The following is a 57,671-nucleotide window of genomic DNA, read 5'->3' on the forward strand; positions in this document are numbered from 1 at the left end:
CTGCTCCAGGTCGCGGCGCACGTCCTGCAGGTTCACGTAGTGGCCTTCGTTTGCCGCGCGCCCGGTGTCGCCCACCGGCATGGTCTCGATGAAACGCAGGGTGAAACCGTGCTCGATGCAGAAGTCGACCATGTCGCCGACCTCAGTATCGTTGATGCCGCCCATCACCACCATGTTGATCTTGATCGGGTCCAGCCCGGCGCGCTTCGCCGCCATCAGCCCATCCAGCACCTTCTCCAGCTTGCCGCCGGTCACGTCCTTGAAGACCTCCGCGCGCAGGGTGTCCAGGCTCACGTTGATGCGCCCGACCCCGCCCGCGGCCAGCGCGTCGGCGTGCTTCGCCAGACGCACCGCATTGGTGGACAGCGAGATGTCGTCGATGCCCGGCAGGGCGTTCAGCCGCGCCGCCAGATCCGGGAGGCCGTGACGCACCAGCGGTTCGCCGCCGGTCAGGCGCACCCGCCGGGTGCCAAGGCGCCCGAAGGCCGCCATCACCCGCTCGATCTCGTCGAAGGTCAGCCAGTGCTCGGGCACTTCGAAGTCGCGAAAGCCCTCCGGCATGCAGTAAAAGCAGCGCAGGTCGCAGCGGTCGGTGACCGACACACGTACGTATTCGATCGTACGGCCAAAGGGGTCCACAAGTCCGCGATCGTTCATCGAAGCTCCCGGCCTCGGGCGAGGCGATATGTTTGGCAGGACATATCGTAGGTCATGCGTGTCAGCATGTCGGAAATCGCACAGTTCCGGCGCAAGAATAAATAAATTCTTTCGCGAATAACTCCAGTCTATGCGTGCATAGAAAAGTCTCGTTGGCACCCGGCTCGCCGGGCATCCACAATACGCAGTGGACAACTGAACCGACAGTCAACGAGGTCGCGCCCATGAGTGCCCTGCCCGAATTCGAAGATCACGGCAAGCAGGAGATCAAGTACACCACCTGTTACATGTGTGCCTGTCGCTGTGGCATCAAGGTCACCGTGGAGGACAACAAGGTCCGCTACATCCAGGGGAACCGGCATCATCCGATCAACAAGGGCGTGCTCTGCGCCAAGGGCAACGCCGGGATCATGAAGCAGCAGTCCCCGGCCCGCCTGCACCAGCCGATGCGCCGCAAGCCGGGCACCGAGCGCGGCGCCGGCGAGTTCGAGCCGATCTCCTGGGACGAGGCCATCGATACCCTGTCCGAACGCCTGAAAAAGATCCGCGAGACCGATCCGCGCAAGCTGGCGTTCTTTACCGGCCGTGACCAGATGCAGGCCCTGACCGGCCTGTGGGCGACCCAGTTCGGCACCTACAACTGGGCGGCCCACGGCGGCTTCTGTTCGGTGAACATGGCCGCCGGCGGCCTGTACACCACCGGCTTCGCCTTCTGGGAATTCGGTGATCCCGACTGGGACCGCACCAAGTACCACATGCTGTGGGGCGTGGCCGAGGACCATGCCTCGAACCCGATCAAGATCGGGCTGGAGAAGCTCAAGCGCAACGGCGGCAAGTTCGTGGCCATCAACCCGGTGCGCACCGGCTACCAGGCGATCGCCGACGAATGGGTGGGCATCAAGCCCGGCACCGACGGCCTGTTCGCGCTGTCGATGCTGCACGTACTGCTGAAGAACAGCCAGTTCGACTGGGACTTCCTGGTGCGCTACACCAACGCCACCCAGCTGGTGGTGCAGACCCCGGGGCAGCAGGGCGACGGCCTGATCCTGCGCGGCGACAACGGCAACCCGCTGGTCTGGGAGCTGGAGAAGGAAGACTTCGTTGACGGCAGTCAGGTGGACATCAAGCCGGCGCTGTTCGGCGAGTACACCGCCCCGGACGGCCGCCCGGTCAAGACCGTGATGACCCTGCTGGCCGAGCGCTATCTGGATGACGAGTACTCCCCGGAGAACACTGCCGAGATCACCGGCGTGCCGGCCGAGCAGACCGAGCGCCTGGCGCTGGAGATGGCCCACGTCGCGTTCAAGGAGACCATCGAGCTCGATATCGAGTGGACCGACTCCTGGGGCCGCAAGCACGACAAGGTGTTCGGCCGCCCGGTGTCCATGCACGCGATGCGCGGCATTTCCGCGCACTCCAACGGCTTCCAGACCTGCCGCGCGATCCACTTCCTGCAGATCATGCTGGGTTCGGTGGACTGCCCCGGCGGTCACCTGGCCAAGCCGCCGTATCCCAAGCACGTCCCGCCGGGCATCAAGCCGGCGAAGGAATGCGCGCCGAACACCCCGCTGAAGAGCCCGCCGCTGGGGTTCCCGACCGCGCCGGAAGACCTGGTCATCGATGACGACGGCAACCCGCTGCGCATCGACAAGGCCTATTCCTGGGATGCGCCGATCTCCAACCACGGCATGATGCACATGGTCGTGACCAACGCGGTCAAGGGTGACCCGTACCCGATCGACACGCTCATCTTCTTCATGGCGAACATGTCGTGGAACTCCACGATGAACACCGCCGAAGTGATGGACATGCTGCGGGCCAGGGACGAGAACGGCGAGTACAAGATCCCGTACCTGGTGGTCTCGGACGCGTTCAACTCCGAGATGGTCAGCTTTGCCGACCTGGTGCTGCCGGATACCACCTATCTGGAACGCTACGACACCATCTCCATGCTCGACCGCCCGATCTCCGAGCCGGCCGCGGCGGCCGACTCCATCCGCCATCCGATTCTCGAGCCGGATCGCGACGTGCGCCCGTGGCAGGAGGTGATGGTCGAGCTGGCCGGCCGCCTGAAGTTCCCGGCATTCACGAAGGACGACGGCAGCCGCAAGTTTGCCGACTACAAGGACTTCATCGTCAACTTCGAGAAGGAGCCGGGCATCGGCTTTCTGTCGGGTTATCGTGGCAAGGATGGCCAGAGCCACCTGCGCGGCGAGCCGAACCCGAAGCAGTGGGAGGCGTACATCGAGAACCAGGGGTTCTTCATGTATCACCTGCCGGAGAGCCAGCAGTTCTACCGCTACGCCAACCAGGAGTATCTGGAGCTGGCGAAGCACGCCGGCTGGGTGGGCAAGACCGACCCGATCACCATCGAGCTCTACTCCGAGACCCAGCAGCGCTTCAAGCTGGCCGGTCAGGGCCTGTATGACGGTCCGCAGCCGACGAAACAGGAGCACAAGGATCGCCTGACCGAGTTCTTCGATCCGCTGCCGATCTGGCACAAGCCGCTGGAGCAGACCCGCATCGACGAGGACGAGTACCCGTTCTACGCGGTCAACCAGCGCCCGATGTTCATGTACCACTCCTGGGATTCGCAAAACGCCTGGCTGCGCCAGATCTGCGCCCAGAACTACCTGTACATGAACCGCCAGAAGGCCGAGTCCATGGGCATCGAGGACCTGTCCTGGGTGTGGCTGGAGTCGCACAACGGCAAGATCCGCGTGCAGGTGAAGCTGATCGAGGGCTGCGAGCCCAATACCGTCTGGACCTGGAACGCGATCGGCAAGCAGAAGGGCGCCTGGGGGCTGAAGGACGACGCCAACGAGTCGCAGAAGGGCTTCCTGATGAATCACCTCATCAGCGAGCTGCTGCCGAAGAAGGGCGACCCGGTGGACGATATCACCAACTCCGACCCGGTCACCGGCCAGGCCGCGTGGTATGACCTGAAGGTCAAGATCACGCCGGCCGAGCCGGAGGAAAGGGGCTCCTGGCCGCAGTTCGACAAGGTCAAGGCCACGCCGGGCATGTCCGAATCGCCGGACCAGCTGCGCTACCACGCGCACAAGCCCGTGCACCTGAACCGCGACATCCGCGACGTGCTGACCCGCGGCTCGCTGGACGACGACAAGAACTGAGCCGGCCCGCCCCGTGGCGGCCCGGCGCCGTCACGGGGCTCGCCCGCACGAACGATCTGAGGGAGTACCAACCATGCGTCTTGGACTCGTAATCGACATGGATACCTGCGTGGGCTGCCATGCCTGCGCGGTGGCCTGCAAGCAGTGGAACACCAGCGGCACCACCGGACCGCTGACCGACTATCAGCCCTACGGGGAAGACCCCAGTGGCGTGTGGTTCAACCGCATTCGCCACTATGAGGTCGGGGACTACCCCAACAACAAGACCGTCAACATCCCGATGTCCTGCATGCACTGCGAGCATGCCGACTGCGTGAACGTCTGCCCGACCGGCGCCTCCTACAAGCGCCCGGAAGACGGCATCGTGCTGGTCGACCAGGACAAGTGCATGGGCTGCAACTACTGCGCCTGGGCCTGCCCCTACGGCGCCCGCGAGCTGGACCGCGAAGACGGCGTGATGAAGAAGTGCACCCTGTGCGTGGACCGCATCTACGACGAGGCCCTGCCGCCGGAAGAGCGCCAGCCGGCCTGCGTGATCACCTGCCCGGCGCATGCGCGCTTCTTCGGTGACTTCGACGACGAAGAATCCGAGGTCAGCCGTCTGGTGCGCGAACGCGGCGGGGTGAAGCAGATGCCCGAGCTGGGCTACAAGCCGGTCAATACGTATCTGCCGCCGCGAGTCACCCGCCCCATTCCCACCGACGACGTGCGTGCCAATACGCTGATCAGCTCGGTGAAGGACTGGGTCAACAAGATGGTGGCGCGCTAAAGCGCCGCATCCGGGGAGAAAACACCATGCATCCTGCACTTTCCGTCATCCTGTTCACGGTCACTTCGGGCGCCGGCTATGGTCTGTTCGTCCTGCTGGTAATCTTTCATCTGGCCGGCATCGGTCCGGCGATGAGCCACGGTGAACTGATCGCCCACGGCGTTGCCGCGCTGGGCCTGATTACCTTCGGCCTGCTCCTTTCCACCGGCCACCTGGCGAACAAGAAGAACGCCTGGCGTTCGTTCATGCGCTTCAAGACCTCCTGGCTCTCGCGCGAGGCGGTGTTCGCGGTACTGTTCTACCCGTTCGCCGGTATCTACGGCCTCAGCGTGCTGCTGCAGGGGGCCGAGATCGGGCCGCTGGGCATGGTCACGGGGCTGATCGCCGCGATCCTGGCCGTCATCGTTCTGTTCTCCACCGGCATGATCTACGGCTGCCTGAAGACCATCCGCCAGTGGAACACCGCGCTGACCCCGGCCAACTACATCATGCTGGGTATCGCGACCGGCTCGGTCGCCTATGCGGCCATTGCCAGCGCCTTTGACAACGCCACCGCGATGCACGCGGGCGTGGCCATCGTGATGCTGCTCATCGCCGCGGTCCTCAAGGGGATCTACTATTTCTGGATCTCGCGCGTGACCGGCCCGACGATCAACACGGCCACCACCTTCAACCGTGCCACGGTGCGGCTGCTGGATACCGGCCACACCGCCGGCACCTTCCTGACCGACGAGTTCGGCTACGACCCGGGCAAGAACACCACCGACACGCTGAAGATGGCCGTGTTCCTGCTGGGCTTCATCGTACCGGCCCTGGTGTTTGCCGCGGTGCTGACCGGTGCCCCGGCAGCGACCGCCTGGCTGGCGGTGGTCTCGTCCCTGATCGGCGTGGGCATGGAGCGCTGGCTGTTCTTCGCCGAGGCGAAGCACGTGGTGCGCCTGTACCACGGCGATCAGCACACCTGACCCGCCGCTCGGCCGTGGTGCCGCAGCAAAAGGCCCCGCATCCGGGTTCCCGGGTGCGGGGCCTTTTCGTTCAGGGGGACCCGACGCAGATGACCGTCGGGTCGTTCGGGGATGCCGGGTTACTTGTTCTTGCCGGCCTCGCGCACGTTGTGCACGACCACATAGCCTACCCAGCCGAGGAAGACAACGATGCCGAGCAGGGTCGCAATGGTCAGGATGCCGATCGGGGACTGAAACAGGATTTCGGTAATCATGGCGCTCTCCCTGTGGTATATGCCGCATCTGCTACGAAAATAGACCGGTTCCCCGCAGGGTTGCCATGACCTGTCTCAATCTTTCGGCGGCTCTTCCTCTCTGGCGCTGCCGTTGACGACCACGCAGTTGCGTCCCCGGGATTTGGCCGCGTAGAGGGCATCATCGGCCCGCCGCAGCACGTCGTCGGCGCCCCTGTCGTCCGCGCGAAGGATGGTCACCCCGATGCTGGTCGTCACCCCGGTGGTGTTCGGGCGGTCGGGCTGCGGCTCCATCGCCTCCACCCGGGCCCGTACGCGCTCCGCGGTGTGCCCGGCCTCGCCCAGCGAGGCCCCGTGGAGCAGGATCGCGAATTCCTCGCCGCCCAGGCGTGCGGCGCGGTCACCGGCCCGCAGCGCGGATGCGATACAGTCGGCGAACTCGACCAGCACCTGATCGCCGATCTCGTGACCGTAACGGTCGTTGAAACGCTTGAAGTGGTCGATGTCCAGCATCAGCAGGCCGGCGGCGTAGCCCGGTTCCCGGCGCATGCGCGCGTATTCGCGCTCCAGTTCGTCCATGAACAGCCGGCGGTTGGCCAGCCCGGTCAGCGGGTCGGTGCGCGCCAGCGTTTCCAGGCGCTGCTCCATTCGTTTGTGTTCGGTGATGTCCTGGACCACGCCCACCATGCGCCGGGCGTGCTGATCACGGTCGCGCTCGATCACTTGCCCTGCATCCAGCAGCCAGGCCTCGGACCCGGAGGGGTGGCGCACCCGGAATTCCGCGGAATAGCGCAAGGTTTCGCCCGCGAGGTGTCGCTGCAGCGCGGTGCCCCGGCGCTCGCGATCATCCGGATGCAGGACCTGCTCCCACAGCGTTATGGGCCCGATTCCTTCCGCCTCCGCCAGGCCTGTGAGCTCGCCCCAGCGGCGGTCGACATACATCGAATCCTGATCGACCCGCCAGTCCCACAGGCCCAGGTGGGCCCCTTCGAGTGCGGCGGCCATGCGCGCCTCGGATTCGCGGACACGTCCCTCCAGACTCGCGCGGCTGCGGGCATAGCGGATCGCGCGCACCAGGGTGGAGGTCTCGATGCGACCCTTGACCAGGTAGTCCGCCGCCCCGGCCTCCAGTGTCCTGAGAGCGAAATCCTCGTCGTCGTAACCGGTCAGCACGATGATTGGCGTGTCCCGGAACCACTCGCGTGCGGCGCGCACGGTGTCCAGCCCGGTGCTGTCCGGCAGTGACAGGTCGAGCAGAACGATGGCGGGCGAAACCTTGTCCAGGGCCTGCGGCACCGCCGACAACCGGTCGACCCAGGTCACGTCGAAGTGTTCGCGGGCCGAGCCGCGCAGGCCGAAGCGCACCAGATCCGCGTCTCCGGGTTCGTCTTCCACCAGTAGCACGGGCACCCCATCCCCGCCGGGGCCCGCCGGGGAGGTTACATGGTCGCCATCTTCCCGGGGCGCTTCCGGCGAGGCGTCGCGACGCTCGGTCGGGGAAGGGGCGGGAGTCGGAGACGGGGCGTGCTCCGCCAGCGGCAGATTCCAGTCCTGCGCCAGCCGCTGTACCCGGTCGCAGAACTGCTCCATGTCCAGCGGCTTGACCAGATAGTCGGCCGCCCCGTGCTGACGGCTGGCCTGAATGTCGCGTTCCAGGTCGGAAGTGGACAACACCACCACGGGGACGTCGTCAGCCTGTTCCTTCTCCCGGAGGCGTTGCAGGAACTCCAGGCCGCCCATGTGCGGCATGTTCAGGTCCAGCAGGATCAGCCCCGGCTGCGGGGCCTGGTCGTAGGGCGCCTCACCCGCCAGGAACCGCAGGGCCTCGCGCCCGTCGTTCACGTGATGCAGGCGCGCGGTGACCCCGGCTTCCTCGAACGCCATGCGCGTCAGGTGGACATCCGCCGGTTCGTCTTCCACCAGCAGGACGTCGGTGACCGGCTCGGCGGTCTCGTTCATCGGGTAATCTCCACGGGCCCCTTCATGCGCCTGCGTTGTCTTCAGTTCGCTCGTTTTCCGGAGTCCGGCGGGGTATCCGGAACCAGAAGGTGCTGCCGTGTCCCGGTCCGTCCGATTCGGCGCCGATGCGGCCGCCGTGATGTTCCACGATCCGGCGGCACAGCGCCAGACCGATGCCGCTGCCTTCATATTCCCCGTGACCGTGCAGACGCGAGAAGACCCGGAACAGTCGATCCTCCTGATCCTGCGGGATGCCAACCCCGTTGTCGCGCACGCGGACCTCCCAGTGGTCGCCGTCGATGCGTCCGTCGATGCGGACTTCGGGGCGCGTGTCGCCCGGCACGTACTTCAGCGCATTGTCGATCAGGTTCTGCAGCAGGCGTACCAGCTCGTCCTGGCTGGCAACCAGGCGCGGCCAGTCGCCTTCGACGTCGATGCGCGCCGATGTTTCGGTCACTGCCGGCTGCAGGAACGCCAGAGCGGTGTCCAGGACCTCGCGGGTGTCCAGCGGAGCCATGGGGTCGGTCTTGCGTCCCACTCGGGAGTATTCCAGCAGGCCCACGATCATGCGGTCCATGCGTCGGGCGCCCTCGGTGGCGTAACCGAGGAAACGCTGCTGGTCGGCATCCAGCTGTTCGCCCAGGCTGCGCTCCAGCAGCTGCAGGTAGCTGCTGACCATGCGCAGCGGCTGGCGCAGATCGTGGGATACCCCGTAGGCGAACTGCTCCAGCTCCTCGTTGGAGCGGCGCAGCTCCAGATTCAGCCCTTCCAGGGCCTGTTGCACCCGGTGGCGTTCCAGTACGTTGCCCAGCAGGTCCGCCACGTGCCGCAGGGTCTCGGCGTCCTCCGGCCCCCAGGATGCCGTGCCGTGTACGTCCACTACACCCAGCAGGCCCACGGGGTCGCCGGCGGCCTGTAGCGGAGCGGCCATCATCGCCCGTATGCCCAGAGCCCGCATGAGCTCGTGTTCGGCGGAGGAGCTCTCGCCGGTGTGAGCGTTACCGGGCATCTGCATCAGCTGTCCCTGCTCCATCCGTTGCCGCCAGGCCGGCAGATCGTCCAGGTTCAGCGCCTGCAGTTCATCCTTTTTCCGCGGGATGCCCGGGGCCGCCCATTCGTGGGTGTTGTCCATCAGCGACCCGTCGCGCCGCAGCAGAAGAACCGCGGACCGGCTGGCTCCCAGCAGTTCCCCCAGTACCTCCAGCGATTCCTCGATCGCCCGGTCCACGTCGCGTCGGGTCACCAGACGCGTGGCGATGTCGGAGGTCGCGCGGTCGGCGGCCTGGCGCCGGGCCAGGGCTTCTTCCGTGGCCTTGCGTTCGGTGATGTCGAGCACCGTCCCCAGCATCCACAGAGGCGTGCCCTCGTCGTCGAATTCCACCTCGCCCTGCTGGTAGACCGTGCGGATCTCGCCGTCCGGGCGCAGGATCCGGTGTTCCACTTGATAGGGCACACCCGGGCCGCTCACCGAGGCATCGATGGCCGCGCGGACCGTGTCGCGGTCGTCGGGGTGGACCCGTTCCATGAAGGCCGCTTCGGTTGCGCCCCATTGGTCGTGGTCCAGTCCGAAGATGCGGTAGACCTCCTCTGACCAGCGGATCTCGCCGGAGCGGAAATCGGATATCCAGTTGCCCATGTGGGCGATGCGCTGGGCCTCGGCCAGTTCGTTCTCGCGCTGGCGCAGCTCGGCCTCGACCTCCTTGAGCCGCTGGATGTCGACGTGGATGCCCGTCATTCGCCGCGGCTCGCCCAGCGGGCCCCACTCGACCACGCGTCCTCGACCCAGGGTCCACAGCCATCCACCGTCGGCAAGGCGGTAGCGGAACTCGATGGAGAATTTCCCGCCCTCGGCCAACTGGCGCTGTACTTCCGCTTCCGCCTGGACAAGATCCTCCGGGTGGATCCGGTTGCGCCAGTCCTCGTAGGCCAGCAACCGGCCCTCCGCCGGGTCCTCGCCCAGCATCCGCCAGCACTGTGCATCCCAGTGGATCCGGTCTTCCGCCAGATCCCATTCCCAGATACCGAATCGCGCGGCTTCCTGGGCCAGGCGGAAGCGGGCCTCGCTCTCGGCCAGGGCCCGCTCCATCGCCTTGCGTACCGAGATGTCCTGGAACGACACCACCACGCCCGTCAGCTCGCCGGTGTCGTCGCGTGTGGGCGAGGCGTAGACCAGGACCGGGAAGGACTCGCCGTCCTGGCGCCAGAAATGATCCTCCCAGGCCTCCACCGTCTCGCCACTGACCAGAACCCCGTGGATCGGGCATCCCTGCGCGGGATAATGCGAGCCGTCGGGATGGCTGTGATGCGACGCGCCGTGCGAATCCCGCCCCAGGGCCTCGCTCTCGTCGGCGAAGCCCAGCAGGCGACAACCGGCGGGGTTGATGAAGGTGAAACGGCCCTCCCGGTCGATGCCGAACACGCCCTCGCCCAGGCTGGCCAGCAGGTTCTCGCGGAAGCGGCGTTCTTCGCTGCGCGCAGCCTCGATCGCGAAACGTTCGCTGACGTCGCGCACGATCATCAGTACTTCCTGGTCGTTCAACGGGACCACCCGCGCCTCGAAATGGCCGGGCATGCCCAGTGCGGTCGTGTCGTATTCGAAGTCGCGGACTTCGCCGCTGTGCAGCGCCTCGCGGATCGCCCGGATGCCCTGTTCGGCATAGGCGGGCGGGAACAATCCGTCCAGACGCCGCCCGAGGAATTCCTCGGGAGACATCAGCAGCATCTCTTCCGAGACGGCCTCGCATTCGATGAAGGTGCCGTCGCGGTCCATCCGGAACAGGCTGTCCGGCAGGGCCCGCATCAGTGCGCGCGCGTGGGCCTCGCTGCGCTCCAGCGCCGCCGCCTTGTCTTCCAGTTCCCGGCGCACGGTCGTCAGGCGACGGTTCACCAGCATCAGCCCGAGGATTAATGCGAGCATGAGACTGCCGGCCAGCAGCGTCAGGGCGACCTGCTGGCCGTAGACCTGCATGAATTCCCGCAGGGTGAGCTGCGGGAAGGCATCGTAGGGGGGCAGTCGGAGTTCGCGTGCCAGCTCCTCTACCGGCTCGTAGTCCATGGGCACGGCAAAGCCGTCGATACCCGCGGCCCGTGCGGGTTCCGACTGGCGATCCAGTTCCAGCAGAGCGATCAGCATGCGGTGGCTGAGCTCGCGGGGCACGTGGCCAATGGCGATGAACGGCCATTCCGGATACAGCCGGGTGGACAGCGCCAGCGGGAAATCCGCCATGTCCTGGCGGGCGATCACACGGATCTCCTTCGGTGCGATCCGGCCGTCGTCCTGCAGGCGTTCCAGGACCCCGATTCGCACGAACCCCACGTCCGCTTCGCCGTCCAGCACCCGTTCCACCACACGGTCGTGTGGCATCCCGGTGAATTCGATGTCTGCATCACGCGGTGTCGCGCCGCGTTCGCGCAGTTCCCGCGCCTGGGCCTGGTAGCCGCCCAGTGATTCGGGCACTACGGCCGCGATTCGCTGCCCGGCGACGTCTTCCCAGTCCTGGATGTGATCGTGGTCGGCGCGGGTAAAGGCGACTCCGCCGAATCCGCGTACCGGTGTTCCTTTTCGCACCGGGATCAGGGTCGCCAGGGCACCCGACAGATGGCTGTCGCTGCGAATGCGGATGAAATGGGTGGGGTTGGTCAGCAGGAAATCCAGCCGGTTGTTGCGCAGCTCCTGATCCAGCGCCGAGTATTCGGCGATCACCGCGTCCACCGTCACATCATCCAGTTCCGCGTCCAGGTGCTGGATCAGCGGCTCCCAGCGATCCCGGGCCACATCTTCCGGCTCAAAGGCCAGGATCCCCACGGTCACGCTGCGTTCGGCCACCGCCGGTGTTGCCGCCAGCATCAGCAGGGCGATAAGCAGGGGTGCCGCGATCCCGATTGCGTATCTCATCGGGGGTCCTCGCGTGGCAGCAGGTCGTGGCGTACCAGCTCATCTCCAAAGTCGCGGTCCAGCGGTGCGCCTGCGTCTTCCGACAGACCGGCAATCTCCCGCGCCGCCAGCAGGACCCGGGAGTCGGAACCATCCAGAAGCCGGCGGTTGCTGGCCGGGTCCGGCAGCACCAGTCCACGGAAGGTCTCCATGGCGCGGTGGCCGGGAACCCCCAGGCGTTCAGCCATGCGGTAGCCCGCGTCCACCGGATTGGCGCGCAGGTGATGCAGGGCACGGAAATGCGCCGCGATCAGGTGGCGGGTTGATCGCTCGAGGCGTTCCAGGTGGCCGGCCTCGATCGCGAGGACATCGAAGATCGTGTCCGGCATCGCCCGGCTGTCGAACAGGACGTGCGCGCCGTCGTCCCGCAGGCGGTCGGCGACGGGCTGATAGGTCACCACGGCATCCACTTCATCCCGCTCCCAGGCGGCCTCCTGCTCGTCGATGGTCAGCGACACGGTTTTCACCTGGTCACGACCGAGGCCCGCCGTGTCCAGGGTGTGGTGGAGCATCAGGGCCCCCAGGGCCGAGTCTTCCACGCCGACCCGGCGCCCGGCCAGATCTTCCAGGGCCTCGATTCCGGGGCGCGCCAGCACCATGTCGGCCCCCGCGGAGATGTTGAAGACCAGCACGATGCGAAGATCCGTCCCCCGGGCGCGCACCCGCAGCACCTCATCCAGGGTCAGCGCCGCACCATGGACCTCTCCGGTGGCCAGCCGGCGCATGGATTCGCTGGCGGAGGCGGTCTCGCGCAGTCGGACCCGCTCGGGGTCCAGCCAGCCCATGGCCCGCGCCAGGAACATCGGCTCGTAGCCCGGCCATACGTGGCCGGCAATCTCCAGTGGCGGCTCCGGGCGGCCACAGGCCCCCAGCAGGGCGGGGAGGGTGGCGCCGGCGGCGACCAGAAAGCTGCGTCGATCCATGTGCATGTCCGCTTCATTCTTCCGGCCGGGACGCCCGCGCGCCGATCAGGCCACGGATCGCACCGGTCATCTGGTGGCTCAGCGCCTCCATCTCGCCAAACCGGGCAAGGGCCCGTGCGGCTTGACCCCCGTTTTTGAGCCGGACCAGTTCATCGCCCAGCTGATGGACCTGATCGTGCAGGGCGTGGATCGACGGCATTCGGTCGCCGTCGGGGTCATGGGCATGCAGCCAGCGACCGAACGGACACCGTCGCGGATCCGGCTCGGGCGGTTGTGCCGCCCGGTCCTGCAGGAACTCCTGCAGCGAGCTCACCCAGGCCTGGTGGGTGACGATGCCGAACAGCATCGGCCGCAGCTCGTTTGCGACCGGGGTGGCCTGCGTCCAGCTGGCGTGCGGCTGCCATTGTGCCTGCCAGGACAGCAGCTGGTCGGCAGGCATGGGGCGGGCGATGGCATAACCCTGGGCCATCTCGCAGCCCAGCTGCAGCAGCATCTCGCCGTGCAGTTCGGTCTCCACTCCCTCGGCGAGCACCTCGCGCTGGAAGCTCCCGGCCAGGCCGATGATCCCGTGCAGGATGGACAGATCGTCCGGGTCGTACAGCATGTCGCGCACGAAGCTCTGGTCGATTTTGAGGGTCTCGACCGGAAGGCGCTTGAGATAGGACAGCGAGGAATAGCCGGTACCGAAATCGTCCAGCGAGAAACGCACGCCCAGCTCCCGACACTCTTCGATCAGTGACGAAACGTGGGTGATGTCCTGCAGGGCGCTGGTCTCGACCACTTCCAGTTCCAGGTCCCCGGGCTGTGTCCGGGGGTGGCGGGCGAGGGCAGCGCGCAGCCCGGCGATGAAATCGGGGTCGCTCAGCTGCAGGGCATCCACGTTGACGCTGACCGTCAGCGGGCGGCCCTGTTCGCGCCACTGTTCGATCTGCGCGAGCGCCATCTCGATTACCCGGTTGCCCAGCTCCACCATCAGCGGATGGCCTTCCAGCTGCGGAAGGAATGCGCCCGGGGGCCGCAGGCCGTGCTCCGGATGCTGCCACCGGATCAGGGCTTCGGCCCCCACCAGTTCGCCACTGCGCATCGACACCTTGGGCTGGTAGAAGAGCACGAACTCGTCGTTCGCCAGGCCCTGGCGGATAGCCTCCAGGGCTTCGTGCTGATCGCGCAGGTTGCGATCGAATGCCACATCGAACAGGTGGTAGCGGTCCCCGCCGGCCAGCTTGGCCTGATACATCGCCTGGTCCGCCTGACGCAGCAGCTGGTCGGCGTCCATGGGTTCGGCCTGGGGATACAGGCTGACCCCGAGGCTGGCGGTGACCTGCAGGCGGTGACTGCCGTCGTGCACCGGGCGGGAAGCGGTCTCGCGCAGGCGCTGCAACAGCGGCTGGGCGGATTCCACGTCCGGCAGGTCCAGCAGCACCGCGACGAACTCGTCGCCACCCAGCCGCGCCAGCGTATCGCCTTCGCGCAGGCATCCCTTCAGACGCTCCGCCAGTGCCACCAGCATGCGATCGCCCACCTCGTGGCCGTGACCGTCGTTGATCTCCTTGAAGCGGTCCAGGTCGAGATAGACCAGCGCCAGCTGCCGTTCGCGCCGCGCCACCTGAGCCATGGCCTGATGCAGACGATCCGCCAGCAGCACCCGGTTGGGCAGCTCGGTGAGCGCGTCGAAATGAGCCATGTATTCCAGCTGACGCTGCTGTTCCTTCAGCGGGGTGATGTCGGAGAACAGCCCGACATAGCGCTGGATCGCGCCCTCGCCATCGCGAACCGCGCTGATGGTCAGCATCTCGGCGTACAGTTCGCCGTCCTTGCGCCGGTTCCACACCTCGCCCGACCAGCTTCCCTCGGCCCGGAGGGTCTGCCACAGGTCCGCGTAGAAGGCCTCGTCGTGCTTGCCGGACTGCAGCATGCTCGGATTGCGGCCCAGCACCTCCTCGCGCCGGTAGCCGGTGATGCGCGAGAAGGCGGCATTCACGTCGAGGATGCGGCCCTGCGGATCCGTGATCAGGATCCCCTCGTTGGCATGATGGAAGACGCTGGCGGCCTGCATCAGCCTGTCTTCGGCCTCGCTGCGCTGCATCTCGGAGGCGACGCGGTCAACGAACAGCCCGAGCATCGCGGGGGCCAGTTCGTGCAGGCGTTCCTTCAGTGGCTGGCGACTCAGGGTCACCAGAATCCCCAGAGGGCTGCCCTGCCGGTCGATCAGGTTGTGTCCGACATAGGCCTCGATGCCCATCTCCTCGAGCAGGTGGTCCTGCGGGAACAGGCTCCGGATGTTCTCCGGGTAACAGGCGGTACCGTCTTTGGTCAGGTTGGCACAGGGGGTGCCCGTCAGATCGTAACGAAAGGGTGTCAGTGGTTGGCCGTCGGCCCAGCCGGCAAACGCATCCACCCGGTGCTGTTCCTCCTCCAGGCGGCCGATAAAGGCGATTTCGGTCCCAAGCGATTCGCACAGCAGGCGGCAGGCACGCTGGAAGAACTCCTCGCCGCCCATCCGGGCCAGTTCGCCGTTGAGTGTGGAGAGGGTCTGCTCGATGAGCTTGTGCTCGGTGATGTCGCGGCTGATGCCGAACACGCCGCGTACCCGCCCCAGGGCGTCGAACAGCGGCCACTTGTGGGTTTGTACATATCCTCGGCGGCCATCGGCGTCGTAGAACGGGTCGACCCGGTTGAGTATCGGCCGGCCCTCGGCAAAGATGGCTTGCTCTTCCTCCTCGTAGATCCGCGCGGTATCCGCGGGGAAGATTTCGCGATCATGCTTGCCCACCATCTCGCGCCAGTCATCGTGCCCGGTAATGCGTGCCAGAGGCTGGCTGCAGAAGCGGATGCGGCTTTGCGCGTCCTTGAAATAGATGAAATCGGTGGTCTGGTCGAGGAAGGTGTGAAAGTCCTCGCTGAAGGTGCGCAGGCGCTCTTCACTATGGCGGCGCCGGCGGATGTTCAGCGCCAGGGCCAGGACCAGGACGGACAGCACCACCAGGCCGCCGATCAGCCAGTACCGCAACTGGCGCTCCCGTGCCACGATCTCGGCGGACTGCAGCTCGACCATTTCCTCCAGGCGTTCCTGATAATGCCAGAGGCCCTGCTCGAGGTTGCGGCCGGGGGTGATGTCCTGAATCACCGAGAGCAGCAGGGTCTGGTCGTTGAAGGGGAACGGGTGGGAATGCACTTCAACGGTGCGGATCTCGCCATCGGCCAGGCGGTGGCGGAAGATGAAATAGTTGCGCCCCTCGAGTGCAGCCAGCTCGCGCTCCTCGGCGACCTGCTCCGGGGTGAAGGTGTTGATCTGCTGGATCGGCATGCCGCGCAGTTCTTCCCGCGAATAGCCGTAGAAGGACGCCGCGGCGGGGTTGGCATCGACGATCTCGCCGGACTCCGGCTCGATCCACAGCATCACCACCCCGTGCTGATCGAAGACCTCCTCGAACTCGGGCGCCCCGGCGAGCGCCGGGCTCCCGGGGGCCGCCAGGCTCAGCAGCACCAGCAGCCAGGCGGCCCGCAGCCACCGGGTCGCGCCCGAACGCCTCATGCGCCCCCGAACGCGGTACACCCGTGTGCGCCCGGGCAGCGGGTGGCGGGACTGCATCGCGGGTAGTGTCGGTTGCCGGACATCATGCGCTACCGATTATGGCGGAGATGCTGGCCAAGATAACGCATGATCGGTGTCGAGCCCGATATGTCCCCGGGGCGGCGTGTGAATCGCCGGCAGTCGGGCGAATCGGGGTGGCCGTAGGCGTAAATGCTGAACCGCAGACTGTTCCGTGTGGAGGAAGGAAATCACGGGGCGGGCCGGCATCGTGGATAGTGGCGCGCCCGAGAGGATTCGAACCTCTGACTTCCACCTCCGGAGGGTGGCGCTCTATCCAGCTGAGCTACGGGCGCTACGGAGCGAAATGGTACGCCGCGCGGCCTTTTTCGTCCAGTGATTTTTGAGTGCTGTACTTGGTTTGTGGTCTGGTTGCGCCGGATGCCCTATACTTCCGCCCCTCGTGCGCGCCCGTGCGCCGCAGCTTTCAGGGCCGCGCCCGGATTCCAGGGGAAACCAAAATCAAGGCCGCATTCGGCCGGATCTCGGAGGGAGAGAAGTGGCGAATCAACCGATCAAGATGGATGCCGGGAACAAGGTGCTGCTGTTCATCTCGGCAATCGCGCTGGCGGGCGCGGTCATTTTCCTGGTGGCCCAGCTGGTGAACTGGCTCGGCCAGATGGGCACGGCGGAACGCACCACCATCACCGAGGAACAGCTGACGGAACGCCTGACTCCGGCGGGGCGGGTCGAGGCCGGTCCGGTGGACGCGGCGGACGAAGAAGCGGCCGATCTGAGTCCCGGGGATGTCTATCAGAATGTCTGCGCGGCCTGTCACGACACGGGGGCCTCGGGTGCGCCCATCGTGGACGACACCGACGAATGGTCCTCGCGCTTCAGTGACAAGGGCATGGATACCCTCTTTGATCACTCCATCAACGGCTTCAATGCGATGCCGGCGAAGGGCGGGGACCCGAGCCTGAGCGACGACGAGGTTCGCCAGGCGGTCGCCTACATGCTGGATCAGGCGGACGTGGATCACGGCTGGTCGCCGGACAACGGTGCCGCGGAGAACGGCAACGGTGAGGAGGCCGCGAGCGAGGAAGAAGAGGCCGCCGCCGAGGAGGAGGCCGCTGCGGAGGAAGCTGCTGCGGAGGAAGCCGCCACGAATGGCAATGGTGAAACCGTTAACGGCATCGATCTGGCTGCGGGTGACGCCACGCGCGCGGAAAACCAGCTGTACGGCACGTGCATCGCCTGCCACGGCGCCCGGGGCCAGGGCGTGGGCATCTTCCCGGCCATCGCCGGGAATACGGCGGAGTTCATTGCCGGACGCCTGGTGGCGTACCGCGCCGGCGAGACCGTGGGGGATGACACCCACCTGATGGCGCCGAACGCGCGCAATCTGTCGGATCAGGATATCGCCGATCTGTCTGCCTATATCGCGACGTTCGACGAGTCCTGAGGCCGGGCTGCGAAAAGCCCCGCCACGAACGCGTCGTGGCGGGGCTTTTTTGTGTCTACTCCACGCGCCAGTGGTCCAGGGCGCGGAAGCTGAGGGCCTCGGTCAGCTGGGCGCGGCCGATCGTCGGTGCCCCGGCCAGGTCGGCGAGGCTGCGGGCGACGCGCAGGATCCGGTGGTAGGCCCGGGCCGACAGGCGAAAACGTTCCGCGGCGGCATCCAGCAGCGCCCGTTCTTCCTCGGGCAGGCGGGCGTGCTGCTGCAGGGCACGGCCTTCCAGCATCCGGTTCAGACAGCCCTGGCGTTCCAGCTGGAGCCCGCGTGCCGCGGCTACGCGGCGGGCAACCGTGGTGCTGTCCTCGGCGTCCGGGTCGGGGGTGTCGCGGCCGAGTTCCGTCGGCGGAATGCGCGGTACGTCGATCGCGAGGTCGATCCGGTCCAGCAGGGGCGCCGACAGCCGCTTGCGATGGCGCCCGCGCTGCTCCGGGGTGCACTGGCACGCGTTCCCCAGGTCACAGTCGAAGCCCTGCGGGCAGGGATTCATGGCGCCGACGAGCTGGAAATGCGCCGGGAATTCGGCCTGGTGGGCGGCGCGGGAGATGTGGATGACGCCGGTCTCCAGGGGCTCGCGCAGCACGTCCAGCACCCGCCGGTCGAACTCGGTCAGCTCGTCCAGGAACAGCACTCCATTGTGGGCCAGCGAGATCTCTCCCGGGCGGGGTGTCCCGCCGCCCCCCACAAGGGCCACGCCCGAGGCCGTGTGGTGCGGCTGGCGGAACGGGCGGCTGCGCCAGTCCTCGTGCAGGTGGCGGGTACCGCGCAGGCTGTGGATCGCGGCGGTTTCCAGGGCTTCGGCGTCATCCATGGGCGGCAGGAGCCCGGGCATGCGGGCGGCGAGCATGGACTTGCCGCTGCCCGGCGGTCCGACCATCAGCAGGTGGTGTCCGCCGGCAGCGGCGATCTCCAGCGCGCGGCGTGCGCGATGCTGGCCGCGTACGTCGGCCAGGTCGGGGTAGGCCGGCGGACACGCCGCCGGAGGTTCGGCGGCGGGCAGGGCGGGGCCACCGTTGAGGGCCGCGCAGACCTCGCCCAGGTGGCGCGCGGTGACGATGTCGGCGCGGCCGCTCAGGGCGGCCTCGCGACCGTCATCGGGGTTCAGGACCAGCTGGTGCCCCGCCTCGCCGGCGGCCAGTCCGGCCGGCAGGGCCCCGCCCACCGGGCGGATGTGCCCGTCGAGGCTCAGTTCGCCGAGGAATTCGCGGGTGTCCAGGGCGCTCTGCGGGACCTGTTCACTGGCCGCCAGGATCCCCAGTGCAATCCCCAGATCGAAGCGCCCGCCCTCCTTGGGCAGGTCGGCGGGCGCCAGGTTGACGGTGATGCGCCGACGCGGAAACTCGAAGCCTGCGGTCTGGATGGCCGCGCGCACGCGGTCGCGGCTTTCGCGCACCGCGGCCTCGGGCAGGCCGACGATCTGGAAGGCCGGCAGGCCGTTGGCCAGGTGGGTCTCGATGGTGACGGCCGGTGCGCGGATCCCGTCGGTCGCGCGCGCGGTGACAATGGCGATGGGCATCCCTGCCTCTCCCTGTTGGGGCCGGGCGTTCCGGGCCCGGCGGCAACTGGTTGGTGATGGCGCGGCCGCGGGCGGCGCCACAAGCGGCGATCAGTTGTCGGAATCGGTGTCCTGCGGCCGGGCGGCCTGCTCGAGGGCTTCCACCCGGGCCTCCAGTTCCGCGAGGCGTTCGCGGGTGCGCTCCAGCAGGGCGACCTGGACGTCGAAGTCCTCGCGGGTTACCACATCCATGCGCTCCAGCCCGGCCTGCAGCGAGCTGCGTACCTGGCGGTGGACGTCTTCCTGCACGCTGCGCACCGACTCCGGCAGGCTTTCGGTGATGCGTCGGGCGAGGTCATCGAAATGTTTCGGGTCAAGCATGCCTGCGGTCTCCGGGTTTCGGTTCTACCAGTCTAACGCGTTCCGGTGTCATTGCGAGGCCGAGCGGCCGCCATCCACCGGGATCACCTGGCCGGTAATGTAGGGGGACTCCAGCAGCAGGAAGCGCACGGTGCGGGCGATATCCGCCGGGTCGCCGGGCCGCTTGAGGGCCGTGCGCTCCACCATCGCCTCGTGGGGGGCGACGTTGGCCGGGTCTTCGGGAGTGAGGATGGCCCCCGGTGCCACGCCGTTGACCCGCACCTCCGGACCCAGCTCGCGTGCCAGCGACTGGGTCAGGGCATGCAGCCCGGCCTTGGCCGCCGAATACACCGGATAGCCGCTCAGCGGTCGCAGGGCGTGGATGTCGACGATGTTCACCACCGCGCCGCCGCTCGCCCGCAGGGCGGGGGTGCAGGCCTGGGTCAGGAACAGCGGGGCGCGCACGTTGGAGCCCATCAGGTCGTCCCATTGCGCCATGGTGATCTCGCCCACCGGCGTGGGGTAGAAGGTGGAGGCGTTGTTGACCAGAAAGTCCAGCCGGCCGCGCCAGGCATGCGCTTCCCGGGCCAGGGCTTCCGGGGCCTGCGGGTCGAGCAGGTCGGCCTGCAGCGGCCGGGCACTGTCGGGACGCCGGGCGTTCAGTTCGTCGGTCAGCGCTTCGGCATCGGCGCGCGAGCGCCGACAGTGCACGATGACGTCCAGTCCGGCGGCGTGCAGTTCGCGCGCGATGGCCGCGCCGATGCGCCGCGCGCCGCCGGTGATCAGGACCACGCGGCGTTCGCCGCCGTCCTCCGGGGGTTTCGGTGAATCCTTGCCTGGGGCACTCTCTGCCACTGCCAACTCCCTGCATGGAACGAATGACCAATGCCGCCGGCAGAATCTAGCACAGGATCCAGCAGCGACTCCGGGGATCCGGGTGCGGCCCTTTCCGCCCGCCTGGTGGACTCCCTGCAACAGAGCATCCGCGAGGCCGAAGGGTTCCTGCCCTTCGTCGAATATATGGACCGGGCGCTTTATGCGCCGGGTCTGGGATATTACGTGAACGGGGCGCACAAGCTGGGTGCGGGCGGGGATTTCGTGACCGCGCCGGAGATCTCGCCGTTGTTCGGCGAGACCCTGGCGGCATGGCTGGCGCCCGTGCTGCAGCAGGACCTGGACGGTGAGGGGGTGATCCTCGAGTTCGGTGGTGGCACCGGGCGGCTGGCAGGCGACGTGCTGGCGACCCTGCGCGAGGCGGGCGTGCCGTGGGCGGGCTACTGGATCCTGGAGGTCAGTCCGGATCTGCGCGAGCGCCAGCGCGAGTATCTGCAGGCGGTGCTGCCGGCGGAAGACTTCGCGCGGGTGATCTGGCTGGATGCCCTGCCGGGCGAGCCCTGGCGCGGCGTGGTGCTGGCCAACGAGGTGCTGGATGCCCTGCCGGTGGAGCTGTTCCGCTGGCGTGACGGGGCGGTGGGGCAGATGGGCGTGTCCGCGGACGAGGGCGGCCTGGTGCTGGCCGAACGCCCGGCGCCGGAGCCGCTGCGCAGCGCAGTGTACGAGCTGCACGCGCGCTGCGGGCCGTGGCCCGAGGGTTACACCTCGGAGTGGCGTCCGGCCCAGAACGCCTGGGTCGCGGCCGCGGCGGAGCATCTGGAGCGCGGCGCGGTGGTGATCGTCGACTACGGCTTCCCGCGCGACGCCTTCTACGCCCCGGAGCGGCATCAGGGGACGCTGGTGGGCTACCACCGTCAGCAGATGGTGCTGGATCCACTGGCGCAGCCGGGGCTGATGGATCTGACCGCCAGCGTGGATTTTACCGCGGTCGCGGAGGCCGCGGATGCCGCCGGGCTGGAGGTCGCGGTGTACGCCGCACAGGGCGAGTTCCTGCTGGCGGCCGGCCTTCCCGCGCGCTTCGATGCGCGGGTGGGCGACGCCAGTGACGCCGAGACCACCCTGCGTGCGGCGCAGGCGGTGCGCATGCTGACGCTGCCGGGGGAGATGGGCGAGCGCTTTCAGGTGATGGCCCTGACCCGCGACTGTCCGTCGCTGCCGCGGGCCGGCCTTCCCGACCGCCGGGGGCGCCTGTGATGGAGACACGGGGGCGGTGCGGGCACTTTCCCGCCGGGGCGCCGCGGGGCATCATTCCCGGATGAACGTACTCGGCATCGAAACTTCCTGCGACGAGACCGGCGTGGCGCTGATCAGCGAGCGCGACGGTCTGCTCGCGCACCGGCTCTACAGCCAGACCGATCTGCACGCGGTCTACGGCGGCGTGGTGCCCGAGCTGGCCTCGCGCGACCATGTCCGGCGCCTGCTGCCGCTGGTGCGCGCGGTGCTCGACGAGGCGGGCATGCGCGGGGAAGAGCTGGATGCCATCGCCTACACCGGCGGGCCGGGGCTGCTGGGCGCGCTGCTCACCGGTGCCGCAGTGGCGCGTTCGCTCGCCTGGGGCTGGGGAGTCCCGGCCCTGCCGGTGCATCACCTCGAGGGGCATCTGCTGGCGCCGATGCTGGAGGGCGAGTTCGATTTCCCGTTTCTGGTGCTGCTGGTGTCCGGCGGGCACACCCAGCTGATCCATGCCCGTGCACTGGGCGATTACGAGCTGCTGGGCGAGAGCATCGACGATGCCGCCGGCGAGGCCTTCGACAAGACCGCCAAACTCCTGGGCCTGGGCTATCCGGGCGGGCCGGCGCTGGCGCGGCTGGCGGCCGACGGACAGGCGGATGCGCTGCGCCTGCCGCGGCCGATGCTTGACCGGCCCGGTCTGGACATGAGCTTCTCCGGGCTGAAGACCGCAGTGCTGACGGCCGTGCGCAAGGGCGGACATGCCCCGGCCGACGTCGCGCGGGCGTTCGAGGAGGCGGTCAGCGAGACCCTGGTGGAGAAGACCCGGCGTGCGCTGAAGCAGAGCCGTGCCCCGGCGCTGGTGGTGGCCGGCGGGGTGGCCGCGAACGCGACCCTGCGCGCGGGTCTGGAACGGATGGCGCGCGAGAGCGGCGTGCCGGTGCATTTTCCGCGGGCGGAATTCTGCACCGACAACGGGGCGATGATCGCGCTGGCCGGCCTGCGCCGGTTGCAGACCGGGCGCGCCGCCGAGGCGGCGGACGACGCCGGCAGCCCGGTCATCCATGCCCGGGCGCGCTGGCCGCTGGCGGAGCTGACCGGCTGAAGCCGTGCCGCAGCCGCGCTACGCGGAGCCGTCTCCTCCGGCGTCGTCTCCCCCGGAGGCGGGCTTTTTCTTCTCGCCGATGCGGGATTCCTCGCCGCGCATCAGCCGCCGGATGTTTTCGTCATGGCGGATGAACAGGATCAGGGCCATCACCGCGACCAGCGTGACGATCCAGAAATCCGGCTCGCCCGGGGCGAAGGCCAGGTACAGCGGCGCCGCGCCGGCGGCCACCAGCGCCGCCAGCGAGGAATAGCGCCAGATCGCCGCGACCGCCAGCCAGGTCAGCGCGCTCAGCAGGGCGACCAGCGGGTTCAGCGCCAGCAGGACGCCCAGCGCGGTGGCGACACCCTTGCCGCCCTGAAAGCGGTAGTACACTGGCAGGACGTGGCCGAGGAAGGCCGCCAGGCCGACGGCACCCGCGGCCCAGCCCGGCAGGTCCGTCCACTGCAGGACGATGAAGACCGGCAGCCAGCCTTTGGCCACGTCGCCCAGCAGGGTGATCAGGGCCGCCGTGCGTCCGCCGGTACGCAGCACGTTGGTGGCCCCGGGGTTGCGCGAGCCGCTGGTGCGCGGGTCGGGCAGCCGCAGCGCATGGCTGACCAGGATCGCGCTGGATACGGACCCGAGCAGATAGGCGAGGACGATGGCAATGGCGCTGAGCATGGTGGAGCGGTTCCGGTTGGCGAATGCGGGCCCATCATACGCAACGGGGCGTGGCCGGGGCAGGGGGCGCTCGTGAGCGACGGCAGCGCCCCCGCGCTGGTTCTGCTGCATGGCTGGGGATTCTCGGGCGCTGTCTGGGAGCCCGTGATCCGTGCGCTGCGGGCGCGGGGGTACGCGGGGAGGATCCATGCCCCGGACCTGCCCGGCCATGGCGCCGCCGGCGGTGGTGACGAGCTGGCCGATCCGGATGCCGTCGCCGCGCAGCTGGTGGCGGGGTTGCCCGACGATCTCGAGAGTCCCGTGTGGGCCGGCTGGTCGCTGGGCGCACTGCCCGCGCTGGCCATCCGGGGCGCAGACGCGCGGGGACGCATCCTGGTGGCGGGGAGTCCGCGCTTCGTGTGCGCGGCGGACTGGCCGGAGGCAATGGATCCCCGCGAGCTGGAGGGCTTTGCCCGCCTGCTCGGCAGCGACACCGGGCGCCTGCGCCGCCAGTTTGCTGCGCTGTGCGCGCGGGGCGCGCAGGAGCCCGCCGCGCTCGCGCGTTCCCTGCGCGGCGGGCTGGAAGCGGCGGCGGCGCGACCCGAGGCCCTGGCGGCGGGGCTCGCCGCGCTGCGTGACGCGGACCGGCGTGGCGATCTGGGCGCCGGGTCGCCGCTGGCCGCGCTGCTGGCCGAAGACGACGCGCTGATCCCGCCGGGTCTGGAACGGCATCTGGCGACCCGGGTGCCCGGGGCGCGCATCCGGCGGGTGCCCGGTCCGCACGCCCTGCCGCTGGCGGCGCCCGATACGGTCGCCGAATTCATCCATGCAACGCTGGCGGAGATCCCCGCATGAGCGACATCGACCCTTCCGGATTCGAACTCGACAAGGCACGGGTGCGTGAAGGCTTCGCCCGCGCCGCTGCCGACTACGAAACGCACGCGGCAGTGCAGCGCGAGGTTCAGGGGCGCCTGCTCGAACGCCTGGACCTGATCCGCATGCAGCCGGAGCGCGTGATCGATCTGGGCTGCGGGATCGGCGAATCGTTCGACGACCTGGCCCGCCGTTACCGCAGCGCCCGCCTGACCGGGGTCGACTTCGCGCCGGCCATGCTGCAGCGAGCCCGCCGGCGCGGGCGCTGGCTGCGGCGCCCGCGGGTGCTGTGTGCCGACATGGAGGCCCTGCCGCTGGCCGACGCCTCGCAGGATCTGGCGATCTCCAGCGCCGCACTGCAGTGGTGCAGCAGTCTGGATCGCGCGTTTGCCGAGGTCCGCCGGATCCTGGCGCCCGGTGGCCTGTGGATGTTCACCACCTTCGGCCCGGCCACCCTGAGCGAGCTGCGCGAGGCGTTCGCCGCGGTGGACGGCGGCGCGGCCGCCCACGTGAATGCCTTCATCGATATGCATGACATCGGCGATGCCCTGGTACGCGCAGGGTTCGCCGACCCGGTGATGGACCAGGAAAGCCTGACGCTGACCTACCCCGATCTGACCCGCCTGGTGCGGGATCTGCGAGGCGTGGGTGTCCGCAATGCCCTGTCGGGGCGCGGCCGCGGGCTGATGGGGCCGCGGCGCCTGGTGGCCGTGGCCGAAGCCTACGCCGAGCGATTCGGCGTGGAAGGCCGTCTGCCGGCTACCTGGGAGGTGGTGTACGGGCACGCCTGGGTGCCGGACGCGCCCCCGCCGCGTGCGCCGGACGGCCGCACCATCCCGATCCGGCCGATCTCCTGACGTCCGCCCCTCGCACTCCCTCGAAAATCCCGCGACAAAATCGCGGGTGCGTGATTTGCCTCAACACCGAGTGGAATCACTCGGTGCACTCTCGCGTCAGGGGTATCCGCCGGTGTATCCTTCAGCGGCCAGAAAGTTCCCCTGCTCTCGAACGAATGTCCGACTGCAGGGGGTGGTCTTGGTTTTTTTTGTCGACCGGTAATGGGGTAGAGTTCTGAGCCCCCGATCCATCGGGACCTTCGTGTTCCCCGCAGCAAGGTGGAAAAGTCATGTCACAAGCAGCCACTACCGCGGGTGCCGCACCCGCAGCGTCAGTCGCTTCAACCGAGCAGTACAATTACGCGATCGTCAAGAAGTTCGCGGTTGCCGCCGTCCTCTGGGGCGTGTTCGGCATGGCCGCCGGGGTCTGGATTGCCTCGCAGCTCGCGTGGCCGTTCCTGAACTTCGACATCGCGCAGATCACCTTCGGGCGCTTCCGCCCGGTGCACACCACGTCGGTGATCTTCGGCTTCGGGGGTAACGCCCTGTTCGCCACGTCCTATTACGTCGTCCAGCGCACCTGTCACGCGCGACTGTGGAACGACTCCCTGGCCAGCTTCACGTTCTATGGCTGGAACCTCGCACTCATCCTGGGTGTGATCAGTTACATGGCCGGGATCACGCAGGGTCGCGAATACGCCGAGTTCAACTGGCAGATCGACCTGATCATCCTGGTGACCTGGGTGGTGTACTTCCTGGTCTTCACCATGACGCTGCTGCGCCGCAACCAGCCGCACATCTACGTGGCGAACTGGTTCTTCATGTCGTTCATCCTTGCGACCGCGCTGCTGCACATCTTCAACAACATCGAAGTGCCGGTGGGCCTGTTCAACCCGCAGTCCTACCCGATGTTCTCCGGTGTGCAGGACGCGATGCGCCAGTGGTGGTACGGCCATAACGCGGTGGGCTTCTTCCTGACCGCGGCCTTCCTCGGGATGATGTACTACTTCGTGCCGAAGCAGGCCGGTCGCCCGATCTACTCGTACAAGCTGTCGATCATCCACTTCTGGGCGCTGATCTTCCTGTACATGTGGGTGGGTGCGCACCACCTGCACTGGACCGCCCTGCCGGACTGGGTCTCCACCTTGGCGGCGACCTTCTCCATCCTGCTGCTGCTGCCGTCCTGGGGCGGCATGATCAACGGGATCATGACCCTGTCGGGCGCCTGGGACAAACTGCGCACCGACCCGATCATGCTGTTCCTGATCACCGCACTGGCGTTCTACGGCATGTCGACCTTCGAAGGTCCGATGATGTCGCTGAAGAGCGTGAATGCGCTGTCCCACTACACCGACTGGACGGTGGGCCACGTGCACTCCGGTGCCCTGGGGTGGGTGGCGATGATCAGCTTCGGTTCGCTCTATCACCTGATCCCGCGCCTGTGGAACGTGAACCTCTTCAGCCTGAAGCTGGTGTACGTGCACTTCTTCCTCGCCACTGTCGGCATCGTGCTCTACATCACCGCGATGTGGGTGGCCGGTATCGGTCAGGGCCTGATGCTGCGCGCCTTCGACCAGTACGGGAACCTGGCCTATACCTTCACCGAGTCCGTGGTGTTCCTGCATCAGCCGTACGTGGTGCGTGCCATCGGCGGCGGTCTGTTCCTCCTGGGCATGGTGATCATGGCGTTCAACATCTTCATGACGGTCCGCTCGGGCATCAAGGCGGAAGCCCGTGCCCGTCAGGAAGCCATCGAAGCCGAAGCCCGCACGGCCTGATCAGGGGAGAAGAGGAATCATGAAGCACGAAAGCGTAGAGACTAACGCCGGACTCCTGATCGTTCTGACTCTGGCCGTCATTAGTGTCGGCGGCCTGGTCGAGATCGTCCCGCTGTTCTACATCGACGATACCGTCGAAGAGGTGGATGGCGTCCGGCCCTATACCCCGCTGGAACAGCGGGGACGTGACATCTACATCCGGGAAGGCTGCTACGCCTGCCATTCGCAGATGGTGCGGCCCTTCCGTGACGAGATGCTGCGTTACGGCAATTACTCGCTGGCGGCCGAGTCGCAGTACGACTACCCGTTCCAGTGGGGTTCCAAGCGGACCGGTCCGGACCTTGCCCGGGTGGGCGGCAAGTACTCCAACGAGTGGCAGGTCCAGCACCTGATCGACCCGCAGTCGCTGGTGCCGGAATCCATCATGCCGGGTTACCCGTGGCTGGCGGAGACGCCCCTGGACATGTCCGATCTCGAGGACCGGATGATTGCCCTGAAGCGTGTGGGCGTGCCGTACTCGCTTACGGAAGAGGAGTACGAGCGTAACGTCGAGAAGTACGGCGAAGAACACGCCCGCATGTTCGACATCAACCGGGCAGAGGAAAACCTGATCGAGCAGGCCCAGGCCGAGAACTTTGACGGCAACAGCGCCACCATTACCGAAATGGACGCCATCGTTGCCTACATGCAGGTTCTGGGAACCATGGTCGATTTCAGTGAATACGATGACGGCCACTTTGCCGAATTCCGGTAAGCCGTCAGGGAGCTCGATTCCGTCATGCTGAGTTTGTGGGAATGGATCCAGGACATGGGCAACAGCAAGACCCTGGCCCTGATCCTGTTCATGAGCACGTTCGTCGGGGTGGTGATCTACCTGTTCGCCAGCCCCCGGCGTGCACGGAAATTCGAGACGTATCGCTACATTCCTCTGGATGATGATGATTCACATCGGGAGCCGACGACGTCCCGGCGTGACAAAACCGAGAGTGACGAGCAATGAGCACACAGGACAATCGCAAACCGGGTCAGGGTGAGGTGGAAACCACCGGTCACGTCTGGGACCAGGACCTCGCCGAATACAACAATCCGCTGCCGCGCTGGTGGCTGTGGGGCTTTTACGCCACGGTCGTGTTCGCCCTGGTCTACTGGGTCCTCTACCCGGCCTGGCCCATCGGCGACACCTTTACCAAGGGGCTGGCCTCGGTGACTTACGAGCAGGACGGCGAGGAGGTCACCACGCACTGGAACACCCGTGCGCTGTTCTACCGGGACATGCAGACCGGTGAATACGCCGTGCGCCAGCGCAACATGCTGGAACAGGTTGCGGGCATGGAGTATGCCGAAATCCTGCAGGACGCGGACGCGATGAGCTTCGTGAACGCCTACGCCCAGGGTTCCTTCGGCACGTGGTGCGCGGCCTGCCATCAGGTGGGCGGTGCCGGCGTGATCGGCCAGTATCCCAACCTGCGGAACGACCACTGGAAGTGGGGCGGCACGGTGGAGCAGATCGAAGAAACCCTGGTTCAGGGACGCCTGGGCTACATGCCCGGTTATCGGGGCATCCTTTCGGACCAGCAGCTGGATAACGTCTCCGCTTTCGTCCTGTCGATGAACGGCTACGACATGGATCCGGCCGCGGTCGAGGCGGGCGAGCGGATCTTCACCGGCACTGACGGCGGCTGCTTCCAGTGCCACGGTACCGGCGGCGAGGGGCTCGAATCCCAGGGTGCGCCCAACCTGACCAATGACATCTGGGGTCTGGTGGACGTCCACGGTGCCGCCGACGATGGCGAGCGTCAGCGTCAGGTGGCGCGTTTCATCCGCAACGGTGCCCAGCGCGAGATGCCGGCATTCGCGGATCGGCTGTCGGATGAAGAGATCAAGATCCTGACGGCCTACGTGCACTCCCTCGGTGGCGGGCAGCCGTAAGCCCGCTGCTTCTTCCGCGTCGCTATTCGACCGCACGGGTGCGAGGTTCTTGACCTCGCACCCGTATTAGCTGTTAATGATTCAAATCCCATGGGACACCGGACCTGCGGCGTCCCTGATCCGGGGCCGTTCCCCGGGAGGCATTGATGGCGGAACAGCAGCCGATGTACGAAGCCCGTATCCCGATCCATCCGCGTTCGGTTAAAGGGCGGTTCCGCAACCTCAAGACCGGTATCCTGCTCGTCGCCTACAGCGTCTATTTCCTGCTTCCGTGGATCCGCTGGGAGCGTGAGTACGGCCCGAATCAGGCCATCCTCTTCGATATCCCGGGTCGCCAGTTCTTCCTGTTCGATCTCGTGGTGTATCCACAGGATATCTTCTGGCTCGCCGGCTTCCTGATGCTCGCTGCCGTCACGCTCTTCTTCGTGACCGGTCTGGCCGGTCGCGTGTTCTGCGGCTATTTCTGTTTCCAGACGCTGTGGACCGACGTGTACATGTTCCTGGAGCGGAAGATCCAGGGTGAGCGGCCCGCGCGGATCCGGCTGTCGAAGCAGCCATGGAATGGCGAAAAGATCCTCAAATACACCGCGACGCACGCCTCGTGGCTGCTGGTTGCGTTTGCCACCGGACTGGGGTTCGTCCTCTACTGGGGTGACGCGCCCACCATCGTGCAGCAGTTCTTCGTCGGCGAGGCCGTGTTTGCAGCCTATGTGACGGCGGGCATCCTCACGGCCACCACCTACACGGCAGCGGGGCTGGCACGCGAACAGGTCTGCACCTTTATCTGCCCGTACGCGCGGTTCCAGAGCGTGATGTTCGACAAGGACACCATGATTGTGTCCTACGACGAGAACCGCGGCGAAGGTTCGGCAGGGCGGGCGAAGCCGGTCAAGGGGTTCCAGACGCGCGAGGAGCGCCAGGCGGCGGGTGTCGGCGACTGCATTGATTGCGGCTATTGCGTGCAGGTGTGTCCCACCGGGATCGACATCCGGGACGGACTCCAGTATCAGTGCATCCACTGCGCGCTGTGCGTGGATGCCTGCGACACGATCATGGACAAGCAGGGCTGGCCCCGCGGCCTGATCCGCTACACCTCCGAACGCGAGCTGGAAGGTGGCAAGACGCACCCGATCCGGCTGAAGACCGTGGGTTACGGGGCGGTGATGCTGGTCATCCTGGGGGCCCTGGTGGCGAGCATCCTGGATCGTCCGCCGATGGATGCCAACGTGAATCAGGTGCGCCAGCCCCTCTACGTACAGATGTCGGACGGCCAGATCCAGAACTCCTACGAAATCCGCCTGAACAATACGAGTCAGGAAGTGCTCGACTTTGAACTGGGGATCGATGGCCTGGACGGTGCCACGCTGGATCTGGGGCAGGTGTCGGACATCCGCCTGGAGCCGGGCGAACGCCTGACGGTGCTGGCGCGAGTGCGCTACGATGTTCCGGCGGATGCCTCCGGATCCCGGATCCCGTTCGACTTCGTGATTACGGATCGTCAGGGTCGGATCGACCCCTACACCATCGGCTCCCAGTTCAGCTACGCGCGCTGACCGGAGGGCGGACCTCTACCCCGGCAAACGGATGTGCCGGGGTTCGCAAACACCGGACGCAACCCCGTCCCCGTGGACGTTGAAGGCATCATGAGCAACCTGGTTATTACCCTTGGCCTGGGCAGTGCCGCCCTGGCGCTGCTGTTCTTCCTGATCTACCGCTTCACGCGCCTGCGCGCCTATCACGCGGCTGCCGTCGTGGTGGCGGTCATGCTGTTCGTGTTCATCCCGGCTTCCATTCTTACCTGGCAGGGGGCGGATGTCTTCGCCATCCATCTGGCGCTGTACGTGATCGTGCCTTACGGGCTCGGGATCGTGTTCAGCCAGAAGGAGGCCGAGGCGGCCGCCGGCAAGGCCCACGTGGGGCGTCTGCACTGGGCGCCGATGGTGATCGTCGGGTTCTTCACCATCATTGCAACGGTTCAGGCCGTGCTGATTACCCTCGCGCACAATGGCATGCCGGACCGTTTCATCGGTACCCTGCTGCCCGAGCCGGACGCCCCCGTGGAGCGCGTGACCTCGGCGTTTCCGGGGCTGGTCGACGGCTTCGAGGATCGCGACCAGGCGCTGGCGGTGCATCGCATGAGCGAACTGGAGCAACAGGCTTCGCGCGGCTGGGAGATCCGGCAGGGCTGGCTGGGAGAGCCCCGCAAGGGGGAGACCGAGACGCTGCGGGTCGAGGTCCGCGACGCCGAGGGCCAGCCTCTGGAAGGGGCCGAGGTCTCGGGTACCTTCCTCTGGCTCGCCGACCATCGCAAGGATCAGCCCTTCGCCATGCGCGAACGGGGTGACGGATTCTACGAGGTCGACGTGGCACTTCCCGAGGCCGGGCGCTGGGATCTGCGCTTCTTCGTCGAACGCGACGGGGCGCAGGTCGAACAGCAGGCGAACACGCGCGTTCACGGTCACTCGGGCTGACGGCGCGGGTCCCGATGAGGCCATGCGTCTGACCCTGTCGTGAGCCAGCATGCGGTGAACGAACCGGCGCTGTCGGATGCGGTGCCGGAGGAGCACTGTTTTCACTGCGGTCTCGAGGTACCCCCTGGTGCCGACTACCCGGTGGAGTTCGAGGGCGCCTGTCGCCCCACCTGCTGCCCCGGCTGCCAGGCCGTTGCCGGCGCGATCATCGAGCGCGGCCTGGGGTCGTATTATCATCATCGCACCGCGGCGCCGGCCGCATCGGGCGACAGCATCGTCCCCGACGAGCTGCGCGAACTCGAACTGTTTGACGCCCCGGCGGTTCAGCGCCAGTTCGTGACGGCCCGCGAGGCCACCTCCGGTGAACGTCGCGAGGCATCGTTGATCCTCGAGGGCATCACCTGTGCGGCCTGCGTCTGGCTGAACGAGCGCCACGTCCAGGCACTGGACGGCGTCGAGGAATTCCGCGTCAATTACTCCACGCATCGGGCCCGGGTGACCTGGGACCCCGAGCGTCTGGCGCTGTCCGATATCCTGCGTGCGATCCGGGACATCGGTTATCGCGCCCATCCCTACGACCCCGGCACGCGCGAACAGGCGCTGGCCCGTGAGCGCGGGCTCGCCCTGCGTCGCCTGGGGGTTGCTGCCCTCGGCATGATGCAGGTGATGATGCTCGCCGTGGCCCTGTGGCTGGGGGAGGGGGATCCGCAGCACGAGTCGATCATCGATTTCATGCGCCTGGTGGCCGCGATCTTCGCCACACCGGTGGTGCTGTACTCCGCGATTCCGTTCTATCAGAGCGCGTGGCGGGATATGCGGCACCGACAACTGGGTATGGACGTACCGGTCAGCATCGCGATCATCGCGACCTACCTGGCCAGCGTGTGGGCGGTGTTCTCCGGCACCGGCGAGCATGTCTATTTCGAGTCGGTGGTGATGTTCGTCTTTTTCCTGCTGACCTCGCGTTACCTCGAGCTGATGGCGCGCCAGCATGCGAGCGAAGCGGTGGATCGCATGGACCGTCTGGTCCCGGCGATCGCACGCCGGGTCACCGACAATGGCGAAACCGAGTCGGTGCCCGTGGCGGAGCTCGAGCCCGGCGATCGGGTGCAGGTACGCCCGGGTGAATCCGTGCCTGCGGATGGCGTGGTGGTGGACGGGCGGTCGACGGTGAACCGGGCCCTGCTGACCGGGGAACCCGAGCCGCGCCCGGCCAGTGCCGGTACCGACGTGGTCGGAGGCACGGTGAACGTCGAGAGCCCGCTGGTGGTGGAGGTCCGCCGGGTCGGAGCGGAGACCACCCTGGCGGCGATCCAGCGGCTGCTGGATCGCGCGCAGACCGAAAAGCCCCGGGTCGCGCGCATGGCCGAGGCGGGTACCGGCTGGTTCGTCGCCGCGGTGCTGGTGCTCACGCTGCTGGCCGGGCTTGTCTGGTATTTCCTGATCGACCCGGCCCGGGCCCTGTGGGTGATGGTCGCCATGCTGGTCGCGACCTGCCCGTGTGCCCTCGCCCTGGCGACGCCGGTGGCGCTCACCGCGACCACGGGGACGCTGACGCGCGACGGCGTTCTGCTGACCCGGGGCTCTGCGCTGGAGGTCCTGCCACGCGTCACCACCGTGTGTCTGGACAAGACGGGCACGCTCACCGACGGCCGGCCCCGGCGGGTGGCGACCGAGGTCCATGACCCGGCATTCGATCCCGAGCGCGCGCTGGCGTGGGCCGCGGCCCTGGAGCGGCATTCCGAACACCCCCTGGCGCGCGCGCTGGTCGCCGAGGCGGGCGGGCAGCCGGTCGCGGCCGGGGTCGAAAATCACCCCGGCGAAGGCCTGACCGGCACGATCGACGGGCATCACGTCGCCGTCGGCGGAGCGTCACTGATGCCCGCCGCACCGCCGACCGGTCCGAACACCACGCCCGACCCCCTGGCCTCACCGGTGTGGCTGGCGGTGGATGGGCGAGTGGTGGCGACCTTCTGGCTTGCCGACACCCCGCGCGCCGAGGCCGCGGCCTCGGTGCGGGCCCTGCAGGAGCGTGGCCTGCGGGTCATTCTGCTGACCGGCGACCGGCCCGAGGCGGCGGCGAGGTTCGCCGAGCGGCTCGGGATCACGGAAGCCCACGGCGGCCTGTCGCCGGACGACAAGCTGGCCCATGTGCGCGAACGTCAGGCACGTGGCGAGTGCGTGCTGATGGCGGGCGAGGGGGTCAACGATGCCCCCGTGCTGGCCGGGGCCGACGTATCCCTGGCCATGGGTGGCGGCAGCAGCCTGGCGCGCACCCGCGCGGACCTGGTGCTGCTGTCGGATCGCCTCGACCGCCTGCCGGGCGTGTTCGAGCGGGCCGGGGCGACGCGGCACGTGATTCGGCAGAACATCATCTGGGCCATCGGCTACAACGTCGTGGCCCTGCCCGTGGCCGCCTCGGGCATCCTGACTCCGTGGCTGGCCGCGCTGGGGATGTCGCTCAGTTCGCTGCTGGTGGTGGGCAACGCCCTGCGCCTGCGGCCGCCGCGCCCGCGTGACTCGACCTGAGCGCTCCCCGCGCGGGGTTTTGACGCCCGCGGCTGCCTCCGTACACTGGAGGCATGAACATCCTGTACCTGCTCATTCCGCTGGCCATGCTGTTCGCCCTGGTGGTCGGACTGCTGTTGCTGTGGGCGATCCGCTCCGGACAGTACGATGACCTCGAGGGGCCGGCCCACCGTATCCTGATGGACGACGATGACCCCAGAATTCCCACGCAGCCTCCGGCCAGCGGGTCCGGCGGGCGCGGGGCGGCGAAGGAGCGGCGTGAGGACGACGGGCAGGCCCCGACCTCCCGGCGCCCGGAGGAGGCCGGTTCGGGCGCGCGCGACGGCTGACCCCCTTGCGCCCGTCGCCGAACCGGCTTAATCTTGCCCCCGAAAACGTAATGGATGTTGAGGTGCCGTCATGCGTAACTGGTTTACCTTCGAGAATTTCCCGCTGACCTTCACGGCTGCGCTGATCATTTTCTCCTGGTTCAGCTTTTTCTCGGTGATCCTCTTCGGCTGAGGGGCTACCGAAAGACCGCTAACGCAAAAGCCCCCGGCGACGCGAATCGCCGGGGGCTTTTTCGATCACAACCCCTGCGAAAGGGCGCGGATCCGAGACTCAGTCAGCGAAGGCCGTACGGATCTTGCGGATCGCGGCATTCTCGATCTGCCGGATGCGTTCGGCCGAGACCCCGTATTCCGCCGCCAGCTCGTGGAGGGTCGCCTTCTTTTCGCCCATGTAGCGGCGCATCAGGATGTCGCGCGAACGCTCGTCCAGCTCTTCCAGGGTCTCGCCCAGACGCGAACTGTAATGCGCGTCCCAGTCGGCCTCCTCGGCCACCCGGGCGGGGTCGTCGCTCATGTCCTCCAGGCTCAGGCGCTGTGCCGGTGCGAGGGCTGTCCGTTCGTCGTCATCGTTTTCGGGAAGCGGATCGAAGCTGGTGTCCTGGTTGGCCAGACGGTTTTCCATCTCCCAGACTTCCGCCTCGCTGACGCCGAGGTCCTCGGCCACCGCGGAGACTTCCTCGCGGTTCATCCAGCCCAGGCGCTGCTTGGCGCTGCGCAGGTTGAAGAACAGCTTGCGCTGCGCCTTGGTGGTCGCGACCTTCACAATCCGCCAGTTGCGCAGGATGTATTCGTGGATCTCGGCACGAATCCAGTGAACGGCGAAGGACACCAGGCGCACGCCCTTGTGCGGATCGAACCGGCGTACCGCCTTCATCAGGCCCACGTTGCCTTCCTGGATCAGATCGCCCAGCGGCAGGCCGTAGCCCCTGTAGCCGCGGGCCACATGCACCACGAACCGCAGGTTGTGCAGAATCAGGCTGCGGGCGGCCTCGAGGTTGTTGCGCTCGTGCAGCTCCAGCGCGAGCTCGCGCTCCTGCTCGGCGTCCAGTACCTCGATCTGCGATACCGCCTGCATGTAATGATTGAGATCGCCCACCGGAACGGGCATGTCCGCGCGATGGGGCATCAGTGCCTGACTCATGGATTTGCATCCCTCCCTTCGTAACAGCTTCAACTTTAGCACTCAAACCATTCGAGTGCTAAACCCTCCGGGAGTTCCGCAATATGGGGTGTGCACCGCCGATTTCAACCCGGGGTCGGTCACGGGGATCACGGGGCATCCCGCAGGGCGTGTCCGCTGCCCAGACGTGCGCCCGCCCAGCCGAGGATAACCGCCGCCATGACCACGCCCAACGCAACCTCGGGGCCCGGTAAACGCAGGGCATAGTCGATATCGAAGGCCCCGGCGGCCGTCTCCAGCGGCTCGCGCGCCAGCCAGGTGCCGAGGTAGAGCAGGAGCACGGCGAACAGCCCCCCGCCCAGCCCGCCATAGACGCCCCCATAGAGCGACGGACGGCGCAGGAAGCGGTGGGTTGCGCCACTGATCCGCGCGATGGTGATCTCCTCGCGCCGCTCGCGCAGTTCGGACGCGCTGGCCAGGGCCAGCACCAGCAGGGCACCCAGGCCCAGCAGGCCGGCGACGATCGTGAGGACCCGCGTACCGAGCTGGTACAGAGCGTTGAGTTGGCGCACCCACTCGTCATCACTGACCAGCGTGGCGTCGGGGAGGCGCTCGGCCAGGGTCGCCTCCAGCCGTACGACGGTCTCGGGGTCGCTGCGCTCCGGCACCACGTCCAGGGTGTCCGGCAGGGGGTTGCCGTCCATCCAGTCGAGCAGGGCCGGATCGGCCAGGTCGGCGCGATAGTCCTCGAGGGCGCGTTCGGCCGGGACGGCCGTCACGCGGCCGACATCCGCGAGCCGCTCCAGCTCCCGCGCGTGCTCCTGCAGTGCGCCGGATTCGCCGGCTTCCAGATAGACCGCGATGCGCGGTTCATGGTCGACGTGCGCGGAGAGTGCCCGCGCATTGTCCAGCAGGACCCACAGGAATGCGGGAAGCGCCAGGATGAACCCCAGCACCGCGATGCTGATCAGGGACATGATCGGGGCCTGCAGCCGCCGTGCGAGGCTGCGCCGGGCGGCGTCCGCGTGGGCCTCGCGCCAGGCGCCCAGGCGGTCGCGCAGGGCCCGGGCGCGGTTCATGCGCCGGCCTCCTGGCGTGCGCGGGCCTCGATGCGCCCGTCCTCCAGATGCAGCACCGGATGCGGCATGCGTTCCACCAGCTCCTGGTCGTGCGAGGCCACCAGCGCGGTCATGCCGATCCGGTTGAAATCGGCGAACAGGGCCAGGATCTCGCGTGACAGTGCCGGGTCGAGGTTGCCGGTGGGCTCGTCCGCCAGCAGCAGGGACGGGCGATGGACGATCGCGCGGGCGATCCCGACCCGCTGCTGTTCCCCGGCCGAAAGGGTCTGCGGCCGTGCCCCCTCGCGCTGCAGCAGGCCCACCTTGTCCAGCGCCGCGCGCACCCGGCGGCGGATCTCGGGCCGCCGGTACCCCATGATCTCCAGCGGCAGGGCGATGTTGTCGTACACCGGGCGGTCATACAGCAGGCGGTGATCCTGGAAGACCAGTCCGATGCTGCGGCGAAACTGCGGGATGTCGCGCGCGGAGAGCTGATCGAGATCAAACCCGTTGACCCGCAGGCGGCCACGGGTCGGACGTTCCAGCCCGGCAATCAGGCGCAGCAGGGTACTCTTGCCCGCCCCGGACGGGCCGGTGATGAACGCCATCACCCCGGGGTCGATCTTCAGGCTGACCTGACTGAGGGCCTCGGAGTGGGAGCCGAACCGCTTGGTGACGCGCTGCAGAAAGATCATCGGCGGGTCAGTCGTCGTCCCGGCCGAGCAGGGCCCGTACGAAGCGGCGGGCGTCGAAGGGCTGCAGGTCCTCGGGCTTCTCGCCCACGCCAATGAAACGTACCGGCACGCCCAGCTGTTCCGCCAGGGCGAAGATCATCCCGCCCTTGGCAGTGCCGTCCAGCTTGGTGACGACGATGCCGGTCAGGCCCAGCGCCTCGTGGAACTGCTGCGCCTGGCTCAGGGCGTTCTGCCCGGTGCCGCCGTCCACCACCAGCAGAACCTCGTCCGGGGCCTGCGCGTCCAGCCGGCCCATCACCCGCTTGACCTTGCGCACCTCGTCCATGAGGTTGGTCTGGGTGTGCAGGCGCCCGGCGGTGTCGGCGATCATCACGTCGATACCGCGCGAGGTGGCGGCCTGCAGGCCGTCGTAGACGACCGACGCGGAGTCGGCGCCGGTGCCCTGGGCGATCACCGGCACCTCGTTGCGTTCGCCCCACTTCTGCAGCTGTTCCACCGCCGCGGCGCGGAAGGTGTCGCCGGCGGCCAGCATCACGGAGAAGTCGTCGGCGCGGAAGTGATGGGCCAGCTTGCCAATGGTCGTGGTCTTGCCCGCGCCGTTGATGCCCACCACCAGGATGGAGAACGGCCGACCCGGATCATCGGGCAGGGTCAGCGGTTCGGAGACCGGTTCCAGCACCTCGATCATCGCGTTTTCCAGCGCGTCCATCAGCGCCTCGGCGTTATCGAGCTCGCGCCGCTTCACCTCGCCGGTGATTCGGTCCATGATCTTCTGCGTGGCTTCCAGGCCGACGTCCGCCATCAGCAGGCGCTCTTCCAGCTCCTCGAAGAGTTCGTCGTCGATGCGCCGGCGGAACAGGCTGCCGAGATCGGCGTTGAGCACCTGGCCGGTTTTGGACAGGCCCTGGCGCAGGCGCTGGAACCACCCGCCGCGCGCCGGTTTTTCCTCGGCGGCCGGCGTGGCGTCGTTCGCGGAGTCTTCGGACTTTTTCTTTTTGCGGAAACCGAACATGCCGGGAGAGGTCTGTTGAGAGATGCATAATCTTAGGGAAACGCTGATCAATATGCACGTTCGCGCTCGAGTCGCTTTTGCGCGCGAACAAGGCGCGGCGACCGCCGTGCAGTCATTCTGCACAAGGGAGCCGCAACGCCGTGCGCGCGCAAAAGCGGCCGAGCCCCTTCGGGGTTGGCGCCCCGGGTTCCCCGATCCTGCGTTGCGCCGCTTGCGGGTAGAACCACTACCCGCTGCGCGACGCGCCTTGTCTCGGAAAACCCGGGGTGCCAACGCGAACGTGCATATTGATCAGCGTTTCCCTGGCACGAGGCAGGTTCACAACATGCGTGTTCGCGTCCCGGGGTTGGCCCCGTTGCTGTTTTGCCTGACGGCCCTGTTCGCGGCTCCCGCCGCGGCATCCGGTTCCATCACCGACAATGTTGTCGAGACCCGTCTGGACAACGGTCTGACCGTCCTGGTGCTGGAGGATCGGCGGGCGCCGGTGGTTTCCACCCAGATCTGGTACCGCGTGGGCTCGGCCGACGAATACGGCGGGGTCACCGGCATCTCGCACATGCTGGAACACATGATGTTCCGCGGCTCCGAGGCCTTCGAGCCCGGTGAATTCTCGCGCGTCGTGTCGCGCCTGGGTGGTCGCGAGAACGCCTTCGTCGGGCGCGACTACACCGGCTATCACCAGCTGCTGGGCAGCGACCACTGGGAGACCCTGCTGGAGATGGAGGCCGAGCGCATGCAGCACCTGCGCCTGACCGAGGAGGAATTCCTGCCCGAACGCGAGGTGGTGCGCGAGGAACGCCGCCAGCGCGTGGACGACCGGCCCAACGCGCGTCTGCGCGAGGCGTTCATGGCCGCGGCCTTTCATGCCGATCCCTACGGCCAGCCGGTGATCGGCTGGATGAGCGACATCGACGAGTACAGCGTGGAGGCCCTGCAGGACTGGTACGACACCTGGTACACCCCGGATAACGCGGTGGCCGCGGTGGTCGGGGACGTCGACGCGGAGGCGGTGGTGGCCGCCGCCGAACGCCATTTCGGCGACATCCCCGCCGGCCCGGGCGGGGAACGCCCGGCGCGCAGCGAACCGGCGCAGACCGGCGAGCGTCGCGTCACGGTGCAGGTGCCGGCCGAACTGCCCTACGTGATGATGGGCTGGAAGGCGCCGTCGCTGAACTCGCTGGAAGAGCCGGACGATGCCTATGCCCTGCTGGTGCTGGAGGGAGTGCTGTCCTCCGGCGAGGCCTCGCGGCTGGCCCGCGAGCTGGAGCGCGGCCGCGAGATCGCCGGCTCCGCCGCGGCCAGCTACAGCCCGTTCACCCGCCGTGACGGGCTGTTCATGCTGGGCGGGGTGCCGGCGGCGGACACCGATCCCGGGACGCTGGAAGCAGCCCTGCGCGAACAGATCGAGCGCCTGCGCGAGGAGCCGGTGGGCGAAGATGAGCTGGAGCGCGTGCAGGCGCGGGTCGTGGCGTCCGAGGTCTACGGCCGCGACTCGGTGCATGCGCAGGCGTCGCAGCTGGCGATGCTGGAGACGGTCGGCCTCGGCTGGCGCGAGCTGGGCGAGTTCGTCGAGCGGGTGCGCGCGGTCACCGCGGAGGATGTGCGCCGCGTCGCGCAGGAATACCTGGTGCCGGAGACCCTGACGGTGGGGATCCTGGATCCGCTGCCGCTGGACGAGCGCGAGTCGGAGGAACCGGCCGCCGAATATGGAGGTGAGCTGTGATTCGCTGGACAGGAGTGGTGCTGGCGGCGCTGTGCGCGGCGCCTGCGGCGGCGATGGAGATCGATCGCTGGGAAACCGACGAGGGCCTGCAGGTGTTGTTCGTCGAGGCCCCGGAATTGCCGATGGTGGACCTGCGCCTGACCTTTGATGCCGGTGCGGCGAGGGACGGCGAATTGCCGGGGCTGGCGCGCATGACCAGCCGGAGCCTGCGTCACGGCACGACGGAGATGGATGCCGATGCGCTGGCCGAGCGTTTCGAGTCCGTCGGTGCCCGCTTCAGTACCAGCTCGCAGCGGGACATGGCCGTGGTCTCGCTGCGCAGTCTCACCGAGACGGACTGGCTCGACACCGCGATGGAAACCCTGACCACGGTGCTCGCGGAACCCGCCTTCCCCGAGGGCGACTTCGACCGGGCGCGGCGCCAGGCCCTGCTGGGACTGCAGCGGGAGCGTCAGGAGCCGGACAGCGTGGCCGCGCGGCGTTTCCACGAGCTGGTTTACGCCGATCATCCGTACGCCAACTGGCCGGCGGGGGATCGCGAGAGCCTGGAGGCGCTGAGCCCCGAGGACGCGCGCGGCTTCTTCGAGCGGTATTACACGGCGCGCAACGGCGTGCTGGCGATCACCGGCGGCGTGGATCGCCGGCAGGCCGAAGCTCTGGCGGCGCGGGTCTCGCAGGCCCTGCGGCCCGGTGAACCGGCCGAACCGCTGCCGCCGGTGCCGCCGCTGGAGGGTGCGGTGACGGAGCATGTCCCGTTCCCCTCGGAGCAGGCGCACATCCGCATCGGCGCACCGGCCCTGCGGCGTGGTGACGATGCCTATTACCCGCTGACCCTGGGCAACCACGTCCTGGGCGGAGGTGGCTTCACCTCGCGTCTGTTCCGCGAGCTGCGCAGCGAGCGCGGACTGGCCTATTCCGTCAGCAGCGGGTTCGGGTCGCGCGCCGCGGAGGGACCGTTCAGCGTCTCGATGCAGACCGGCACCGAGCAGACCGCCGAGGCGGTGGAAGCCCTGCACGAGCAGATCCGGCGCTGGCATGCCGAGGGCGTGGAGCCGGCCGAGCTGGAGGCCTCGCGCGCCAACGTGGTCAACGGTTTCCCGCTGCGCCTGGCCTCCAGCTCGGGGATCGTGTCGCATCTGGCCCTGATCGGTTTCTACGATCTCGGCGCGGACTATCTGACGCACTACCCCGCACGGATGGAAGCGGTGACGCTGGACGACGTGCAGCGGGCCATACGGGAACGGGTCGATCCGCAGGCCCTGGTCACGGTGATCGTCGGTGGCGAAGAACCGTAGGCGCGGGGCGGGGGCCGCGGGGCGGCGTGGCCACGAGTCCCGGGTCCGCATCATCGGCGGCGCGTGGCGGCGGCGCTGGCTGTCGGTGGCCGACGTGCAGGGCCTGCGTCCTACCGCCGACGCCCTGCGCGAGACCCTGTTTAACTGGCTACAGCCGCATCTGCCCGGTGCGCGGGTGCTGGACCTGTACGCCGGTACCGGGGCCCTGGGGTTCGAGGCGGCCTCGCGCGGGGCGCAGTCGGTGCTGCTGGTGGAGCGCGACCGGCGTGCCGTCGCGCGGCTGCAGCAGGCCGTCGAAGAGCTGGGCGCCAGCGGCGTGGAGGTGCGCTGTGCCGATGCGGCGCGTCTGCTGGAGGCGGGCCCGGACGCCGCCGCCCCGTTCCACGTGGTGTTCCTCGACCCACCGTTCGAGCGCGACCTGCTCGCCCCGGCACTGCGCACCCTGGCGGGCGGGGGCTGGCTGGCGCCCGGGGGGCGCGTGTATGTCGAGCTGGAAGCCCATCGCGACCCGGCGGAGGTGACGGGGGCGCAGTGGCACATCCTGCGCGAGCGCACCGCCGGACAGGCCCGCGGGCTGCTGCTGGAGCCGGCGGAGCCGCTTTTTTGCAGTGCCCCGGGGCATTCGCTACCGTAGGATCATCCGTTCAAGGCATTTCCATCCGCGTGCGGGGCCGGCGTCAGCGTCCCACGACCCGGCCGCCACGCTACCCATGCAAAAGGGGAGTCATCCATGGATGAATCATCCACTCCCGGTCTGTCCCAGACCCGCGTCCGCGGTTTCGGGGTCATCTGCAGTCCGGTCTTCATCATCGCCAGCATCATCATCGTGGCCTTCGTGGTTTTCGGAGCGGCGTTTTCCGAGACGGCCGAAGGTCTGTTCGTGCAGACGCGCGACGGCATCTCCCGTTACCTCGGCTGGTACTACATGCTGGTGGTGACGGTCTTCCTGATCTTTGCCCTGTACCTGATGTTCAGCCGCTATGGCGGGGTGCGTCTGGGCGATCAGTTCGAGGCGCCGCGTTTCAGTTACGCGTCCTGGTTCGCGATGCTGTTCTCCGCCGGCATGGGCATCGGGCTGCTGTTCTTCTCCATCGCCGAGCCGATGTACCACTACATGTCGCCGCCGCATGCCGAGGGTGAATCCAGCGCGGCGGCGATGGAGGCGATGCGCTACACCTTCTTCCACTGGGGGCTGCACGCCTGGGCGATCTACATCATCGTGGGCCTGTCGCTGGCGTATTACGCTTACCGGCACAATCTGCCGCTGCTGATCCGCTCCTCGCTGTACCCGTTCATCGGCGACCGCATCTACGGCCCGTGGGGACACCTGGTCGACATCCTTGCGCTGTTCGGGACGATGTTCGGGGTCGCGACCTCGCTGGGCCTGGGCGTCATGCAGATCAACTCGGGCCTCAACTTCGTCTTCGGCATCGAGGAAAGCACGCTGAACCAGGTCGTGCTGGTCGCGATCATCACCCTGATCGCGGTGGGTTCCGTGGCCCTGGGCGTGGATCGCGGGATCAAGCGGCTGTCAAACTTCAACATCGGCCTGAGCGTGGTGCTGATCGCGCTGCTGCTGGTGCTCGGGCCCACGCTGTTCATCCTGCGGACCCTGGTCGAATCCACCGGCGTCTATGTCCAGAACCTGCCCGCGATGAGCCTGTGGGCCGATACCATCGAGGATTCCGGCTGGGCCACGACCTGGACCATCTTCTACTGGGGCTGGTGGATCTCCTGGGCGCCGTACGTCGGCATGTTCATCGCGCGGGTCTCGCGCGGGCGCACCATCCGCGAATTCGTGACCGGCGTGCTGCTGGCGCCGACCGCGGCCGGGTTCGTCTGGCTGTCGGTGTTCGGCGGCACGGCCATGGGCTTCCAGCTCGAAGGCGTGGCCGACGTGGCCGGGCAGGTCTCGGAGCAGATGGAGACCGCACTGTTTCTGACCATCGAGGCCCTGCCGATGCTGGACTGGATGGCGATCGCGGTGATGAGCGCGGCAACCCTGCTGATCGTCACCTTCTTCGTCACCTCCTCGGACTCCGGTTCGCTGGTGATCGACACCCTGGCCTCGGGTGACGTGCGCAATCCCACCGTGACCCAGCGCGTGTACTGGGCCGTGGCCGAAGGGGTCGTGGCCTCGGTGCTGCTGGTGGCCGGGGGGCTGGGCGCGCTGCAGGCGGTGGCGATCAGTGTCGGCCTGCCGTTCTCCATCGTGATGCTGATCATGATGGTGGGGCTGTACCGCTCGCTGCAGCAGACCGAGGCCGTCACGCCCAGTCGCTACCAGCGCGAGGCACCGCCGCCGCACACCCTGTTCGGCTACACCGAAGACCTCGACGAGAAGATCCGCTAGGAGGCATCGATGTCACAGGTGGCACTGCTGGGCTGCGGGCTGATGGGAACCCCCATGGGCCTGCGGCTGATGGAGGCGGGGTTCCCGTTGCAGGCGTACAACCGTACGCCGGCGCGGGCCGAGGATCTGGTCCGCGCCGGCGCGACCGTGTATTCGACCCCCGACGGGGCGGTGCAGGGGGCGGACTGGGTGGTTCTGATGCTCAGTGATGCACGGGCCATCGAGGCCGTGCTCGCCGATCTTTCCCCGGGAACGGTCGACGGGCGCTGTTTCATCCAGATGGGCACCATTCTGCCGGCCGAGAGCCGGGTCCTGGGCGAGCGCGTGCGCGCGGCGGGCGGTTGCTACGTGGAGGCCCCGGTGCTGGGGTCCATCCCCGAGGCGCGGGAGGGCCGGCTGCTGATCATGGCCGGCGCCGAGCATGACGTGGACGTGGAGCGGGCCGCCCCGGTGCTGGAAGCGCTGGGCAGTACCGTCCGGCACGTGGGTGCGACCGGCCAGGGGGCGGCGCTGAAGCTGGCCTTCAATCAGCTGATCGCCAGCCTCACGGCGGCATTCTCCCTGAGTCTGGGGCTGGTGCGGCGCGAGGGTGTGGAAGTCGACACCTTCATGGAGATCCTGCGCGAAAGCGCCCTCTACGCACCCACCTTCGACAAGAAGCTGGACAAGATGTGCTCGGGGGACTTCGGCACCGCCAACTTCCCGGTCAAGCACCTGCTGAAGGACGTGCGCCTGACCCATCAGGCAGCCGCCGACGCGGGGCTGTCCGATCCCTGGTTGCCATTGCTGGCGGATCTGCTCGAACAGGCCGCCGATCGGGGGCTGGGCGATGCCGACTACTCGGCCATCTATTCGTCCATCGTGCCGGAGGCCGGCAACCGCAGCTGACCCGCGTCAGCGCACTTCGGCGAGCAGCTGCTGTGCCATGCGATCGGCCTGCGAGCCGTAGCCGCCGCCGAACAGGTGGTCGTGGTTGAGGATGTGGTACAGGTTGTACAGCGTCCGGCGGGTGGCATAGCCCGGATCCAGCGGCCGCTGTTCGGCGTAGGCCGCGAAGAAGTCCCGCCCGGGGTGGCCGAACAGCTCCATCATCGCCAGGTCGGCCTCCGGGTCGCCGTAATAGGTGGCCGGGTCGAACAGCGTCGGCCGGCCGTCGCCGAGGAAGTCCCAGTTGCCGCTCCACAGATCGCCGTGCAGCAGGGACGGCTGCGGGCGGTAGTCGGTGAAGAAGCCGTCCAGGCGTTCCTCCAGCTCGGCCAGGGTGTCCAGACGCCCGCGTGGGGCCCCGCGGTCGCGGGCCAGGCGACGCTGGAATCCCAGGCGCTCCTCGCGATAGAAATCCACCCAGTCCGCATGCGGCCGATTGGACTGCGGCGTGGATCCGATGAAATTGTCCTCGTCGAGGCCGAAGCGGCTGGCGGTATGCCCGTGCATGTCCGTGATGCCACGCGCCAGCGCCACCGCGTCGCGCGGGCCGCCCAGGTCCAGGTCCTCGATGATCAGGAAGCGGGCCCCGCCGGCCTCGCCGGTGCCGATGACCTCCGGGATCTTGAGCACCTCGCAGCGCTGCAGCTCGGTCAGCCCGCGGGCCTCGGCGGCGAACATGCCGGCGTGGTCGCCACGGTTGAGCTTGACGAAGAAACGGCGGCCGTCGGTGCCCTCCAGACGCAGGGCCTGGTTGATGGAGCCGCCGGAGCGCGCGCTGCGGCCTGTCGCCTCGAACGGCACTCCGGTATGGTCCGTGATGCACCGGGCCAGGGCGGCGGTCAGGTCGTCGTCCCGTGCGCTGCTTCGCGTCATGCGTCTGTCTCCCGTGGCGGATGTGGCTGACAGGTTAACCACTACACACCCCGAACGTCAGGAGTCCCGAGATGGCCTTCCGCAAACTGGAACCGCTGTGCGACAAGATCGGGGCGGACCAGATCCGCGCCGTGATCGACGAGTTTTACCGCCGGGTGTCGGCCGATCCCCGGATCGGGCACCACTTCGAGCGCATCGAGGATTTCGAGGATCACGTGCGCCGGATCAGCGATTTCTGGTACCAGAACCTGGGCGGGCGTCTGGAACAGCCTCCGACCATCGACATGGTGGGCAAGCACGCGCCGCTGAAGCTGACCGAAGACGATCTTCAGGCCTGGATGGAGCACTTCCGCGCGACCACCGACGAGATGCTGGATCCGGCGCACGCGAAGGAATGGCAGCAGCTGGCCGAGGGTATCGCCAGCCGCATGCGTCAGGACATCCTGACCGGCTGAGGCGGCGTCAGCAGGGGTCCGCGCCGCCGCCGGGAAAGCCGCAGTAGCCGCGATTCAGGGCGATGTCGTCCCCGCCGTGCACCTCGCGCAGATGGGCCTGACGGGCCTCGGCCAGGTGCGATTCCGCGGTGACCGGGTACAGCAGGCTGGCCATCGACGGCGGTTCCTGGCCGAGACGCACGGCGTACAGGATGCGGTAGGCGTACACCCGGCGGATGTACTTGCGGGTCTCGGAGAACGGGATCAGTTCCGCCCAGATGTCCGCATCCAGGGTCTCGCCGTCTTCCGGCAGCCATTGCCGGACCCGGTGGGCCCCGGCGTTGTAGGCGGCGGTGGACAGCAGCCCGTGGCCGCCGAAGCGCTCCTGATTGCGCCCGAGATAGTAGGTGCCCAGGCGGGCATTGTTCGCGGGCTCGAGGATGTCCCAGTCGGAATTCACCTGCACGCCCGCGGCCGAGGCGATGTTGCGCCCGGTGGCCGGCATGATCTGCATGATGCCCAGTGCGCCCGCGTGTGAACGCACGTCATGCAGGAATGCGCTCTCCTGGCGCGCGACCGCCATGGCCCAGGCCGGATCAATGCCCTGATCGCGGGCGCCGGCAACGATCAGATCGTCGAAGGCCAGCGGAAAGCGCAGTTCGACATCGTCCCACTGGCGTGCGCGGGCCACGGTGAAGATCGCCCGGTCGTGCCAGCCCCATTCGGCGAACTCGTGTGCCGCGGCCACCCGCTCGTCGTTGTCCATGCGCGCGACCGCGTGCTGCCATTCGCGCCGCGCTTCGGCGTGGCGATCCAGCCGCAGCAGTTCGCGCATCCGCAGCATCGCGGGCTGGTTGCGCACGCGCACCCGCAGGCCGTTGTCCAGATCCGCGCGCCGATGCCCGATACGGTAAGGCTGTTCGATCCGGTCGGCGGCGAGAAAACCGTGGAAATTGCGTTCGGTGGCGGCCCGCTCGTAGTGATCGCGGGCGCTGTCCGCATTGCCCAGGGCCTCTTCGGCGCGCGCGAACCAGTAGCGCCACTGGGCCTCTTCGCGGGTCTCTTGCGGCATGGCACGGACCGCGTCGCGCACGGTTTCCCAGTCCCCCGCCCGCAGGGCCACGCGTACCTGCCACTGGCGCAGCTGGGCGTCGAAGACCTCTTCGTCCAGTCCGGCGAGGAACTCGGGGGCCTCGTCGCGGTAGCGCACCGCCAGGCGCAGGCCCAGGGCGTGGGCCACCGCGTTGCGGCCGTCGCTATCCAGGGTCGCCGGGCCGTTCGCGGCCCGCTCCTGCCAGGCGTCCAGGGCGGCGTCCAGGTCGGAACGGACCCAGCGTTTCCAGGCGTCTTCGGCCATGGGGCCGGCCTGCGGGTGGTCGCCGGCGTCGAAGTCGGCCCGGGCGACCCGACGCGGCCGTTCCCGGAGGTTGAGCCAGCGCTCGGCCCAGGCTTCGTCGTCACGGTCGAGGTAGCGGCGCAGGTAGCGGGCCAGCCCGGTCTGGCCGGCGTCCATGGCGAGGGCGAAGCGCTGCATCGCCAGTTCACTGGTCAGGCCGTCGGCATCCCGCCAGGTGTCCAGAGCCGGGTCACAGGCCGAGGGCCGCGAATGGCCGTGCAGCCAGATCGACTCGATGTCCTCCAGCGCGGCGTCGTCCTCGCCTCGGTCCAGCAGGGCCTGGCGGCGATGGCAGTCCTGGGTCACCCCCATGGAACGCTGGTCGTCGACCATCTCCAGCAGGGTATCCCATTCGGATTCCTCGCCGAGATGGCGCAGGTAGTTGGCGTACAGGCGGTCGGCCAGCGGGGTATCGCCGTGATGCTCGAGGAATTCCCGCACCGCGTCGGGTTCTGCCCGCCCAAGGTCACGGGCGAGGCGGCGGTAGTCGAGATACGGTGCGAGGGGGTAATCGGCCAGGGTCTCGCGCGCGCGCTCGAACGCCTCGGTGTGGCCGCGATTGAGCGCCCGTTCGGCGGTGACGAACAGGCCGCGCTCGAAGGCGTAGCGAGTTTCTTCCGCGCCGGAACCGGAGTCTGCCGCAGAAGGGCCGCCGACCAGCAGGGTCAGGACCATGGCGAAGATCGTGCCGGGGCCGCCGGCGATCAGCCGCTGACGAATGCGCATGCCTGTGTCTCCTGAGCCTCCGCGTATTCCAACATCATCCGTCAGGTCCGGCGGGCTGGCAATCCCCGCGCCCGTGTTTTGCGCGGCATGACGCGCAATGCCGCCCGATCAGTCGGAAAGCAGCAGGGTCTCGCCGCGGTCCAGCCCGTCGAGGGTCCAGGAGGCGACGCGGTAGCGCACCAGGCGCAGGGTGGGGTGGCCGACCGTCGCGGTCATCCGCCGGACCTGACGGTTGCGCCCTTCGTAAAGGGTGATCGCAAGCCAGCGGGTGGGGATGTGGCGGCGAAAGCGCACCGGCGGGTCGCGTTCCGGCAGGTCCGGTGGGTCCATACGGTCGACCTTCGCCGGCAGGGTGAGTCCGTCGCGCAGTTCGACCCCGGTGCGCAGGGCCTCCAGCGCGGCCTCGTCGGGCTCGCCTTCCACCTGCACCCAGTAGGTCTTGCCCGCGGAGTCGGGGCCGGGGCGGGTGATGCGGGCGTTCAGAGCGCCATCGTCGGTGAGCACCAGAAGGCCCTCGGAATCGCGGTCCAGACGTCCGGCCGGGTGCACGCCGGGCAGGTCGATGTAATCGGCCAGGGTGGGACGGCCCTCGCGGTCGGTGAACTGGCTGAGCACGCCCCAGGGCTTGTGGAGCAGCAGGATCCGGCTCATGTCAGTCGCAGCGCAGGGTCACCCGGTCGGCGAAATGGCGCCCGAGGTTCTCCTCGGGCTCCGCGCCATAGTCCAGGGCCATGGCGCGGGCGACCATCGCCGGGTCGGGCCGTGGCCGGTCGACCTCGACTTCGCATTCCGGTGCCCCGCGCACCTGCGGAGGGCGTTCGTCAGGGTGCAGGATCTCGATGAAATAGGTGGGATCAAAGACGCGGTAAGCCACCGGCGTCCGCGCCGGGTCGGGCGCACCCTCGAGCGCCAGGGTGAAGCGGTATTCCAGGGTGTCTCCGTCCTTTTCCATCCGCGCCTCGCCCTCCGGCCGCACCTCGATCGCGTGGCCTTCGGCCTCGAAGTGCGTGTACCAGTCGTATTCCTCCAGATTGTCGAGGATCTCGCGCGCCAGCGCGTTCAGGCGCTCGACGTCGCTGTCGCCCTCCTGGTGGGCCAGGGCGTCTTCGTGGAGGTATTCGGAGTACATCGGGTCGAATTGCCACAGGTGATGCATGCGCACCAGCTGGCCGGTGGCGTCGCGCTCGAAATCGACCTCGAGATCGATCCAGGCGTGCGGATGGGCGGCTGCGGTGCCGGGCAGGCCGGCCGTCGCGGCCAGCAGCAGGAATGCGGCAAGGCGCGTCGCCAGGCGCGGTTGAATGCGGACCGGGTTCATGCCGGGATGGCCTCCGGGGTCGGGGCGGCCACATGCAGCAGCCGCTCGTGGTAGTCGGGGTGCACGCCGAGGTCATGCAGCCGGGCGTGTATGTCACTGACCGGTCCGCGCGGCTGCAGTTCGGCGGGCAGATCGGAACCCCGGGGGAGTCCCGGGACGTCGTCCACCAGACCGGTCAGCCGGCGCGACAGGCGCAGGCGTTCGGGATCGGCGGCGATCGCCTGCGCGAGGGCGGTGGCGCGGCGCAGGTTGCAGCGGCGAACCGCGTCGGGATCGGCAAGCACGCTTTCCAGGTCACCCAGGCGGCGCAGGATGCGGGCCGCTCCGCGCGGCCCCAGTCCGTGGATGCCCGGGATGTTGTCGCTGCGGTCACCGGCCAGAGCCAGCAGGTCGGCCACCTGGTCGGGGCGCACGCGCAGGCGTTTCTCGAGGGCCCGGCGGTCCATGGGCCGGCCGCGTTCCGGGTCGTGCAGGTGGTCCCGGTCGCCGAGGATGGTCTGTGCCAGATCCTTGTCGGCGCTCATCACCGCGACCGGCAGTCCCGCCGTGCGCGCGTTGCGGGTCAGGGTGGCGATCAGATCGTCGGCCTCGTATTCGGGGTGTGAGAAGCGGGCCAGCCCGAGGGCGTCCAGCAGCTCGCCGATCCGCTCGAACTGAGCCCGCAGTTCGGGGGGTGCCGGCGGACGATGGGCCTTGTACCCGGGGTCGAGGCGGTGGCGGAAACCGCGCCGCAGCGAGGTGTCGAAACAGAAGCCCAGCGGCCCCGGGGCACGCCGTGGCAGCCACTGGCACAGGGAGTGGACGAAGCCGTGCAGCGCACCGCCGGGCCGGCCCTGCGGGTCGGGATCGAGGCCGCGCGCGAACCAGGCGCGGAACACGAAGATGCTGGTGTCCACGACCGTGCAGGTCGGGGTGGCCACGGGTTCACTGCAGGCGTTCAAGATCCTTCCGGATGCCGGCGATGGAACGCTCGAGATCCGCCTGTTCGTCGGCCTGGAGATCCAGTTCCACGATGCGTTCCATGCCCCCCTGGCCGAGGATGCAGGGGACGCCGGTGGCGACATCGCGCTGGCCGTATTCGCCGTCCAGCAGCGCGACCGTGGGCAGGACCCGGCGCCGGTCGAGGGCGATCGCCTCGACCATCTCGGCGATCGCCGCGGCCGGGGCCGCATAGGCGCTGGAGGTCTGCTTGAGGGCGAGGATCTCGGCGCCGCCGTGGCGGGTGCGCTCGACGATGGAGTCGAGGGTTTCGCGGTCGAGGAACCGGTCCAGCGGGATGCCGTTGACATGCGAGTAGCGCAGCAGCGGGACCATGGCGTCGCCATGCCCGCCCAGCACCAGGGCCTGGATGTCGTGCACCGACAGGCCGGTCTCCAGCGCGATGAAGGCGGCCATGCGCGAGGTGTCCAGCACGCCCGCCTGGCCCATGATCCGGTCGCGGCTCCAGCCGGTCTGCTGCGCCGCGCGCCAGGTGAGCACGTCCACCGGATTGGAGACCACCAGCAGGCGGCTGTCGGGGGCGTGGCGCCGGACCTGGTCGAGGATTTCGTCGAGGATCGCGACGTTCTTGTCGAGGACATCGGAGCGCGACATGCCCGGCTTGCGTGGCAGCCCGGCGGTGATGATCACCAGTTCCGCACCGGCGATGACGTCCGCCTCGTGGGAACCGGTCAGGCGGGTGTCGAAGCCCAGCAGGGGCGCGGTCTCCTGGATATCCAGTGCGGCCCCGGCGGCGGTCCCTTCATGGACATCCAGCAGCGCGATCTCGCGGGCGAGGTCACGGCGGGCAAGGAACTGCGCGGTGGATTCCCCCACCCGCCCGGCTCCGACGATGGCGATCTTCTGCATGGCCTGCGCTCCTCGGACTGTGTGTTCAGGTTCGCGCCACGCCGCTGTCGCGGGCCGCCCGGGCCACCGCCTCCGGGATGGTCTCGATCAGGCGCGGATCGAACGGCGTGGGCAGGATGTAGTCCGGTCCGAACTCCAGGTGGTCGCGGCCGTAGGCGTCCAGCACGCTCTGCGGCACCGGTTCGCGCGCCAGGTCGGCGATCGCGTGGGTGGCCGCGACCAGCATGGCGTCGTTGATGCGCCGGGCGCGCACGTCCAGCGCCCCGCGGAAGATGAACGGGAATCCGAGCACGTTGTTGACCTGGTTGGGGTAGTCGGAGCGGCCGGTCGCCATGATCAGGTCGTCCCGGGTCTCGCGGGCCAGGTCCGGCTGGATCTCCGGGTCCGGATTGGACAGGGCGAAGATCACCGGGTTCGGCGCCATGCTCCGCAGCATGTCCGGGGTCAGGATGTCCGGGCCGGACAGCCCGATGAACACGTCCGCGTCGCGGCAGGCGTCCTCCAGCGTGCGGTCCTCGGTGTCCACCGCGAAGATCTGCTTGTGTTCATTGAGGTCTTCACGGTGGCTGTGGATTACGCCATTGCGGTCGACCATGTGGATGAGGTGCTTGCTCGCACCCAGGCGCACCAGCAGCTGCATGGATGCGATGCCGGCAGCTCCCGCGCCCACGCAGACGATCCGGGCGTCGGCCAGGTTCTTGCCCTGGATGGACAGGGCGTTGAGCAGGCCGGCGGCGGTGATGATGGCCGTGCCGTGCTGGTCATCGTGGAACACCGGGATGTCCAGGCGTTCGCTCAGGCGGCGTTCGATCTCGAAACAGTGCGGCGCCGCGATGTCCTCGAGGTTGATGCCGCCGAAGCCGCCGGCGATGCGCGCCACGGTATTGATGAAGTCCTCGGGCTGGGCGGCGTCGACCTCGATGTCGAACACGTCGACCCCGGCGAAGGTCTTGAACAGCACGCCCTTGCCCTCCATCACTGGTTTGGAAGCCAGCGCGCCGGTGTTGCCCAGGCCGAGAACCGCGGTGCCGTCGGTGATCACGGCCACCAGGTTGCCCTTGCCGGTATAGCGGTAGACCTCGTCGGGGTTGTCGGCGATGGCGCGCACCGGGGCCGCCACGCCGGGCGAATACGCCAGCGACAGGTCGTCCTGCGTGGCGGTGGGCTTGGTGACGTGGATGGCCAGTTTCCCGGCCGGTTCGCGGGCGTGGTAGTCGAGGGCGCGCTGGTTGAAATCGTCGGACATGATTGCGAACGGGCCTTGTGCGGGCGGTGGGTTCAGTTGACCGGGTGGGTCGGCAGATCATTGCGGTCGCGGGCTGCCTCGTACAGCGGTCGTACCTCGTCGGCCAGCCGGGCGAGCTCGCGCTGGCGCCCTTCCGGCGCCGGGTGGGTGCTGAGGAACACCGGGTGGCGGCTGTCGCCGGACTGCTCGGCCATCTTGCGCCACAGCGCCGGGGCGGCGTCGGGGTCGTAGCCGGCGCGGGCCGCCAGTTCGATGCCGATCTCGTCGGCTTCGGTTTCCATGCGCCGGCTGTGGGGCAGCTGCACCGCCAGCACCGCGCCCAGCGCGGCGCCGGTCAGCGCCAGCTCGGAGCGGTCGCCGGTGATGGCGAAGCCGGTGACCGCCAGATTGGAGGCCATCGCCACCGACATCTTCTCGGCGCTGTGGGCGGACAGGGCATGGCCGATCTCGTGGCCGATGATCTGCGCCAGTTCGTCGTCGGTCAGTTCCAGCTGCTCGATGATGCCCGAGTAGATCGCCATCTTGCCGCCGGCCATGGCGAACGCGTTGAGGGTGTCCGGCGCCTCGATGACCGCGATCTCCCAGTCCCAGTCCGCGGTTTCGGGGCGGTACTCGATGGCCTGTGCCACGACCCGGCCGGTGATGCCGTGGACCCGTTCGGTCATCTCGGGATCGGTGTTGATCCGCCCCTCCTCGCGCGCGCCGGACAGCATTTCGACGTAGGCCTCGCGCGAGGCGTCGATCGCCTGGTTTTCGGAGACCAGCATTAGCTGGGAGCGCCCGGTCACCGGGTTGGTGGTGCAGGCGGGCAGGCCCAGGGCCATGCCCAGCACGGCGATCAGGGCCAGTACCGGCAGACGCCGGCGCAGCGGACGGAACAGCGAGTTCATGCGTGACCAGTTCATGCGGTTTCTGCCTGCAGGACCCGCGGGGTCGCGGGATAATGACACCCCTTCAGCATACACCCTGCGGGCCGCGGAGCGGAGCCCGCACGCAAACGAGGGCACCCCGAAGGATGCCCTCGCCGGATCGGCCACGCCGGCGGGACCGATGGGCCGCCGCCTGCCTGCGGGGCCGCGTGATGCGACCTCGCGCGGGACTTCAGAACGCGAAGCGGCGCTTGAACTTGTCCACCTGGCCGGCGGTGTCGACGATCTTCTGCTTGCCGGTATAGAACGGATGGCACTGCGAGCAGACGTCCAGGTGCATCTCGTCCTGACTCAGGGTGGAACGGGTCGTGAACTTCGTGCCACAGGTGCAGATTACGTTGACTTCGCGGTATTGGGGATGGATCTCGGCTTTCATGGTCGACTCACGCGTGTTCGGGCGAAAAGTGCGCTAGCATAGCCGCCTCCTGTGGCCGGGCGCAAGTCGACGGCGGTCTTCGCGGGGGGTGGCCGGGATCCGGACGTGCTGTCGGGCGATGCGAACAACTCGTTGTCTTGCGGGACGTTCCAGCGGGGCGTACGTTTTGCGCGAAACCGGTCGGTTCGCGTCCGAGCACGTTCCCGTCATCGCGAGTCGCGAAGCGATGTGGCGATCTCCATCCGAAGCCACCTGTTCCTGCATGCAGGCAGCTTCGGCCGATTGCCACGTCGCCTTCGGCTCCTCGCAATGACGGGGCGGGGGCTCCGCGACTCGCGATGGCGGGAACCAGCCCGCAGGCGAACAGGGCCGGCGGGTCGCCCTCCGCAAGGGTACGGGCAAGTCGTTGTCTTCAGCGGTGTTCCGGCGGACTGCGCGAGTTTTCCCCGAAACCTGTGGAAAACTTTGTGGATGAACTGTCACTGGATGGCGCCGGTGGCTTGCTGAGGCGCAGGACTCTGGATTGGTCAGTTTTTATCCATGCTTTGTATATTTTTGAAAATAAAGAGTTCTTTTTATGTCAATGGGCCCGGGCCCGGTGCTGCCCGGGGTCGGGGCCGGGGTGAAAGGACGGGAGTCGCGTTGTGAATAACATGTCCGCATTGTCAAGTGCAGTGCCGCAGGTCGGCTTTGTCAGCCTTGGCTGCCCCAAGGCGCTGGTCGATTCCGAGCGCATCCTGACCCGGCTGCGTGCCGAGGGCTACGGGATTGTCGGGGACTACACCGGTGCGGACCTGGTGGTGGTGAATACCTGCGGTTTCATCGACGAGGCCGTGGAGGAATCGCTGGGGGCGATCGGCGAGGCCCTGGCGGAGAACGGGCAGGTGATCGTGACCGGCTGCCTGGGCAAGGATGCCGAGACCATCCACGAGCGCCACCCGGACGTGCTGGCGGTCACCGGGCCGCATGCCTACGAGGACGTGGTCACGGCGGTGCACGAGCACCTGCCGCCGCCGGCGGGCACCTTCGAGACCCTGGTGCCACCGGAGGGCATCCGCCTGACCCCGCGTCACTACGCCTATCTCAAGGTCTCCGAGGGCTGCAATCACCGCTGCAGCTTCTGCATCATCCCCGGCCTGCGCGGCGACCTGGTCAGTCGCTCGATCGGCGAGGTGCTGGCGGAGGCCGAGCGCCTGGCCGAGGCCGGTGTGCGCGAGATCCTGGTGATCTCGCAGGACACTTCCGCCTACGGCGTGGACGTGAAATATCGTACCGGCTTCCACGGCGGGCGCCCGATCCGCTCGGATATCGCGCACCTCGCCGAGGCCCTGGGGCAGCTGGGCATCTGGGTGCGGCTGCACTACGTCTATCCCTATCCGCATGTGGACCGGCTGATCCCGCTGATGGGGTCCGGCGAGGAGGGCGGGCTGCTGCCCTATCTGGACATGCCGCTGCAGCACGGCCACCCGCGGGTGCTCAAGGCCATGCGTCGTCCGGCCGCGGCGGAGAAGGTGCTGGAACGGATCGCCGACTGGCGTACGCGACGTCCCGATCTGACGCTGCGTTCGACGTTCATCGTGGGCTTCCCCGGAGAGACCGAGGCCGAGTTCGAGACCCTGCTGGACTTCCTGCGCGAGGCGCAGCTCGACCGCGTCGGGGCCTTTGCCTATTCGCCGGTGGACGGGGCCGAGGCCAATGCCCTGCCGGACCCGGTCCCGGAGGCGGTGCGCGAGGAGCGTCTGGCGCGTTTCATGGAGGTGCAGGCGGAGATCAGTGCCGAGCGCCTGCGCCGTCGGGTGGGCACGCAGCCGGTGGTGCTGGTCGACGGCACCGACGAACACGGAGTCGTGGTCGCGCGTTCGGCCGCGGAGGCGCCGGAGATCGACGGGGTGATCCGCGTGCCGGATGCCGACCCCGACTCGGTGGAGGCGGGGGACTTCATCGAAGTGCGGGTCACCGCCGCCCGCGAGCACGACCTGATCGCCGAGGTCGCCGACCCGGACGAGTGACCGGGGCGGCCTCGCTCGGCGGTCGTGTTCAGCCGCCGTTGCGCTTCGGGGCCACCGGTTCCGGCGTGGCGTCCCAGATCTTCTCCGCGTAGTCGCGCACCGTGCGGTCAATGGAGAAGTAGCCCATGCGCGCGATGTTGGTGAGCGCCGCGGCGTTCCAGCATTCCGGCTGGGCATACAGCGCGTCGGCCCGCTCGCAGGCCTCGCGGTAGGCGGGGTAGTCGGCGAGCACGAAGAACGGGTCCTGGTGGCGCAGATAGTGCCCCAGTTCCGCATGGGTGGCGTTGTCGTCGCAGGTGAAATAGCCCTGCTCGATCATCTCCACCGTGCGGCTCAGCGCGGGCCGGCCGGCGAGCATGGCTTCGGGGACCTCGCCGCGGGCGCGGTGGGCGACCACCTCGGACTCGGTCATGCCGAAGATGAAGATGTTGTCCTCGCCCACCGCGTCGCGGATCTCGATGTTGGCACCGTCCAGCGTGCCGACGGTCAGCGCGCCGTTCAGGGCCAGCTTCATGTTGCCGGTGCCCGAGGCCTCGAAGCCCGCGGTGGAGATCTGCTCCGAGAGGTCCGCCGCGGGGATGATTACGGTCAGCGGCGCTGACTTCGTAGTTGGGGATGAACACGCACTTCAGGCGGTCGCCCACCTGCGGGTCGTGGTTGATGACGTCCGCGACCTCGTTGATGACCTGGATGATGTCCTTGGCGCGCTGGTAGCCGGGGGCCGCCTTGCCGCCGAAGATCACCACCCGCGGGGGGACGTTCTCGCCGTCGCGGATGCGGTTGTACAGCTCGATGACGTGCAGCAGCTTGAGCAGCTGGCGCTTGTATTCGTGGATGCGCTTGATCTGCACATCAAAAAGCACGTCGGTGCGGATGCGGATGCCGGTGCGCTCGCGCACCAGCGTGGCCAGGCGCTCCTTGTTCTTGCGCTTGACCTGCTGAAACTTCTGTTGAAGCTCCGGATCCGCGACCCAGGGCTCCAGCGCGCGCAGGCGTTCAAGGTCGTACTGCCAGTCGTGACCGATCTTTTCACCGAGGAACTCGGTCAGCTCCGGATTGGCCTGGATCATCCACAGCCGGGGGGTGACGCCGTTGGTGACATTGACGAAGCGTTCCGGCCACAGCTGGTAGAAATCGGCGAACAGGGTCTGTTTCAGCAGCTCGGTATGCAGGGCGGCGACGCCGTTGATCTGGTGTGAACCGACCACCGCCAGATGGGCCATGCGGACGTTGCGGCCGCCTTCCTCGTCGATCAGTGACAGCCGCTTGAGGCGCTCCTCGTCGCCGGGGAAGCGCCGGCGCACCATCTCGAGGAATTCGTGGTTGATGCGGTAGATGATCTGCATGTGCCGCGGAAGCACGCGGGCCATGAGGTCCACAGACCAGGTTTCCAGGGCCTCGGGCATCAGGGTGTGGTTGGTGTAGGCGAATACCTTGCGGCAGAGCTCCCAGGCACGGGCCCAGTGCAGCTCGTGGCGGTCCATCAGCAGGCGCATCATCTCCGCCACCGCGATCGCCGGGTGGGTGTCGTTCAGCTGGATCGCGACCTGGTGGGGCAGATCGTCCAGGGTATAGCCCAGCTCCAGGTGGCGATCGAGGATGTCGTGCAGCGAGGCGGCGACGAAGAAGTACTCCTGCTTCAGCCGCAGTTCTTTGCCGATGGCGGTGGCGTCGTTGGGATAGAGCACCATGGAGATGCTCTCCGACTGGCTCTTGTCGGCCACGGCGCGAATGTAGTCGCCCTCGTTGAAATAGCGCAGATCGAAGTCGCGGGTGGCCTTGGCCCCCCACAGGCGCAGGTTGTTGACGTTGCGCCGGCCATAACCCGCGGTGGGGTAGTCATAGGCCATGGCCAGGATCTGTTCGCCGTCTTCCCAGGAGTAATGTACCGATCCGTCGCTCCGGTGGTGTTCTACTACCTCGCCGTAGAAGCGGATCGGGTATTTGCGTTCCGCGCGCGGGAACTCCCAGGGGTTGCCGTAGCGCAGCCAGTTGTCCGGGTGCTCGACCTGACGGTAGGGCTCGAACTGCTGGCGGAACATGCCGTATTCATAGCGGATGCCGTAGCCGAAGCCGGGATAGCCCTGGGTTGCCAGCGATTCGAGGATGCAGGCGGCCAGGCGCCCGAGGCCGCCGTTGCCCAGCGCGGCGTCATCCTCCCAGGCAACGATCTCGTCGTAGTCCTGTCCCAGCTGAGCGAGGGCCTCGCGGGTCTCGTCGAGGATGCCGGTGTTGCGCAGGTTGGCCTCCAGCATGCGCCCGATCAGGTACTCCATCGACAGGTAATAGACCCGCTTGAC

General features: G+C 67.9%; 46 protein-coding genes, 1 tRNA gene and 1 pseudogene (1 of these 48 running past the window's edge). 23 read left to right on the plus strand and 25 right to left on the minus strand.

The features are described 5' to 3' along the window. Nucleotides 1–657: GTP 3',8-cyclase MoaA (locus tag G020_RS0107750; RefSeq protein WP_024329203.1), on the minus strand; the 657-nt coding region annotated here is incomplete at its 3' end. Between the two features lie 224 nt (nt 658–881). Here G020_RS0107750 and G020_RS0107755 point away from each other — a divergent pair. The 3 genes from G020_RS0107755 to G020_RS0107765 all read left to right on the plus strand — a co-directional run bounded on the left by G020_RS0107755 (nt 882) and on the right by G020_RS0107765 (nt 5,525). Continuing rightward, complete coding sequence (locus tag G020_RS0107755) at nt 882–3,791, plus strand: molybdopterin oxidoreductase family protein (RefSeq protein WP_024329204.1); 2,910 nt, start codon at nt 882–884, stop codon at nt 3,789–3,791. 73 nt (nt 3,792–3,864) lie between these two features. Beyond that, complete coding sequence (locus G020_RS0107760) at nt 3,865–4,560, plus strand: 4Fe-4S dicluster domain-containing protein (RefSeq protein WP_018869064.1); 696 nt, start codon at nt 3,865–3,867, stop codon at nt 4,558–4,560. Between the two features lie 26 nt (nt 4,561–4,586). After that, entirely contained in the window at nt 4,587–5,525 is a 939-nt protein-coding gene (locus tag G020_RS0107765) for a DmsC/YnfH family molybdoenzyme membrane anchor subunit (RefSeq protein WP_024329205.1), read from the plus strand. A 119-nt stretch (nt 5,526–5,644) separates the two neighbouring features. On the opposite strand, the gene G020_RS15590 is transcribed toward G020_RS0107765, so the two are convergent. The 6 genes from G020_RS15590 to G020_RS0107795 form a co-directional block, all read right to left on the minus strand. Next, nucleotides 5,645–5,779, minus strand: coding sequence for a hypothetical protein (locus tag G020_RS15590; RefSeq protein ID WP_018869066.1), 135 nt, complete (start codon nt 5,777–5,779; stop codon nt 5,645–5,647). Between the two features lie 75 nt (nt 5,780–5,854). Continuing rightward, nucleotides 5,855–7,717 carry a diguanylate cyclase gene (locus G020_RS0107775; protein ID WP_024329206.1) on the minus strand — a complete coding sequence of 621 codons (1,863 nt, stop codon included), beginning with the start codon at nt 7,715–7,717 and terminating at the stop codon, nt 5,855–5,857. A gap of 22 nt (nt 7,718–7,739) precedes the next feature. Beyond that, nucleotides 7,740–11,612, minus strand: a complete 3,873-nt coding sequence (locus G020_RS0107780) for a PAS domain-containing protein (RefSeq protein WP_024329207.1) — start codon at nt 11,610–11,612, stop codon at nt 7,740–7,742. Then, nucleotides 11,609–12,580, minus strand: a complete 972-nt coding sequence (locus tag G020_RS0107785) for an ABC transporter substrate-binding protein (RefSeq protein ID WP_024329208.1) — start codon at nt 12,578–12,580, stop codon at nt 11,609–11,611. Before G020_RS0107785 ends, G020_RS0107780 begins: the two co-directional genes overlap by 4 nt. Before the next feature lie 7 nt (nt 12,581–12,587). Next, on the minus strand, nt 12,588–16,166 hold the full coding sequence (locus tag G020_RS0107790) for an EAL domain-containing protein (protein WP_024329209.1): 3,579 nt from the start codon (nt 16,164–16,166) through the stop codon (nt 12,588–12,590). A gap of 219 nt (nt 16,167–16,385) precedes the next feature. After that, nucleotides 16,386–16,462: transfer RNA gene (locus G020_RS0107795), tRNA-Arg, on the minus strand. A 203-nt stretch (nt 16,463–16,665) separates the two neighbouring features. Here G020_RS0107795 and G020_RS0107800 point away from each other — a divergent pair. Beyond that, the gene (locus G020_RS0107800; RefSeq protein ID WP_024329210.1) at nt 16,666–17,571 is read left to right on the plus strand and encodes a c-type cytochrome; all 906 of its coding nucleotides are present in this window, start codon (nt 16,666–16,668) and stop codon (nt 17,569–17,571) included. A gap of 55 nt (nt 17,572–17,626) precedes the next feature. On the opposite strand, the gene G020_RS0107805 is transcribed toward G020_RS0107800, so the two are convergent. The 3 genes from G020_RS0107805 to G020_RS0107815 all read right to left on the minus strand — a co-directional run bounded on the left by G020_RS0107805 (nt 17,627) and on the right by G020_RS0107815 (nt 20,269). Next, nucleotides 17,627–19,138, minus strand: coding sequence for a YifB family Mg chelatase-like AAA ATPase (locus G020_RS0107805; protein ID WP_024329211.1), 1,512 nt, complete (start codon nt 19,136–19,138; stop codon nt 17,627–17,629). Nucleotides 19,139–19,228: 90 nt separating this feature from the next. Then, entirely contained in the window at nt 19,229–19,498 is a 270-nt protein-coding gene (locus G020_RS0107810) for an accessory factor UbiK family protein (RefSeq protein WP_018869073.1), read from the minus strand. Nucleotides 19,499–19,546: 48 nt separating this feature from the next. Next, on the minus strand, nt 19,547–20,269 hold the full coding sequence (locus G020_RS0107815; RefSeq protein ID WP_043689059.1) for a pteridine reductase: 723 nt from the start codon (nt 20,267–20,269) through the stop codon (nt 19,547–19,549). Between the two features lie 93 nt (nt 20,270–20,362). Here G020_RS0107815 and G020_RS0107820 point away from each other — a divergent pair, with 93 nt between their 5' ends. Together G020_RS0107820 and tsaD are read left to right on the plus strand one after the other, a co-directional pair. Beyond that, the gene (locus G020_RS0107820; RefSeq protein WP_024329213.1) at nt 20,363–21,565 is read left to right on the plus strand and encodes a class I SAM-dependent methyltransferase; all 1,203 of its coding nucleotides are present in this window, start codon (nt 20,363–20,365) and stop codon (nt 21,563–21,565) included. Nucleotides 21,566–21,626: 61 nt separating this feature from the next. Then, nucleotides 21,627–22,646, plus strand: coding sequence for a tRNA (adenosine(37)-N6)-threonylcarbamoyltransferase complex transferase subunit TsaD (gene tsaD / locus G020_RS0107825; RefSeq protein WP_024329214.1), 1,020 nt, complete (start codon nt 21,627–21,629; stop codon nt 22,644–22,646). 18 nt (nt 22,647–22,664) lie between these two features. On the opposite strand, the gene plsY is transcribed toward tsaD, so the two are convergent. Beyond that, a complete protein-coding gene (gene plsY, locus G020_RS0107830; protein WP_024329215.1) occupies nt 22,665–23,309 on the minus strand; it encodes a glycerol-3-phosphate 1-O-acyltransferase PlsY in 645 nt (214 codons plus the stop codon). 72 nt (nt 23,310–23,381) lie between these two features. On the opposite strand from plsY, the gene G020_RS0107835 reads away from it, so the two are divergent. The 10 genes from G020_RS0107835 (at nt 23,382) to ccoS (ending at nt 34,033) form a co-directional block, all read left to right on the plus strand. Further along, complete coding sequence (locus tag G020_RS0107835) at nt 23,382–24,143, plus strand: alpha/beta fold hydrolase (RefSeq protein WP_018947087.1); 762 nt, start codon at nt 23,382–23,384, stop codon at nt 24,141–24,143. Then, complete coding sequence (gene bioC / locus G020_RS0107840) at nt 24,140–25,018, plus strand: malonyl-ACP O-methyltransferase BioC (protein ID WP_024329216.1); 879 nt, start codon at nt 24,140–24,142, stop codon at nt 25,016–25,018. Before G020_RS0107835 ends, bioC begins: the two co-directional genes overlap by 4 nt. 269 nt (nt 25,019–25,287) lie before the next feature. After that, the gene (gene ccoN, locus G020_RS0107845) at nt 25,288–26,775 is read left to right on the plus strand and encodes a cytochrome-c oxidase, cbb3-type subunit I (protein WP_024329217.1); all 1,488 of its coding nucleotides are present in this window, start codon (nt 25,288–25,290) and stop codon (nt 26,773–26,775) included. A gap of 19 nt (nt 26,776–26,794) precedes the next feature. Beyond that, nucleotides 26,795–27,529, plus strand: a complete 735-nt coding sequence (gene ccoO / locus G020_RS0107850) for a cytochrome-c oxidase, cbb3-type subunit II (RefSeq protein ID WP_018947084.1) — start codon at nt 26,795–26,797, stop codon at nt 27,527–27,529. A gap of 24 nt (nt 27,530–27,553) precedes the next feature. Further along, complete coding sequence (locus G020_RS0107855) at nt 27,554–27,775, plus strand: cbb3-type cytochrome c oxidase subunit 3 (RefSeq protein ID WP_019570135.1); 222 nt, start codon at nt 27,554–27,556, stop codon at nt 27,773–27,775. After that, nucleotides 27,772–28,704 carry a cytochrome-c oxidase, cbb3-type subunit III gene (gene ccoP / locus G020_RS0107860; RefSeq protein ID WP_024329218.1) on the plus strand — a complete coding sequence of 311 codons (933 nt, stop codon included), beginning with the start codon at nt 27,772–27,774 and terminating at the stop codon, nt 28,702–28,704. The genes G020_RS0107855 and ccoP overlap by 4 nt, the downstream gene beginning before the upstream one ends. Nucleotides 28,705–28,850: 146 nt before the next feature. Then, on the plus strand, nt 28,851–30,257 hold the full coding sequence (ccoG, locus tag G020_RS0107865; RefSeq protein WP_018947081.1) for a cytochrome c oxidase accessory protein CcoG: 1,407 nt from the start codon (nt 28,851–28,853) through the stop codon (nt 30,255–30,257). A gap of 90 nt (nt 30,258–30,347) precedes the next feature. After that, on the plus strand, nt 30,348–31,175 hold the full coding sequence (locus G020_RS0107870; protein ID WP_024329219.1) for a FixH family protein: 828 nt from the start codon (nt 30,348–30,350) through the stop codon (nt 31,173–31,175). Nucleotides 31,176–31,214: 39 nt separating this feature from the next. After that, nucleotides 31,215–33,704, plus strand: coding sequence for a heavy metal translocating P-type ATPase (locus G020_RS0107875; RefSeq protein WP_024329220.1), 2,490 nt, complete (start codon nt 31,215–31,217; stop codon nt 33,702–33,704). A 53-nt stretch (nt 33,705–33,757) separates the two neighbouring features. Continuing rightward, on the plus strand, nt 33,758–34,033 hold the full coding sequence (ccoS, locus tag G020_RS0107880; RefSeq protein WP_018947078.1) for a cbb3-type cytochrome oxidase assembly protein CcoS: 276 nt from the start codon (nt 33,758–33,760) through the stop codon (nt 34,031–34,033). Between the two features lie 271 nt (nt 34,034–34,304). Here the strand turns inward: ccoS and rpoH are convergent, their stop codons facing one another. The 4 genes from rpoH to ftsY all read right to left on the minus strand — a co-directional run bounded on the left by rpoH (nt 34,305) and on the right by ftsY (nt 37,918). After that, entirely contained in the window at nt 34,305–35,174 is an 870-nt protein-coding gene (rpoH, locus tag G020_RS0107890; protein ID WP_024329221.1) for an RNA polymerase sigma factor RpoH, read from the minus strand. Nucleotides 35,175–35,302: 128 nt separating this feature from the next. Further along, nucleotides 35,303–36,232, minus strand: coding sequence for an ABC transporter permease (locus G020_RS0107895; RefSeq protein ID WP_024329222.1), 930 nt, complete (start codon nt 36,230–36,232; stop codon nt 35,303–35,305). Further along, nucleotides 36,229–36,906, minus strand: coding sequence for a cell division ATP-binding protein FtsE (gene ftsE, locus G020_RS0107900; protein WP_019570142.1), 678 nt, complete (start codon nt 36,904–36,906; stop codon nt 36,229–36,231). The genes G020_RS0107895 and ftsE overlap by 4 nt, the downstream gene beginning before the upstream one ends. 7 nt (nt 36,907–36,913) lie before the next feature. Further along, nucleotides 36,914–37,918 (minus strand): signal recognition particle-docking protein FtsY, encoded by a 1,005-nt coding sequence (gene ftsY, locus G020_RS0107905; RefSeq protein WP_024329223.1) that lies wholly within the window; start codon nt 37,916–37,918, stop codon nt 36,914–36,916. Nucleotides 37,919–38,243: 325 nt separating this feature from the next. On the opposite strand from ftsY, the gene G020_RS0107910 reads away from it, so the two are divergent. The 5 genes from G020_RS0107910 (at nt 38,244) to G020_RS0107930 (ending at nt 44,177) form a co-directional block, all read left to right on the plus strand. Continuing rightward, nucleotides 38,244–39,641 carry a pitrilysin family protein gene (locus G020_RS0107910; RefSeq protein ID WP_029681240.1) on the plus strand — a complete coding sequence of 466 codons (1,398 nt, stop codon included), beginning with the start codon at nt 38,244–38,246 and terminating at the stop codon, nt 39,639–39,641. A gap of 53 nt (nt 39,642–39,694) precedes the next feature. After that, the gene (locus tag G020_RS0107915) at nt 39,695–40,936 is read left to right on the plus strand and encodes a pitrilysin family protein (protein ID WP_231363054.1); all 1,242 of its coding nucleotides are present in this window, start codon (nt 39,695–39,697) and stop codon (nt 40,934–40,936) included. Beyond that, a complete protein-coding gene (gene rsmD, locus G020_RS0107920) occupies nt 40,920–41,570 on the plus strand; it encodes a 16S rRNA (guanine(966)-N(2))-methyltransferase RsmD (protein ID WP_024329226.1) in 651 nt (216 codons plus the stop codon). The genes G020_RS0107915 and rsmD overlap by 17 nt, the downstream gene beginning before the upstream one ends. A gap of 96 nt (nt 41,571–41,666) precedes the next feature. After that, nucleotides 41,667–43,289, plus strand: a complete 1,623-nt coding sequence (locus G020_RS0107925) for a BCCT family transporter (protein ID WP_024329227.1) — start codon at nt 41,667–41,669, stop codon at nt 43,287–43,289. Nucleotides 43,290–43,298: 9 nt separating this feature from the next. Further along, on the plus strand, nt 43,299–44,177 hold the full coding sequence (locus tag G020_RS0107930) for an NAD(P)-dependent oxidoreductase (RefSeq protein ID WP_024329228.1): 879 nt from the start codon (nt 43,299–43,301) through the stop codon (nt 44,175–44,177). A gap of 6 nt (nt 44,178–44,183) precedes the next feature. Here G020_RS0107930 and G020_RS0107935 read toward each other — a convergent pair whose 3' ends face one another. Beyond that, nucleotides 44,184–45,089 (minus strand): fructosamine kinase family protein, encoded by a 906-nt coding sequence (locus G020_RS0107935; RefSeq protein WP_024329229.1) that lies wholly within the window; start codon nt 45,087–45,089, stop codon nt 44,184–44,186. Nucleotides 45,090–45,160: 71 nt separating this feature from the next. Between G020_RS0107935 and G020_RS0107940 the strand changes: the two genes are divergently transcribed. Then, entirely contained in the window at nt 45,161–45,544 is a 384-nt protein-coding gene (locus G020_RS0107940; protein ID WP_024329230.1) for a group III truncated hemoglobin, read from the plus strand. Between the two features lie 7 nt (nt 45,545–45,551). Here the strand turns inward: G020_RS0107940 and G020_RS0107945 are convergent, their stop codons facing one another. From G020_RS0107945 to rpmE, 8 genes are all read right to left on the minus strand, one after another. Continuing rightward, complete coding sequence (locus tag G020_RS0107945) at nt 45,552–47,645, minus strand: transglycosylase SLT domain-containing protein (protein ID WP_024329231.1); 2,094 nt, start codon at nt 47,643–47,645, stop codon at nt 45,552–45,554. Nucleotides 47,646–47,753: 108 nt separating this feature from the next. Next, the gene (locus G020_RS0107950) at nt 47,754–48,296 is read right to left on the minus strand and encodes a pseudouridine synthase (protein ID WP_024329232.1); all 543 of its coding nucleotides are present in this window, start codon (nt 48,294–48,296) and stop codon (nt 47,754–47,756) included. A gap of 1 nt (nt 48,297) precedes the next feature. Then, nucleotides 48,298–48,963 (minus strand): DUF1007 family protein, encoded by a 666-nt coding sequence (locus G020_RS0107955; RefSeq protein WP_024329233.1) that lies wholly within the window; start codon nt 48,961–48,963, stop codon nt 48,298–48,300. Then, nucleotides 48,960–49,904: a 5'-3' exonuclease H3TH domain-containing protein gene (locus tag G020_RS0107960; RefSeq protein WP_024329234.1), complete on the minus strand. Its 945-nt coding sequence runs from the start codon at nt 49,902–49,904 to the stop codon at nt 48,960–48,962. The genes G020_RS0107955 and G020_RS0107960 overlap by 4 nt, the downstream gene beginning before the upstream one ends. After that, nucleotides 49,888–50,811 carry a malate dehydrogenase gene (mdh, locus tag G020_RS0107965; protein WP_018869104.1) on the minus strand — a complete coding sequence of 308 codons (924 nt, stop codon included), beginning with the start codon at nt 50,809–50,811 and terminating at the stop codon, nt 49,888–49,890. Before mdh ends, G020_RS0107960 begins: the two co-directional genes overlap by 17 nt. A 25-nt stretch (nt 50,812–50,836) precedes the next feature. Further along, a complete protein-coding gene (locus G020_RS0107970; RefSeq protein ID WP_018947063.1) occupies nt 50,837–52,057 on the minus strand; it encodes a malic enzyme-like NAD(P)-binding protein in 1,221 nt (406 codons plus the stop codon). 32 nt (nt 52,058–52,089) lie between these two features. Beyond that, complete coding sequence (locus G020_RS0107975; protein ID WP_024329235.1) at nt 52,090–52,947, minus strand: M48 family metallopeptidase; 858 nt, start codon at nt 52,945–52,947, stop codon at nt 52,090–52,092. Between the two features lie 211 nt (nt 52,948–53,158). Next, nucleotides 53,159–53,362: a 50S ribosomal protein L31 gene (gene rpmE / locus G020_RS0107980; protein ID WP_024329236.1), complete on the minus strand. Its 204-nt coding sequence runs from the start codon at nt 53,360–53,362 to the stop codon at nt 53,159–53,161. A gap of 653 nt (nt 53,363–54,015) precedes the next feature. Between rpmE and rimO the strand changes: the two genes are divergently transcribed. Further along, the gene (gene rimO, locus G020_RS0107985) at nt 54,016–55,371 is read left to right on the plus strand and encodes a 30S ribosomal protein S12 methylthiotransferase RimO (RefSeq protein WP_029681242.1); all 1,356 of its coding nucleotides are present in this window, start codon (nt 54,016–54,018) and stop codon (nt 55,369–55,371) included. Between the two features lie 28 nt (nt 55,372–55,399). Here the strand turns inward: rimO and G020_RS14665 are convergent. Beyond that, nucleotides 55,400–57,671: pseudogene (locus G020_RS14665) on the minus strand (glycogen/starch/alpha-glucan phosphorylase) (it continues 219 nt past the right edge of the window).

The organism is Thioalkalivibrio sp. ALR17-21 (assembly GCF_000420185.1).
GTDB lineage: Bacteria > Pseudomonadota > Gammaproteobacteria > Ectothiorhodospirales > Ectothiorhodospiraceae > Thioalkalivibrio > Thioalkalivibrio halophilus.

Excerpts from the sequence above, each read along its gene's own strand:
- G020_RS0107790 (WP_024329209.1), bottom strand. The coding sequence starts at position 16,166 with ATGCAGTCCCGCCACCCGCTGCCCGGGCGCACACGGGTGTACCGCGTT.
- G020_RS0107760 (WP_018869064.1), top strand. The coding sequence starts at position 3,865 with ATGCGTCTTGGACTCGTAATCGACATGGATACCTGCGTGGGCTGCCAT.
- G020_RS0107855 (WP_019570135.1), top strand. The coding sequence starts at position 27,554 with ATGCTGAGTTTGTGGGAATGGATCCAGGACATGGGCAACAGCAAGACC.
- rpoH (WP_024329221.1), bottom strand. The coding sequence starts at position 35,174 with ATGAGTCAGGCACTGATGCCCCATCGCGCGGACATGCCCGTTCCGGTG.
- G020_RS0107780 (WP_024329207.1), bottom strand. The coding sequence starts at position 11,612 with ATGAGATACGCAATCGGGATCGCGGCACCCCTGCTTATCGCCCTGCTG.
- ftsE (WP_019570142.1), bottom strand. The coding sequence starts at position 36,906 with ATGATCTTTCTGCAGCGCGTCACCAAGCGGTTCGGCTCCCACTCCGAG.
- G020_RS0107765 (WP_024329205.1), top strand. The coding sequence starts at position 4,587 with ATGCATCCTGCACTTTCCGTCATCCTGTTCACGGTCACTTCGGGCGCC.
- ccoN (WP_024329217.1), top strand. The coding sequence starts at position 25,288 with ATGTCACAAGCAGCCACTACCGCGGGTGCCGCACCCGCAGCGTCAGTC.
- G020_RS0107945 (WP_024329231.1), bottom strand. The coding sequence starts at position 47,645 with ATGCGCATTCGTCAGCGGCTGATCGCCGGCGGCCCCGGCACGATCTTC.
- G020_RS0107810 (WP_018869073.1), bottom strand. The coding sequence starts at position 19,498 with ATGCTTGACCCGAAACATTTCGATGACCTCGCCCGACGCATCACCGAA.
- G020_RS0107785 (WP_024329208.1), bottom strand. The coding sequence starts at position 12,580 with ATGCACATGGATCGACGCAGCTTTCTGGTCGCCGCCGGCGCCACCCTC.
- G020_RS0107820 (WP_024329213.1), top strand. The coding sequence starts at position 20,363 with ATGCCGCCGGCAGAATCTAGCACAGGATCCAGCAGCGACTCCGGGGAT.
- G020_RS0107755 (WP_024329204.1), top strand. The coding sequence starts at position 882 with ATGAGTGCCCTGCCCGAATTCGAAGATCACGGCAAGCAGGAGATCAAG.
- G020_RS0107915 (WP_231363054.1), top strand. The coding sequence starts at position 39,695 with ATGGAGATCGATCGCTGGGAAACCGACGAGGGCCTGCAGGTGTTGTTC.
- ccoG (WP_018947081.1), top strand. The coding sequence starts at position 28,851 with ATGGCGGAACAGCAGCCGATGTACGAAGCCCGTATCCCGATCCATCCG.
- G020_RS0107940 (WP_024329230.1), top strand. The coding sequence starts at position 45,161 with ATGGCCTTCCGCAAACTGGAACCGCTGTGCGACAAGATCGGGGCGGAC.
- ccoO (WP_018947084.1), top strand. The coding sequence starts at position 26,795 with ATGAAGCACGAAAGCGTAGAGACTAACGCCGGACTCCTGATCGTTCTG.
- tsaD (WP_024329214.1), top strand. The coding sequence starts at position 21,627 with ATGAACGTACTCGGCATCGAAACTTCCTGCGACGAGACCGGCGTGGCG.
- G020_RS0107935 (WP_024329229.1), bottom strand. The coding sequence starts at position 45,089 with ATGACGCGAAGCAGCGCACGGGACGACGACCTGACCGCCGCCCTGGCC.
- G020_RS0107925 (WP_024329227.1), top strand. The coding sequence starts at position 41,667 with ATGGATGAATCATCCACTCCCGGTCTGTCCCAGACCCGCGTCCGCGGT.
- rpmE (WP_024329236.1), bottom strand. The coding sequence starts at position 53,362 with ATGAAAGCCGAGATCCATCCCCAATACCGCGAAGTCAACGTAATCTGC.
- G020_RS0107775 (WP_024329206.1), bottom strand. The coding sequence starts at position 7,717 with ATGAACGAGACCGCCGAGCCGGTCACCGACGTCCTGCTGGTGGAAGAC.
- G020_RS0107930 (WP_024329228.1), top strand. The coding sequence starts at position 43,299 with ATGTCACAGGTGGCACTGCTGGGCTGCGGGCTGATGGGAACCCCCATG.
- G020_RS0107870 (WP_024329219.1), top strand. The coding sequence starts at position 30,348 with ATGAGCAACCTGGTTATTACCCTTGGCCTGGGCAGTGCCGCCCTGGCG.
- ftsY (WP_024329223.1), bottom strand. The coding sequence starts at position 37,918 with ATGTTCGGTTTCCGCAAAAAGAAAAAGTCCGAAGACTCCGCGAACGAC.
- G020_RS15590 (WP_018869066.1), bottom strand. The coding sequence starts at position 5,779 with ATGATTACCGAAATCCTGTTTCAGTCCCCGATCGGCATCCTGACCATT.
- G020_RS0107895 (WP_024329222.1), bottom strand. The coding sequence starts at position 36,232 with ATGAACCGCGCCCGGGCCCTGCGCGACCGCCTGGGCGCCTGGCGCGAG.
- G020_RS0107950 (WP_024329232.1), bottom strand. The coding sequence starts at position 48,296 with ATGAGCCGGATCCTGCTGCTCCACAAGCCCTGGGGCGTGCTCAGCCAG.
- mdh (WP_018869104.1), bottom strand. The coding sequence starts at position 50,811 with ATGCAGAAGATCGCCATCGTCGGAGCCGGGCGGGTGGGGGAATCCACC.
- G020_RS0107955 (WP_024329233.1), bottom strand. The coding sequence starts at position 48,963 with ATGAACCCGGTCCGCATTCAACCGCGCCTGGCGACGCGCCTTGCCGCA.
- G020_RS0107970 (WP_018947063.1), bottom strand. The coding sequence starts at position 52,057 with ATGTCCGACGATTTCAACCAGCGCGCCCTCGACTACCACGCCCGCGAA.
- rimO (WP_029681242.1), top strand. The coding sequence starts at position 54,016 with ATGTCCGCATTGTCAAGTGCAGTGCCGCAGGTCGGCTTTGTCAGCCTT.
- G020_RS0107910 (WP_029681240.1), top strand. The coding sequence starts at position 38,244 with ATGCGTGTTCGCGTCCCGGGGTTGGCCCCGTTGCTGTTTTGCCTGACG.
- bioC (WP_024329216.1), top strand. The coding sequence starts at position 24,140 with ATGAGCGACATCGACCCTTCCGGATTCGAACTCGACAAGGCACGGGTG.
- G020_RS0107975 (WP_024329235.1), bottom strand. The coding sequence starts at position 52,947 with ATGAACTCGCTGTTCCGTCCGCTGCGCCGGCGTCTGCCGGTACTGGCC.
- ccoP (WP_024329218.1), top strand. The coding sequence starts at position 27,772 with ATGAGCACACAGGACAATCGCAAACCGGGTCAGGGTGAGGTGGAAACC.
- ccoS (WP_018947078.1), top strand. The coding sequence starts at position 33,758 with ATGAACATCCTGTACCTGCTCATTCCGCTGGCCATGCTGTTCGCCCTG.
- G020_RS0107805 (WP_024329211.1), bottom strand. The coding sequence starts at position 19,138 with ATGCCCATCGCCATTGTCACCGCGCGCGCGACCGACGGGATCCGCGCA.
- plsY (WP_024329215.1), bottom strand. The coding sequence starts at position 23,309 with ATGCTCAGCGCCATTGCCATCGTCCTCGCCTATCTGCTCGGGTCCGTA.